General features: G+C 72.4%; 52 protein-coding genes and 2 pseudogenes (1 of these 54 cut by a window edge). 36 read left to right on the top strand and 18 right to left on the bottom strand.

The window, feature by feature from the left end; genetic code table 11:
- Positions 1-6: 6 nt before the first annotated feature.
- From OHS33_RS09645 to OHS33_RS09635, 3 genes are all read left to right on the top strand, one after another.
- Positions 7-627, top strand: coding sequence for a cell division protein SepF (locus tag OHS33_RS09645; RefSeq protein WP_330329964.1), 621 nt, complete (start codon positions 7-9; stop codon positions 625-627).
- A gap of 85 nt (positions 628-712) precedes the next feature.
- Positions 713-1,009 (top strand): YggT family protein, encoded by a 297-nt coding sequence (locus tag OHS33_RS09640; RefSeq protein ID WP_330329963.1) that lies wholly within the window; start codon positions 713-715, stop codon positions 1,007-1,009.
- Positions 1,010-1,058: 49 nt separating this feature from the next.
- Positions 1,059-2,288 carry a DivIVA domain-containing protein gene (locus OHS33_RS09635; protein WP_330329962.1) on the top strand — a complete coding sequence of 410 codons (1,230 nt, stop codon included), beginning with the start codon at positions 1,059-1,061 and terminating at the stop codon, positions 2,286-2,288.
- Between the two features lie 540 nt (positions 2,289-2,828).
- Here the strand turns inward: OHS33_RS09635 and ileS are convergent.
- Positions 2,829-5,975, bottom strand: a complete 3,147-nt coding sequence (ileS, locus tag OHS33_RS09630; protein ID WP_330329961.1) for an isoleucine--tRNA ligase — start codon at positions 5,973-5,975, stop codon at positions 2,829-2,831.
- A 589-nt stretch (positions 5,976-6,564) separates the two neighbouring features.
- Here ileS and OHS33_RS09625 point away from each other — a divergent pair.
- The 5 genes from OHS33_RS09625 (at position 6,565) to OHS33_RS09605 (ending at position 11,388) form a co-directional block, all read left to right on the top strand.
- Entirely contained in the window at positions 6,565-7,296 is a 732-nt protein-coding gene (locus OHS33_RS09625; RefSeq protein ID WP_330329960.1) for a TraR/DksA family transcriptional regulator, read from the top strand.
- A gap of 168 nt (positions 7,297-7,464) precedes the next feature.
- Complete coding sequence (gene lspA / locus OHS33_RS09620) at positions 7,465-8,028, top strand: signal peptidase II (protein ID WP_330329959.1); 564 nt, start codon at positions 7,465-7,467, stop codon at positions 8,026-8,028.
- Positions 8,029-8,090: 62 nt separating this feature from the next.
- Positions 8,091-9,032 carry an RluA family pseudouridine synthase gene (locus tag OHS33_RS09615; RefSeq protein ID WP_330329958.1) on the top strand — a complete coding sequence of 314 codons (942 nt, stop codon included), beginning with the start codon at positions 8,091-8,093 and terminating at the stop codon, positions 9,030-9,032.
- Between the two features lie 2 nt (positions 9,033-9,034).
- Entirely contained in the window at positions 9,035-9,526 is a 492-nt protein-coding gene (locus OHS33_RS09610) for a GNAT family N-acetyltransferase (RefSeq protein WP_330329957.1), read from the top strand.
- Positions 9,527-9,795: 269 nt separating this feature from the next.
- Entirely contained in the window at positions 9,796-11,388 is a 1,593-nt protein-coding gene (locus OHS33_RS09605) for a Na+/H+ antiporter (protein ID WP_330329956.1), read from the top strand.
- A 172-nt stretch (positions 11,389-11,560) separates the two neighbouring features.
- Here OHS33_RS09605 and OHS33_RS09600 read toward each other — a convergent pair whose 3' ends face one another.
- Both OHS33_RS09600 and OHS33_RS09595 read right to left on the bottom strand, forming a co-directional pair.
- Positions 11,561-12,586: an SDR family NAD(P)-dependent oxidoreductase gene (locus OHS33_RS09600; RefSeq protein ID WP_330329955.1), complete on the bottom strand. Its 1,026-nt coding sequence runs from the start codon at positions 12,584-12,586 to the stop codon at positions 11,561-11,563.
- Entirely contained in the window at positions 12,583-13,767 is a 1,185-nt protein-coding gene (locus OHS33_RS09595; RefSeq protein WP_330329954.1) for a UDP-N-acetylglucosamine--N-acetylmuramyl-(pentapeptide) pyrophosphoryl-undecaprenol N-acetylglucosamine transferase, read from the bottom strand. The genes OHS33_RS09600 and OHS33_RS09595 overlap by 4 nt, the downstream gene beginning before the upstream one ends.
- A 73-nt stretch (positions 13,768-13,840) precedes the next feature.
- Here OHS33_RS09595 and OHS33_RS09590 point away from each other — a divergent pair, with 73 nt between their 5' ends.
- The gene (locus OHS33_RS09590; protein ID WP_330329953.1) at positions 13,841-14,566 is read left to right on the top strand and encodes a response regulator transcription factor; all 726 of its coding nucleotides are present in this window, start codon (positions 13,841-13,843) and stop codon (positions 14,564-14,566) included.
- A complete protein-coding gene (locus OHS33_RS09585) occupies positions 14,563-16,002 on the top strand; it encodes a sensor histidine kinase (RefSeq protein WP_330329952.1) in 1,440 nt (479 codons plus the stop codon). Before OHS33_RS09590 ends, OHS33_RS09585 begins: the two co-directional genes overlap by 4 nt.
- Here the strand turns inward: OHS33_RS09585 and OHS33_RS09580 are convergent.
- Positions 15,958-17,016, bottom strand: coding sequence for a mechanosensitive ion channel family protein (locus OHS33_RS09580; protein ID WP_330329951.1), 1,059 nt, complete (start codon positions 17,014-17,016; stop codon positions 15,958-15,960). The genes OHS33_RS09585 and OHS33_RS09580 overlap by 45 nt on opposite strands.
- Before the next feature lie 87 nt (positions 17,017-17,103).
- Here OHS33_RS09580 and OHS33_RS09575 point away from each other — a divergent pair, with 87 nt between their 5' ends.
- On the top strand, positions 17,104-17,673 hold the full coding sequence (locus OHS33_RS09575) for a dienelactone hydrolase family protein (RefSeq protein ID WP_330329950.1): 570 nt from the start codon (positions 17,104-17,106) through the stop codon (positions 17,671-17,673).
- Between the two features lie 16 nt (positions 17,674-17,689).
- Here OHS33_RS09575 and OHS33_RS09570 read toward each other — a convergent pair.
- From OHS33_RS09570 to OHS33_RS09545, 6 genes and pseudogenes are all read right to left on the bottom strand, one after another.
- Positions 17,690-18,643: pseudogene (locus tag OHS33_RS09570) on the bottom strand (serine/threonine-protein kinase); the annotation flags it as partial.
- A 39-nt stretch (positions 18,644-18,682) separates the two neighbouring features.
- Positions 18,683-19,663: a zinc metalloprotease gene (locus OHS33_RS09565; RefSeq protein WP_330334978.1), complete on the bottom strand. Its 981-nt coding sequence runs from the start codon at positions 19,661-19,663 to the stop codon at positions 18,683-18,685.
- 220 nt (positions 19,664-19,883) lie between these two features.
- Positions 19,884-21,545: an alkaline phosphatase D family protein gene (locus tag OHS33_RS09560; RefSeq protein ID WP_330329949.1), complete on the bottom strand. Its 1,662-nt coding sequence runs from the start codon at positions 21,543-21,545 to the stop codon at positions 19,884-19,886.
- Positions 21,546-21,663: 118 nt separating this feature from the next.
- Positions 21,664-22,458 (bottom strand): DsbA family protein, encoded by a 795-nt coding sequence (locus OHS33_RS09555; RefSeq protein WP_330329948.1) that lies wholly within the window; start codon positions 22,456-22,458, stop codon positions 21,664-21,666.
- A 47-nt stretch (positions 22,459-22,505) separates the two neighbouring features.
- A complete protein-coding gene (locus OHS33_RS09550) occupies positions 22,506-23,195 on the bottom strand; it encodes a hypothetical protein (protein WP_330329947.1) in 690 nt (229 codons plus the stop codon).
- Between the two features lie 66 nt (positions 23,196-23,261).
- Positions 23,262-24,587 carry a DUF2252 domain-containing protein gene (locus OHS33_RS09545; protein ID WP_330329946.1) on the bottom strand — a complete coding sequence of 442 codons (1,326 nt, stop codon included), beginning with the start codon at positions 24,585-24,587 and terminating at the stop codon, positions 23,262-23,264.
- Positions 24,588-24,758: 171 nt separating this feature from the next.
- Between OHS33_RS09545 and dnaE the strand changes: the two genes are divergently transcribed.
- On the top strand, positions 24,759-28,304 hold the full coding sequence (dnaE, locus tag OHS33_RS09540) for a DNA polymerase III subunit alpha (RefSeq protein ID WP_330329945.1): 3,546 nt from the start codon (positions 24,759-24,761) through the stop codon (positions 28,302-28,304).
- Between the two features lie 89 nt (positions 28,305-28,393).
- Here the strand turns inward: dnaE and OHS33_RS09535 are convergent, their stop codons facing one another.
- Entirely contained in the window at positions 28,394-28,567 is a 174-nt protein-coding gene (locus OHS33_RS09535; RefSeq protein ID WP_330329944.1) for a hypothetical protein, read from the bottom strand.
- A gap of 241 nt (positions 28,568-28,808) precedes the next feature.
- On the opposite strand from OHS33_RS09535, the gene OHS33_RS09530 reads away from it, so the two are divergent.
- The 4 genes from OHS33_RS09530 (at position 28,809) to OHS33_RS09515 (ending at position 32,765) form a co-directional block, all read left to right on the top strand.
- On the top strand, positions 28,809-30,125 hold the full coding sequence (locus OHS33_RS09530) for an NYN domain-containing protein (protein WP_330329943.1): 1,317 nt from the start codon (positions 28,809-28,811) through the stop codon (positions 30,123-30,125).
- Between the two features lie 87 nt (positions 30,126-30,212).
- Positions 30,213-31,247 carry an ABC transporter ATP-binding protein gene (locus OHS33_RS09525; RefSeq protein ID WP_443065275.1) on the top strand — a complete coding sequence of 345 codons (1,035 nt, stop codon included), beginning with the start codon at positions 30,213-30,215 and terminating at the stop codon, positions 31,245-31,247.
- Complete coding sequence (locus OHS33_RS09520) at positions 31,244-32,065, top strand: ABC transporter permease (protein WP_443065274.1); 822 nt, start codon at positions 31,244-31,246, stop codon at positions 32,063-32,065. Before OHS33_RS09525 ends, OHS33_RS09520 begins: the two co-directional genes overlap by 4 nt.
- A gap of 34 nt (positions 32,066-32,099) precedes the next feature.
- Positions 32,100-32,765, top strand: coding sequence for a hypothetical protein (locus tag OHS33_RS09515; RefSeq protein ID WP_443065273.1), 666 nt, complete (start codon positions 32,100-32,102; stop codon positions 32,763-32,765).
- 501 nt (positions 32,766-33,266) lie between these two features.
- On the opposite strand, the gene ybaK is transcribed toward OHS33_RS09515, so the two are convergent.
- The 3 genes from ybaK to OHS33_RS09500 form a co-directional block, all read right to left on the bottom strand.
- Positions 33,267-33,770, bottom strand: a complete 504-nt coding sequence (gene ybaK, locus OHS33_RS09510; RefSeq protein ID WP_330329940.1) for a Cys-tRNA(Pro) deacylase — start codon at positions 33,768-33,770, stop codon at positions 33,267-33,269.
- A gap of 14 nt (positions 33,771-33,784) precedes the next feature.
- Positions 33,785-34,522, bottom strand: coding sequence for an LON peptidase substrate-binding domain-containing protein (locus tag OHS33_RS09505; protein WP_330329939.1), 738 nt, complete (start codon positions 34,520-34,522; stop codon positions 33,785-33,787).
- 95 nt (positions 34,523-34,617) lie between these two features.
- Positions 34,618-36,216: an oxidoreductase gene (locus OHS33_RS09500; RefSeq protein ID WP_330329938.1), complete on the bottom strand. Its 1,599-nt coding sequence runs from the start codon at positions 36,214-36,216 to the stop codon at positions 34,618-34,620.
- A 135-nt stretch (positions 36,217-36,351) separates the two neighbouring features.
- Between OHS33_RS09500 and hisD the strand changes: the two genes are divergently transcribed.
- From hisD to OHS33_RS09455, 9 genes are read left to right on the top strand one after another with little or no spacing between them, the layout of a single operon-like run.
- On the top strand, positions 36,352-37,674 hold the full coding sequence (hisD, locus tag OHS33_RS09495) for a histidinol dehydrogenase (RefSeq protein ID WP_330329937.1): 1,323 nt from the start codon (positions 36,352-36,354) through the stop codon (positions 37,672-37,674).
- Entirely contained in the window at positions 37,671-38,786 is a 1,116-nt protein-coding gene (locus OHS33_RS09490) for a histidinol-phosphate transaminase (RefSeq protein WP_330329936.1), read from the top strand. The genes hisD and OHS33_RS09490 overlap by 4 nt, the downstream gene beginning before the upstream one ends.
- Complete coding sequence (hisB, locus tag OHS33_RS09485) at positions 38,783-39,376, top strand: imidazoleglycerol-phosphate dehydratase HisB (protein WP_267800852.1); 594 nt, start codon at positions 38,783-38,785, stop codon at positions 39,374-39,376. The genes OHS33_RS09490 and hisB overlap by 4 nt, the downstream gene beginning before the upstream one ends.
- 2 nt (positions 39,377-39,378) lie before the next feature.
- Positions 39,379-39,543: a hypothetical protein gene (locus tag OHS33_RS09480; protein WP_330329935.1), complete on the top strand. Its 165-nt coding sequence runs from the start codon at positions 39,379-39,381 to the stop codon at positions 39,541-39,543.
- Positions 39,543-40,184: an imidazole glycerol phosphate synthase subunit HisH gene (gene hisH / locus OHS33_RS09475; protein ID WP_330329934.1), complete on the top strand. Its 642-nt coding sequence runs from the start codon at positions 39,543-39,545 to the stop codon at positions 40,182-40,184. Before OHS33_RS09480 ends, hisH begins: the two co-directional genes overlap by 1 nt.
- A complete protein-coding gene (gene priA / locus OHS33_RS09470) occupies positions 40,184-40,915 on the top strand; it encodes a bifunctional 1-(5-phosphoribosyl)-5-((5-phosphoribosylamino)methylideneamino)imidazole-4-carboxamide isomerase/phosphoribosylanthranilate isomerase PriA (protein WP_330329933.1) in 732 nt (243 codons plus the stop codon). The genes hisH and priA overlap by 1 nt, the downstream gene beginning before the upstream one ends.
- Entirely contained in the window at positions 40,912-41,307 is a 396-nt protein-coding gene (locus tag OHS33_RS09465) for a RidA family protein (protein ID WP_330329932.1), read from the top strand. Before priA ends, OHS33_RS09465 begins: the two co-directional genes overlap by 4 nt.
- The gene (hisF, locus tag OHS33_RS09460; RefSeq protein ID WP_330329931.1) at positions 41,304-42,059 is read left to right on the top strand and encodes an imidazole glycerol phosphate synthase subunit HisF; all 756 of its coding nucleotides are present in this window, start codon (positions 41,304-41,306) and stop codon (positions 42,057-42,059) included. The genes OHS33_RS09465 and hisF overlap by 4 nt, the downstream gene beginning before the upstream one ends.
- A 21-nt stretch (positions 42,060-42,080) precedes the next feature.
- Positions 42,081-43,301 (top strand): MFS transporter, encoded by a 1,221-nt coding sequence (locus OHS33_RS09455; protein ID WP_330334976.1) that lies wholly within the window; start codon positions 42,081-42,083, stop codon positions 43,299-43,301.
- A 680-nt stretch (positions 43,302-43,981) separates the two neighbouring features.
- Here the strand turns inward: OHS33_RS09455 and OHS33_RS09450 are convergent.
- On the bottom strand, positions 43,982-44,614 hold the full coding sequence (locus OHS33_RS09450) for a TIGR03085 family metal-binding protein (protein ID WP_330329930.1): 633 nt from the start codon (positions 44,612-44,614) through the stop codon (positions 43,982-43,984).
- Between the two features lie 92 nt (positions 44,615-44,706).
- On the opposite strand from OHS33_RS09450, the gene hisI reads away from it, so the two are divergent.
- The 11 genes and pseudogenes from hisI to lgt all read left to right on the top strand — a co-directional run bounded on the left by hisI (position 44,707) and on the right by lgt (position 53,804).
- Complete coding sequence (gene hisI / locus OHS33_RS09445; protein WP_330329929.1) at positions 44,707-45,075, top strand: phosphoribosyl-AMP cyclohydrolase; 369 nt, start codon at positions 44,707-44,709, stop codon at positions 45,073-45,075.
- A gap of 15 nt (positions 45,076-45,090) precedes the next feature.
- The gene (locus OHS33_RS09440; protein ID WP_330329928.1) at positions 45,091-46,581 is read left to right on the top strand and encodes an anthranilate synthase component I; all 1,491 of its coding nucleotides are present in this window, start codon (positions 45,091-45,093) and stop codon (positions 46,579-46,581) included.
- A 14-nt stretch (positions 46,582-46,595) separates the two neighbouring features.
- Positions 46,596-47,264, top strand: coding sequence for a TIGR02234 family membrane protein (locus OHS33_RS09435; protein ID WP_443065272.1), 669 nt, complete (start codon positions 46,596-46,598; stop codon positions 47,262-47,264).
- 102 nt (positions 47,265-47,366) lie between these two features.
- Positions 47,367-47,615: an HGxxPAAW family protein gene (locus OHS33_RS09430; RefSeq protein ID WP_330329926.1), complete on the top strand. Its 249-nt coding sequence runs from the start codon at positions 47,367-47,369 to the stop codon at positions 47,613-47,615.
- 73 nt (positions 47,616-47,688) lie between these two features.
- Positions 47,689-48,147 (top strand): DUF2752 domain-containing protein, encoded by a 459-nt coding sequence (locus OHS33_RS09425; protein ID WP_330329925.1) that lies wholly within the window; start codon positions 47,689-47,691, stop codon positions 48,145-48,147.
- Between the two features lie 160 nt (positions 48,148-48,307).
- On the top strand, positions 48,308-49,117 hold the full coding sequence (gene trpC, locus OHS33_RS09420; RefSeq protein ID WP_330329924.1) for an indole-3-glycerol phosphate synthase TrpC: 810 nt from the start codon (positions 48,308-48,310) through the stop codon (positions 49,115-49,117).
- A gap of 8 nt (positions 49,118-49,125) precedes the next feature.
- Complete coding sequence (trpM, locus tag OHS33_RS39825) at positions 49,126-49,338, top strand: tryptophan biosynthesis modulator TrpM (RefSeq protein WP_443065271.1); 213 nt, start codon at positions 49,126-49,128, stop codon at positions 49,336-49,338.
- A 119-nt stretch (positions 49,339-49,457) separates the two neighbouring features.
- Complete coding sequence (trpB, locus tag OHS33_RS09415) at positions 49,458-50,705, top strand: tryptophan synthase subunit beta (RefSeq protein ID WP_330329923.1); 1,248 nt, start codon at positions 49,458-49,460, stop codon at positions 50,703-50,705.
- Positions 50,702-51,532, top strand: a complete 831-nt coding sequence (trpA, locus tag OHS33_RS09410; RefSeq protein WP_330329922.1) for a tryptophan synthase subunit alpha — start codon at positions 50,702-50,704, stop codon at positions 51,530-51,532. Before trpB ends, trpA begins: the two co-directional genes overlap by 4 nt.
- Positions 51,533-51,576: 44 nt before the next feature.
- A pseudogene (locus OHS33_RS09405) lies at positions 51,577-52,413 on the top strand (DsbA family protein); the annotation flags it as partial.
- A 365-nt stretch (positions 52,414-52,778) separates the two neighbouring features.
- Positions 52,779-53,804: a prolipoprotein diacylglyceryl transferase gene (gene lgt / locus OHS33_RS09400; RefSeq protein ID WP_330329920.1), complete on the top strand. Its 1,026-nt coding sequence runs from the start codon at positions 52,779-52,781 to the stop codon at positions 53,802-53,804.
- Between the two features lie 105 nt (positions 53,805-53,909).
- Here lgt and OHS33_RS09395 read toward each other — a convergent pair whose 3' ends face one another.
- The 3 genes in view from OHS33_RS09395 to rbsK are tightly spaced (each overlapping or abutting the next) and all read right to left on the bottom strand, a layout consistent with a single transcriptional unit that may run on beyond the window.
- Positions 53,910-54,731 carry an HpcH/HpaI aldolase/citrate lyase family protein gene (locus tag OHS33_RS09395; protein WP_330329919.1) on the bottom strand — a complete coding sequence of 274 codons (822 nt, stop codon included), beginning with the start codon at positions 54,729-54,731 and terminating at the stop codon, positions 53,910-53,912.
- On the bottom strand, positions 54,728-55,942 hold the full coding sequence (locus tag OHS33_RS09390) for a CaiB/BaiF CoA transferase family protein (protein WP_330329918.1): 1,215 nt from the start codon (positions 55,940-55,942) through the stop codon (positions 54,728-54,730). The genes OHS33_RS09395 and OHS33_RS09390 overlap by 4 nt, the downstream gene beginning before the upstream one ends.
- Positions 55,939-56,580 carry the 3' portion of a ribokinase gene (gene rbsK, locus OHS33_RS09385; RefSeq protein WP_330329917.1) on the bottom strand. 264 nt of this gene lie beyond the right edge of the window, so the window shows 642 of its 906 coding nt (coding positions 265-906); the start codon falls outside the window, past its right edge; its stop codon occupies positions 55,939-55,941. The genes OHS33_RS09390 and rbsK overlap by 4 nt, the downstream gene beginning before the upstream one ends.

The following is a 56,580-nucleotide window of genomic DNA, read 5'->3' as shown; positions in this document are numbered from 1 at the left end:
CAGAGAATGGCCGGCGCGATGCGCAAGATGGCGGTCTACCTCGGCCTCGTGGAGGACGACCGGTACGACAACCCGGGGTACGACCCCGACGACGAGTTCGAACCCGAGCCGGAACCGGAACGAGCCCGCGACAGGGACCGCCGGCAGCAGGCCGTATCGCACCAACCGCCCGTACAGGACGAACCGGTACGAGTCGTACAGCCCCCGGCGCAGCGCGAACCCATCGCAATCCCGGTAGAAAACGGACGATCGCCGCGAATTGCACCCGTGGCATCCATCACACCTGAACGCCCCACCATGGAGAAGAACGCCCCCGTGATCATGCCCAAGGTCGTCTCCGAGCGGGAGCCCTACCGCATCACCACACTGCACCCCCGGACGTACAACGAGGCCCGTACCATCGGGGAACACTTCCGTGAGGGCACCCCGGTGATCATGAATCTCACGGAGATGGACGACACCGACGCGAAGCGTCTCGTCGACTTCGCGGCCGGTCTCGTGTTCGGTCTGCACGGCAGCATTGAACGCGTGACACAGAAGGTGTTCCTGCTGTCGCCTGCTAACGTCGATGTCACGGCGGAGGACAAGGCCCGCATTGCGGAGGGCGGGTTCTTCAACCAAAGCTAGACCGACGAGTTAAGACACGGGACCGTCAAAGACCGGCCCGGCCGGGAGGCCGGACAGCGACAGCAAGGGGAGAGGGAAGCGCGGGATGGGCGTGGCTCTGGAGGTTGTCTACATCGCGCTGATGTGCTTCCTCATCGTGCTGATCTTTCGACTGGTCATGGACTACGTCTTCCAGTTCGCGCCCTCGTGGGTGCCTGGCAAGGCGATGGTGGTCGTTCTTGAGGCCACCTACACTGTCACCGATCCACCGCTCAAGCTCCTTCGGCGGTTCATCCCGCCGTTGCGTCTCGGGGGCGTGGCACTCGACCTGTCCTTCTTCGTTCTGATGATCATCGTTTACATCCTCATCAGTTTCGTGAGCACCGCAGCGAGAAGCGTGTGAACGATACGGTCTTGCCGACTGCCGACGACTACGTAGAGGTGAAGAAGAGATGCCGCTGACCCCCGAGGACGTGCGGAACAAGCAGTTCACGACCGTTCGCCTCCGAGAAGGCTACGACGAGGACGAGGTTGACGCCTTCCTCGACGAGGTCGAAGGCGAACTGACGCGCCTGCTCCGCGAGAACGAGGATCTGCGCGCCAAGCTGGCGGCCGCCACGCGTGCCGCCGCGCAGAACCAGCAGCAGCAGGGCATGCGCAAGCCGGAGCCGCAGGACCAGCGAGGCCCGGGCGCCCCGGTCCCCGCGGCCATATCCGGCCCGCCGCAGCAGCAGCAGCCCCAGCAGATGGGTCCGCCCCAGCTGCAGGGCGGCCAGCCGCAGCTGCCGGCCGGTCCCGGCGGACACGGACCGCAGGGTCCGGGCCCGATGGGCGGCCCCATGCAGCAGCACCCCATGGCCGGACAGCAGTCCATGGGCGGCCAGAACCAGCTCGGCCAGCCGATGCAGCAGCAGCAGATGCAGCAGCAGATGGGCCAGCAGATGCAGCCCATGCAGCAGCAGCAGATGGGCCAGCCGATGGGGCAGCAGATGCAGCCCATGGGCCAGCAGATGCAGCCGATGCACCAGCAGCAGCAGCCGCCGCAGCTCCCGCAGCAGGGTCCCGGTGGCGACAGCGCCGCCCGTGTCCTGTCCCTGGCGCAGCAGACCGCCGACCAGGCGATCGCGGAGGCCCGTTCCGAGGCCAACAAGATCGTCGGCGAGGCCCGTTCGCGCGCCGAAGGCCTGGAGCGGGACGCCCGTGCCAAGGCCGACGCGCTGGAGCGGGACGCGCAGGAGAAGCACCGCGTCGCGATGGGCTCCCTGGAGTCCGCCCGCGCCACGCTGGAGCGCAAGGTCGAGGACCTGCGTGGCTTCGAGCGCGAGTACCGCACGCGTCTGAAGTCCTACCTGGAGAGCCAGCTGCGTCAGCTGGAGACCCAGGCCGACGACTCCCTCGCGCCGCCGCGCACCCCGGCCACCGCCTCGCTGCCGCCGTCGCCGGCGCCGTCGATGGCACCGGCCGGAGCGATGGGGCACTCCATGGGCGGCCCGTCCCCCATGGGCGGTCCCTCCCCGATGGGCGGCCCGTCCCCGATGGGTGGCCCCTCCTACGGTGGCCAGCAGCAGATGACTCCCGCGATGACGCAGCCGATGGCTCCGGTGCGGCCGGTTGCGCCGCAGCCGATGCAGCAGGCGCCGTCGCCGATGCGGGGCTTTCTGATCGACGAGGACGACAACTAAGCGCGCGCCTCACCCGTCGGCAGACGGTCGGGCCGGGCCCGGGTTCCCTTTGGAACCCGGGCCCGGCCCGTTTGCGTTCCCCCTCGCCTCAAACGCCGGCGGGGCTGGGTTTGGCCCGGGCGGGGCTGGAGCTGGCCCGCGGGCGGGGCCGATGGGGCGCCGGGCGGGGGGTGAGGGTGTTTGTCCGGCTGGTGCCGGGGTGCCTCCGGCGGCGCCTCAAACGCCGGCGGGGCTGGGTTTGGCTCGGGCGGGGCTGGAGCTGGCTCGCGGGCGGGGCTGGTGCTGGCTCGGTGGGGCTCGATCTGGGCTGGAGGGGGGTATTTCAGCCTGCCCGGCGTTTGAGGGCCCGCCGGAGGCACGAGCCCGCCCGGCGATTGAGGGCCTGCTGGGCGGTGAGGGCCCGCCCGGCGATTGAGGGGCCGCTGGGCGGTGGCAGCCTGCCCGGCGATTGAGGGTGGACGGGGGACGGGGGCGCCCCCGTGGTGGACATGCCGGTGGCCCGGACCCCCGGGGTGGGGGCCGGGCCACTGGTGGGGGAGGTCAGGCCTTGCGGAGGTGGAAGGTCAGGGACAGGGGCTCGTCCTCGAAGGCGGGGCCGTAGGTGGGGTCCGGGGAGCCGGAGGCGTAGTCCGTGGAGAGGACCTCGTCCGCGATCAGGGCGGCGTGGTCCGTCAGGGCCGTCACGACCTCCGGGTCCGTCGAGGACCAGCGCAGCGCGATGCGGTCGGCCACGTCGAGGCCGGAGTTCTTCCGGGCCTCCTGGATCAGCCGGATCGCGTCACGGGCCAGGCCCGCCAGCCGCAGCTCCGGGGTGATCTCCAGGTCCAGCGCGACCGTCGCGCCGGAGTCGGAGGCCACCGACCAGCCCTCGCGCGGGGTCTCCGTGATGATGACCTCCTCCGGGGTGAGGGACACCGGGGAGCCGTTCACCTCGACCTCGGCGGAGCCGGCCCGCAGGGCCAGGGACAGGGCCGCCGCGTCCGCCGCGGCCACGGCCTTCGCGACGTCCTGGACGCCCTTGCCGAACCGCTTGCCCAGCGCCCGGAAGTTCGCCTTGGCCGTGGTGTCGACCAGCGAGCCGCCGACCTCCGACAGGGAGGCCAGGGAGGAGACGTTCAGCTCCTCCGTGATCTGGGCGTGGAGGTCGGGGGAGAGGGCCTCGAAGCCCGCCACGCCGACCAGCGCGCGGGACAGCGGCTGGCGGGTCTTGACGCCCGACTCGGCGCGCGTCGCCCGGCCCAGCTCGACGAGGCGGCGTACCAGCAGCATCTGCTGGGACAGGGTGGCGTCGATCTGCGCGGCGTCCGACTCCGGCCAGGTGGACAGGTGCACCGACTCCGGGGCGCCCGGGGTCACCGGCACGACCATGTCCTGCCACACCCGCTCCGTGATGAAGGGGGTCAGCGGGGCCATCAGCCGGGTGACCGTCTCGATCACGTCGTGCAGGGTCCGCAGCGCGGCCGCGTCGCCCTGCCAGAACCGGCGGCGCGAGCGGCGCACGTACCAGTTGGAGAGGTCGTCGACGAAGGAGGAGAGCAGCTTGCCCGCCCGCTGCGTGTCGTACGCCTCCAGCGCCTCGGTGACCTCGCGGGTCATCGTGTGCAGCTCCGACAGCAGCCAGCGGTCCAGCACCGTGCGGTCGGCCGGGGCCGGGTCGGCGGCGCTGGGCGCCCAGCTCGACGTACGGGCGTACAGGGCCTGGAAGGCCACCGTGTTCCAGTACGTGAGGAGGGTCTTGCGCACGACCTCCTGGATCGTGCCGTGGCCGACGCGGCGCGCCGCCCAGGGCGAGCCGCCCGCCGCCATGAACCAGCGCACGGCGTCGGCGCCGTGCTGGTCCATGAGCGGGACCGGCTGGAGGGTGTTGCCCAGGTGCTTGGACATCTTGCGGCCGTCCTCGGCGAGGATGTGGCCCAGGCAGACCACGTTCTCGTAGGAGGACTTGTCGAAGACGAGGGTGCCGACCGCCATCAGCGTGTAGAACCACCCGCGCGTCTGGTCGATGGCCTCCGAGATGAACTGCGCCGGGTAGCGCTTCTCGAAGATCTCCTTGTTCTTGTGCGGGTAGCCCCACTGCGCGAACGGCATCGAACCCGAGTCGTACCAGGCGTCGATCACCTCCGGCACGCGGACGGCCTCCAGCGAGCAGCCCTCGTGGGTGCACGGGAAGGTGACGTCGTCGATGTACGGGCGGTGCGGGTCCAGGTCGGAGAGGTCCGTGCCCGTCAGCTCGCTCAGCTCGGCGCGGGAGCCGATGCAGGTGAGGTGGTTCTCCTCGCAGCGCCAGATGGGCAGCGGGGTGCCCCAGTAGCGGTTGCGGGACAGCGCCCAGTCGATGTTGTTGTTCAGCCAGTCGCCGAAGCGGCCCTGCTTGACCGTGTCCGGGAACCAGTTCGTCTTCTCGTTCTCCCGCAGCATCGCGTCCTTGACGGCGGTGGTGCGGACGTACCAGGACGGCTGCGCGTAGTAGAGGAGCGCGGTGTGGCAGCGCCAGCAGTGCGGGTAGCTGTGCTCGTAGGCGATGTGCTTGAAGAGCAGGCCGCGCGCGTCGAGGTCGGCGGTCAGCTTCTCGTCGGCCTTCTTGAAGAAGACGCCGCCGACCAGCGGGACGTCTTCCTCGAAGGTGCCGTCGGGGCGGACCGGGTTCACGACCGGCAGGCCGTACGCGCGGCAGACCGCGAGGTCGTCGGCGCCGAAGGCGGGGGACTGGTGGACCAGACCGGTGCCGTCCTCGGTCGTGACGTACTCGGCGTTCACGACGTAGTGGGCCTCGGCCGGGAACTCCACGAGGTCGAAGGGGCGCTGGTAGGTCCAGCGCTCCATCTCCTTGCCGGTGAAGGACTCGCCGGTGGTGACCCAGTCCTCGCCGAGCGCCTTTTCCAGCAGCGGTTCGGCGACGACGAGCCGCTCGTCGCCGTTGGAGGCGACGACGTAGGTGACCTCGGGGTGCGCGGCCACGGCGGTGTTCGACACCAGGGTCCACGGGGTGGTCGTCCAGACCAGCAGGGCGGCCTGTCCGGCGAGGGGGCCGCTGGTCAGCGGGAAGCGGACGAAGACGGAGGGGTCGACGACCGTCTCGTAGCCCTGGGCCAGCTCGTGGTCGGAGAGACCGGTGCCGCAGCGGGGGCACCAGGGGGCGACCCGGTGGTCCTGGGTCAGCAGCCCCTTGTTGAAGATCTCCTTCAGCGACCACCACACGGACTCGATGTACTCGGGGTCCATGGTCCGGTAGGCGTCGTCGAGGTCGACCCAGTAGCCCATGCGGGTCGTCAGCTCGGCGAAGGCGTCGGTGTGGCGGGTCACCGAGTCACGGCACTTGTCGTTGAACTCGGCGATGCCGTACGCCTCGATGTCCTTCTTGCCGTTGAAGCCGAGTTCCTTCTCGACGGCGAGCTCGACGGGCAGGCCGTGGCAGTCCCAGCCGGCCTTGCGGGCCACGTGGTAGCCGCGCATGGTGCGGAAGCGGGGGAAGACGTCCTTGAAGACGCGGGCCTCGATGTGGTGCGCGCCGGGCATGCCGTTGGCGGTGGGCGGGCCCTCGTAGAAGACCCACTCGGGGCGGCCCTCGGACTGTGCCAGGCTCTTGGCGAAGGTGTCGCTCTCGCGCCAGAACTCCAGGACGGCGTGTTCCAGGGCGGGCAGGTCGACCTGCGCGGGCACCTGACGGTATTGCGGCGGGGTGGTCATGAGGCGTTCTTCCTCCGGCGGCGTGAGATCTCCGTCGGAGGGACGAGAGCAGTGCTCCCGCGGTACCACCCTCCTTGGCCGTCGGACGGATCCGATGACCCCCTCATTGGGGCGCGAGCCGGTTCTACGGGCCGTACGGGCGCCCAGGGGGCCCGTACGGACTTTCTTCCGGCGGCTCCGGGGTGATCCTTCGCATCGCGCTCGCCCCCGGGCTCTCACCGTCCCCGGGTCGCTCCTGGCTGCGTCCGACGCTACTCGTCCCCATCCATGCCTTTCGCTGGGCCCAGTGTACGGGCCGGGGGGCCGCTCGGCAGACCGGTTTACGGGGGGTGCGGCGAGGGCGGCGGCGGGGGGTGGGGCAGGGGGTGTGGCAGGGGGCGCGAAAGGGGCGCGGGATTGACCCGAACGGTCTGACGCGCCCGTCCGGGCTCCGGCGCGCCGGTAGGACCGGATTATCGGGCCCTGAGCTGGGCACAACGGATGCAGTCGGCCTCGGCGGACGCGTGCCCCGTTGCCGCGGGGCCGAAGTCGATTTATCGTCCCACCACGATTCGCGTGCAATATCACAGTATGTGAAGGGGCCGCGGCCATGGTGGCGAAGAAGACCGCCGCGAAGAAGACGGCGTCAGTGAACGAGGCGTCGGCGGAACCGGTGAAGCAGGTCGCGAAGAAGGCCGTGAAGACCGCGGCCGCCAAGAGAACGGTCAACAGCACGGCCAAGAGCAGCCCTGCCGAGAGCAAGCGCACCGCCAAGACGTCCGCGAAGAAAGCCACGGCCGCTCCGGCCGCGGAAGAGACGGGAGCCGGGAAAGTGGTTGCCAAGAAGAGCACGGGCACGGCGAGGAAGACGGCCACGGCCGCGACGAGCGGGCTGCCCAAGACACGTGCCGCGGCCGGCCGGGCCGCCGCGGCCGCGACCGAGCCGGGCGGGCTCGCCGTACGGCCCGGCGAGGAACCCTGGACCCCGGAGGAGGCCGCCGAGGCCCGTACGGAGCTGACCTCGGAGGTGCTGCGGCTGCGCGGCGAGCTGACCGCCTCCGAGCAGGCCATCTCGGGCCTGATGCGGGACTCCGGCGACGGCGCGGGCGACGACCAGGCCGACACGGGCACCAAGAACATCACCCGCGAGTCGGAGATGGCCCTCGCGGCCAACGCCCACGACATGCTGGAACAGACCGAGCGGGCCCTGGAACGCCTGGAGGCGGGCACCTACGGGCTCTGCGAGAACTGCGGGAAGGCCATCGGCAAGGCCAGGATGCAGGCGTTCCCGAGGGCCACGCTGTGCGTCGAGTGCAAGCAGAAGCAGGAGCGCCGCCACTAGCGCCGCCGGCGCGGTGGCGGGCGCGGTGGCGGGCGCCGCGACGGGCGCCGCGAACGGTGCCGTGGCCGGTGCCGTGACCGGGAAGAGCCGCCTGACGTACCCTCGTGTTCTGTTCAGGGCCTCCGGGAGCCTGACAGCTTCCTGATCGGGCTAGTTCGAGGGACTCACGTGGCAGAGGCGGAGCGCATCATCGGTACGCCCGAGGTCGGGGACGACACCCCCCAGCCGGAGTCCGAGCGGCCCAAGGGGCACCGCCGGATCGCGGCGCTGCTCATCGTGGCGGTGCTCGCGTACCTCCTCGACCTCGGCAGCAAGATGCTGGTGGTGGCGAAGCTGGAGCACCAGGCGCCGATCCGCCTCGTCGGCGACCTGCTCAAGCTCGACGCGATCCGCAACCCCGGCGCCGCCTTCGGCTTCGGCGAGGCCTTCACGATCATCTTCACCTGCATCGCCGCCGGCGTGATCGTGGTGATCGTGCGGCTCGCCCGCAAGCTGTACAGCCTGCCCTGGGCCATCGCCCTCGGCCTGCTGCTGGGCGGTGCGCTCGGCAACCTCACCGACCGGATCTTCCGGTCCCCGGGGGTCTTCCGGGGCGCCGTGGTCGACTTCATCGCGCCCGCGCACTTCGCCGTCTTCAACCTCGCGGACTCGGCGATCGTGTGCGGCGGGATCCTGATCGTGCTGCTCTCCTTCAAGGGCCTGGACCCGGACGGCACCGTCCACAAGGACTGATCGGGGCCGCCCGGAGCATGATCGCGGATCGGCGGGGCGGTCTTGTCCGGCATACTCGACAGGTGAGTACGATTCCCGAGATCCGAACCCTGCCTGTTCCCGACGGCCTCGAAGGCGAGCGCATCGACGCTGCGATCGCCCGTATGTTCGGGTTTTCCCGGACGAAGGCGGCCGAACTGGCCTCGGCCGGGAAGGTGTCGGTCGACGGCAGTGTCGTCGGGAAGTCCGAGCGGGTGCACGGCGGCGCCTGGCTCGAAGTCGAGATGCCCGCCCCGCCGCGCCCGGTCGAGCTGGTGGCCGAGCCCGTCGAGGGCATGGAGATCGTCCACGACGACGACGACATCGTGGTGGTCATGAAGCCCGTGGGCGTCGCCGCCCACCCCAGCCCCGGCTGGACCGGCACCACCGTCATCGGCGGCCTCGCCGCCGCCGGATACCGGATCTCCACCTCCGGCGCCTCCGAGCGCCAGGGCGTGGTGCACCGCCTCGACGTCGGCACGTCCGGCCTGATGGCCGTCGCCAAGTCCGAGCGGGCCTACACCTCCCTCAAGCAGCAGTTCCGCGAGCGCGTCGTGGACAAGCGCTACCACGCGCTGGTCCAGGGCCACCCGGACCCGATGAGCGGCACCATCGACGCCCCCATCGGCCGCCACCCCAGCTCGGACTGGAAGTGGGCCGTGACCCAGGAGGGCAAGCCCTCGGTCACCCACTACGACCTGATCGAGGCGTTCCGCGCGGCCTCGCTGCTGGACATCAAGCTGGAGACCGGCCGTACGCACCAGATCCGCGTGCACATGTCGGCGCACCGGCACCCCTGCGTGGGCGACCTCACCTACGGCGCCGACCCGACCATCGCCAAGCGCCTCGGCCTGACCCGGCAGTGGCTGCACGCGGTGCGGCTCGGCTTCGAGCACCCGTCGGACGGCCAGTGGGTCGAGTTCGAGAGCACCTACCCGGCCGACCTGCAGCACGCGCTGGACGTGATCCGCGCCGAGAGCGAGTGACGGTGGGCGCGGCGACTGCCGGACCGGCCGGACCCGTCGGCTACGAGGTCCGCGTCGCGGAGTCGGAGGCCGATCGCGCGGCCTGCTTCGCCGTGCGGACCGAGGTCTTCGTGATCGAGCAGTCCGTGCCGGAATCGCTGGAGTACGACGCCTACGACGCGGACGCGGTGCACGTCCTGGCGGTGGGCCCCGGCGGACCGCTGGGCACCGGGCGGCTGCTGCACGGTGCGGCCGCGCTCGGCAAGACCGGCTCCCCGGACGTGGGCTCGCTCGGCCGCCTCGCCGTGACCAAGGCCGCGCGCGGGCTCGGGGTCGGGGCCGCGCTGGTCCGGGCCATCGAGGGCGAGGCCGTGCGGATGGGGCTGGCCGCGGTGGATCTCGGGGCGCAGACCCATGCGCTCGGGTTCTACGAGCGGCTCGGGTACGTGGCGTACGGGCCGGAGTTCGACGATGCGGGGATGCCGCACCGGGCGATGCGGCGTCCGCTGCGCTAGCCGTTCGTCGTTCTGCCCTCAGGCGCCGGGCGGGCTGATCCCGACTCCGGCGGGGCGCGCTGCCGCCTGCGGCGGGCTGGTGTTGCCTCCGGCGGCGCCTCAAACGCCGGCGGGGCTGGATTTGGCTCGGGTCGTGCCGACTCCGGCGGCGCCGGGGGGTGCCTCCGGCGGCGCCTCAAACGCCGGCGGGGCTGGATCGGGTGGCCGCTGGATATCCGGTGCGCGTGTGCCTGTGGGCCGAGTGCCAGCGGATGCGGCAGGGTGTGGGAGTGGATCAGCTCGCGCTCCTCTTCGTCCTGCTGCTCGGGGCCGTCGTTTCCGTTCCGCTCGGTGACCGGCTCGGGTTGCCCGCGCCGGTGCTGATGACCATCGGCGGGGTGGTGCTGGCCCTCGTGCCCGCCGTGCCGAACGTCGACATCCCGCCCGAGTTCATCCTGCCGCTCGTCCTGCCGCCGCTGCTGTACGCCTCCGTGCAGCGGACCTCGTGGCGGCAGTTCGCGGCCAACATCCGGCCCATCTTCCTGCTCGCCGTGGCGCTCGTCTTCGTGACCACCGCCGCCGTGGCCGCCGTCGCGCACGCGGTCGTGCCCGGGCTGCCGGTCGCGGCCGCCGTCGCGCTCGGCGCGCTCGTGGCCCCGCCCGACCCGGTCGCGGCCACCGCAGTCGCCGGAACGCTCAGACTGCCCCGCCGGATGGTGTCGATCCTGGAGGGCGAGGGCCTCTTCAACGACGTGACCGCCATCGTGCTCTACCACGTGGCCATCGCCGCGGCCGTCAGCGGAAGCTTCTCCTGGCCCGGCGCGCTCGGCGAGTTCGTGCTCTCCGCGGTCGTCGCCGTGGCCGTCGGGCTGGCCCTCGGCTGGGCCGCGAACCGGCTCATGGGGCGGCTCGGCGACGCCACGCTGCAGATCGGCCTGACCCTGCTCGTGCCGTTCGTCGCCTACGTGCTCGCCGAGGAGTTCGATGGGTCGGGCGTGCTGGCGGTGCTCACCACCGCGCTGTTCCTGGCCGAGTACGCCACCGACGCCGACGACGTGCTCGGCCGGCTCGCCGGGCACACCTTCTGGGAAGTCGTCGACATGCTCGTCACCGGCGTCGCCTTCGGGCTGATCGGGCTGGAGCTGCACCACGTCTTCGGCACGGCGAGCGGCCGCGAGTGGGCCATGGCCGGGTGGGCGGCGGCCGTCACCGCGGTGGTGATCGGGGTCCGGCTGGTGTGGCTGATGCCCGCGTCCTGGCTGGCGCAGAAACTGCACGACCGGCGCGACGTCGACGAGGAGATCCCGCTCAGCTGGCGGGAGAGCGTCGTCATGTGGTGGGCCGGGATGCGCGGGGTGGCCTCGGTGGCTCTGGCCCTGGCCATCCCGTACCGGACGGACGACGGGCGGCCCTTCCCGGTCCGCGACGAGATCGTCTTCATCGCCTTCGCCGTGATCATGGTGACGCTGGTGCTCCAGGGGCTGACCCTGCCGTGGCTGGTCCGGCGCCTGGGCGTGGAGGCGGACCAGGACGCGGAGCGCGACTACGAACGCGCGCTCGCGATCCGCGCCGCGAAGGCCGCGAAGCGCAGGCTGAAGGAGATCGAGGAGGCGGAGGAACTGCCGGAGGACCTGGTCGAGCAGCTGCACCGGCGCGCGTACGACGTCGGCGCCAGGATCAGCCCCGACATGGTCGACGAGGAACGGCGCGAGGCATACGCGAAGCGGGTGGAGCGGATCCGGGACGTCCAGCGCATCCAGCGCGAGATGATGTCCGCCGCCCGCCACGAGGTGCTCGCGGCGCGCAGCGAACCCGGCGCCGATCCGGAGATCGTCGACCGGGTGCTGCGTCACCTGGACGTCCGCAGCCTGCGCAGCCCGTAGCGGCGGGGCGTACCGGGCCGGTCCGTCGCCGGACGGAGTCCGGCGCAGCGACGCGAAGCCCGTGAGGCGCCCTGGCGCCGAGCGGTGCGAGTGGCGCGTGGAGAGGAGGGGCTCGTCGACCGGGTGCTGCGTCACCTGGATGTCAGGAGCCTCCGGAGTCCCTGAGGCGTGCTCACACCTGGTAGCGGTCCGGGGCGAAGAGGTCCAGGTGGGCCGCGATCCAGTCCGAGGTCAGGGACAGGCCTTCCGCGAGGGAGACCCGCGGCTGCCAGCCCGCCCAGTCGCGGGCCCGCGTGTTGTCCGAGAGGAGGCGCTGGACCTCGCTGCCCGAGGGGCGCAGCCGGGCGGGGTCGACGACGACCTCCGCGTCCCGGCCCGAGGCCTTGATCAGGGCCGCGGCCAGTTCGCCGATGGAGATCTCCTGGCCGGAGCCGAGGTTGACCACCTGGCCCAGGGCCCGGTCGCACTCCGCGACCGCCAGGAACCCCTCGGCCGTGTCCGTCACGTACGTGAAGTCCCGGGTCGGGGTCAGCGAGCCGAGGCGGACCTCCCGGGCCCCGGAGTGCAGCTGGGCCAGGATCGCCGGGATCACGGCCCGCGCCGACTGCCGTGCGCCGTAGGTGTTGAACGGCCGGACCACCGTCACCGGCAGCTCGAAGGCGTGGTGGAAGGAGAGCGCCATCATGTCCGCGCCGATCTTCGACGCGGAGTACGGCGACTGCGGCTGGAGCGGGTGGCTCTCGGAGATCGGCGCCGTCAGCGCGGTGCCGTACACCTCGCTGGTCGAGGTGTGCACGAAGCGGCGCACCGCGTGCCGGCGGCAGGCCTCGGCGACGTTCTCGGTACCGGTCACGTTCGTCTGGACGTAGGCGCCGGGCGAGACGTAGCTGTACGGGATCCCGATCAGCGCGGCCAGGTGGAACACGGTGTCGCACCCGGCCACCGCGTCGCTGACCCGGCCCGCGTCCCGGACGTCGCCCGCCCACATCTCCACCGGGCCGTCCGGGTCGGCCAGGTAGCGCGCCAGGTGGCCCTTCTCCGCGTACGGCTTGTAGTGCACGAAGGCCCGCACCCGGGCGCCGCGCGCCACCAGCAGGTCGACCAGGGTGGACCCGATGAACCCCTCCGCCCCGGTGACGAGGACGGTACGGCCGGTCCAGTTGAAGGGAGTGGTGCCGGTGTGTGCCGCGGTGCTCATGCGTGCTCCAGGGAGGGGAAGGTGAAGGGGGAGGGCAGGGGGTGGCCGGAGATCCGCAGGACCTCCGCGGCCAGGAGTTCGGCGGCCCGCGCGTGCGGGCCCGGGTCGGCGGCCCCGGCCATGGCGGCCAGCCGCGCGGGGTCGGCCAGCAGCGGCCCGGCCAGCTGGGCGAGGGCGGCCGCGGTGGTGTCGCCGTCCGCGAGGAGCAGGCCCGCTCCCGCGTCCGACAGCACCCGGGCGTTGTGCGTCTGGTGGTCGCCGGGCGCGTGCGGGTAGGGCACCAGCACGGCCGGGACCCCGGTCGCGGCGAGTTCCGCGACGGTCGCCGAACCCGCCCGGCACACCACCAGGTCCGCCGCCGCGTAGACCAGGTCCATCCGGTCCAGGTACGGCACGGCCCGCGCGATCCGGTGCCCGCCGTTCGCCGCCAGCTCGGTGACCGCCGTGGCCAGTGCCTTCGGCCCGGTCTTGATCAGCAGCTGTACGTCGTCACGCTCCTGCCAGAGCCCGGCCAGCGCGGCCGCCGCCCCGGTGAGCCGTACGGCGCCCAGGCTGCCGCCGTTGAACACCACCAGCCGCCGCCCGGCGGGCACCCGCAGGGCCCGCCGCGCCTCGTACCGCAGCGCGTCCCGCGCCGGGCGGTCCAGCTCCGCGAGCCCGGCCAGCGCCGCGGAGATCGGCATTCCGGTGGTCAGCGCCCGCTCTCCGCCCGCCAGGTGCGCGCGGCTGCGGTCGAAGGCGACCGCGATGTGCGGGGTGAGCCGGGCCGCGAACTGGTTGGCCCGGCCCGGTACCGCGTTGGACTCGTGGATCACCGCGGGCAGCCCGGCCATCCGGGCCCCCAGCACGGCGGGCGCGCTCGGGTAGCCGCCCATGCCGACGACGACCCGTGCGCCCTGGGCGCGGATGACCGTACGGGCCTGGGCCGCCGACCGCAGCAGGGCCGCGGGCAGCAGATAGCGCTTCGCGCCGAGCGCGGGGTCGAAGGGGATCATGTCGACGGTGTGCAGCCGGTAGCCCGCGCCGGGGATCAGCTCGGTCTCCAGGCCGCGTTCGGTCCCGATGAACGAGATGACCGCCCCGGGGACGGCGGCGCGCAGCGCCTCGGCGAGCGCGAGCCCCGGATAGATGTGGCCGCCGGTGCCGCCCGCACCGATCACGACGGAGAGTGGTGTGGTCATGGCCGCACACTCCCGGTGCGCCCTAAGAACGTTCTAAGAGGTTCTCTCACCCGCCTTTGGCACTCTTTGTCCCATGAGCAGTCAGGTGGGCGGTCAGGTGGGCAGCCAAGCGGGCGGTCAGCGGATTCTGGTGGTCGATGACGAGCCGGAGGTACGGGCCGCCGTCGAGGACGGGCTCGCGGTCGAGGGGTACGAGGTGCGCGGGGCCGCCGACGGGCTGGCCGCCCTGAGCGAGGTCGCGGGCTGGCAGCCCGACGCGCTCGTGCTGGACGTGATGATGCCGGTGCTCGACGGGCTCGGGGTGTGCCGTCAGCTGCGGGCGCTGGGCGACCGTACGCCCGTACTCGTCCTCACCGCGCTCGGGTCGGTCAGCGAGCGGGTCGACGGGCTGGAGGCGGGGGCGGACGACTACCTCGTCAAACCCTTCGCCCTGGACGAGCTGGTGGCCCGGGTCCGGGCGCTGCTGCGGCGCGCCGCGCCGGAGGCGGGCGGCGCCCCCGCGGAACTCGGCTTCGCCGATCTCGTCCTGGACCCCGCGACCCGGACCGGGCGCCGGGGCGGCCGGAACCTGGAATTCAGCCGGACCGAAGCCGCCCTGCTCGAACTGCTGCTGCGCCACCCCGGGCAGGTGCTGCCGCGCGAGGTGATTCTGGAGCTGGTGTGGGGCCGCGACTTCGGGCCGGACTCCAACTCGCTCGCCGTGTACGTCGGTTACCTGCGCCGGAAGCTGGAGGCGGCGGGCGAACCGCGCCTCGTCCACACCGTGCACGGGGTCGGCTACCGGCTGGACGCGGCGTGAGCGGGCACGGTCGCCGCGGACTCGGCGCGCCCTGGCGGCGGCGCCGCCCGCTGCGGACCCGGCTCGCGCTCGCCGTCACCGCCGCCGTGGCGTTCGTCGCGCTCGGGGTGTGCGTGGCCGCGTACCTCGTCGTACGGTCCGCGCTCTACCAGCAGCTCGACGACAGCCTCACCCAGTCCGCCCGGCTCGCCGCGCAGCGCGGCGCGGGGGCGGGGCCCGGGACGCTGGCCGGGGAGTGCCGGTTCAAGGCGGCGCCCGCCTGTGCGGAGGTGGTGCCGACGGATCCCGGACAGGACCCGGCGAAGGGGTTCCTGCTGCCGGTCGGCGCGCGGACCCGGGAGGTCGCCGCGGGCGAGCGCAGGCCGTACTACACGAACATCGAGGTCTCCGGGTTCCACGCCCGGATGCTGACCACCGACTTCGCGGACGGACGGGCCCTGCAGGTCGCGCTGCGCGCCGACACCGTCGAGGCGGGCATCGCGGAGGCCACCTGGCAGCTGGTCCTGACCGGCGCGGCCGGCGTGCCGCTCGCCGCCTGGCTCGGCTACTGGGTCTCGCGCACCGGACTGGCGCCGGTCACCCGGCTCACCGCCACCGCGGAACGGATCGCCGCGACCCGCGACCCCCGGCACCGGATCGAACTGCCGCCGCCGGGGCGGGAGGACGAGATCACCCGGCTCGCGGACAGCTTCAACACCATGCTGGGCGAGCTGGAACAGTCCGTCACCGCCCAGCGCCGACTGGTCGCCGACGCCTCGCACGAGCTGCGCACCCCGCTCACCGCGCTGCGCACCAACGCCGAACTGCTGGCCCGGGCCGACCGGCTGACCCCCGAACAGCGCGCCCGGGCGAGCGGTGCGCTGGGGCGGCAGCTGCGGGAGGTGACCGGGCTGGTCAACGACCTGATCGAGCTGGCCCGGGACGAGGAGCCGCAGCCGCTGGTGGAACAGGTGCGGCTCGCCGCGCTGCTGGAACACGGGGTGGCGGCGGCCCGTACGCACTGGCCCGCCGTGCCGTTCGCCCTCCGGGTGGCCGAGGACCTCCGCGCGGGCGGGGAAGCGGCCGGGGGCACGGTCCCCGGCGTGCCCGCCCGGCTCAGCAGGCTGCTGGCCAACCTGCTCGACAACGCCGCCAAGTTCAGCCCGCCGGGGCTCCCGGTGGAGGTCGAGCTGACCGCTCCCGGCGGCCGCCCCGAGCTGACCGTCCGCGACCACGGCCCGGGCATCGCGGACGAGGACCTGCCGTACGTCTTCGACCGCTTCTACCGCGCGAACACCTCCCGCGCCCTCCCCGGCTCCGGCCTCGGCCTGGCGATGGCCCGCCAGATCGCGCGGGCCCACGGGGCCGAGCTGACCGCCGAGCGGGCTCCCGGGGGCGGGGCGCTGTTCCGGCTAGCTTTCGGGGGGAACCTCGGTGGGGCGCACGGCGGCGGGTGAGGTGGCGATGCGGGGGAGGGCGTACGGGTGTTCCGCGGCCAGCCAGGCGATCAGTTCCTCGCGGACCGCGCACCGCAGGGTCCAGATGTCGTCCGCGTCCTTCGCGGTGACCACGGCCCGGACCTGGATGGTGTGCGGGGTGGTGTCGGTGACGACCAGGCCGCTGGATCGGCCGTCCCACTCGGTGTGCTCCTTCAGGATGTCCTGGAGCTTCTCCCGCATCAGGGCGACCGGAGCGCGGTGGTCCAGGTGCAGGAAGACCGTCCCGGTCATCTCGGCGCCGCCGCGCGACCAGTTCTCGTACGGCTTCCCGGTGAAGTACGACACCGGCATCGTGATCCGCCGCTCGTCCCAGGTCCGTACGACGAGGAAGGTCAGGGTGATCTCCTCGACCTTCCCCCACTCCTTGTCCACGACGACCGTGTCACCGATCCGGACGGTGTCGCCGAAGGCGATCTGCAGCCCGGCGAAGAGGTTCCCGAGCGTGGACTGGGCGGCGATGCCCGCCACGATGCCGACGAGACCGGCCGAGGCCAGCATCGAGGCGCCGACCGCCCGCATCGCCGGGAAGGTCAGCAGCATCGCGGCCACGGCCAGCACCACGACCATCGCCGTGACGGCCCGCTGGATGAGCGTGACCTGCGTACGGACCCGGCGGACCCGGGCCTGGTCGGCGGCCCCGGCGGCGTAGCGCGCGTACACCGATTCGACGGCCGCGGTCGCGATCCGCACCAGCAGCCAGGCCGCCGCCCCGATCAGCACGAGGTCGAGGGCGCGGCCGACCGGCACCCGGTACGTCTGGAGCACCCCGGCCTGGAGGTACGAGCCCCGCAGCAGGGCCGCGCCCAGCAGCAGCAGGAACGGCGGGCGGCAGCGGCGCAGCAGACCCCACAGCGGGGTCTCGCGGTGCCGGGCGTCGGCGCGGCGCAGCAGCAGGTCGAGCAGCCACCCGGCGAACAGGGTGAGTACGACCGAGCCGCCGACGACGATCAGCGGGCGCAGTACGGTCTCCATGACCCGACCGTAGCGGAATGCCCCGGCCGTGGCGGCGGGGGTCGGCCTCCCGTGGGCGGGAGTGCGCCGAGCTGGCACGATTGACCCATGAACATCATGCTTTTCCACTCGACGTACGGACTGCGGCCCGCGGTGCACGCCGCCGCCGAGCGGCTGCGGGCCGCCGGGCACGAGGTGCAGGTCCCGGATCTCTTCGAGGGGCGTACGTTCGGGACGGTCGAGGAGGGCATGGCCCACCAGGAGGAGATCGGCCGCGACGAGCTGCTGAAGCGCGCGGTGCTCGCGGCCGCCCCCCATTCGGACGGCGGCCTGGTCTACGCCGGTTTCTCCTTCGGCGGCTCCATCGCCCAGCACCTCGCCTTCGCCGACGCCAAGGCGCGCGGGCTGCTGCTCCTGCACGGCACCTCGGACATCGCGGACGACGCGGCGGTCGACGAGCTGCCGGTGCAGCTGCACATCGCGGACCCGGACCCCTTCGAGCCGCACGACTGGCTGACCGCCTGGTACCTGCGCATGCGGCGCGCGGGCGCGGACGTCGAGGTCCACCGGTACCCGGGCGCGGGCCACCTCTACACGGACCCGGAACTGCCGGACTACGACGAGGAGGCCGCCGAGCAGACCTGGAAGGTGGCCCTGGCCTTCCTCGACAGCCTGTAGGACCGGCCTCTCAGCCGCGCCCCCGGGGCGCGGGCGCCGCGGGGAAGCGAGGGCTCCGGGGCCCGGGCGGCGGCTGTGGCGCCGGGTCCTGGCGCGCGCCGCCCACGGCCTCCGGGCGCGCGCCGCCCGCCGCCCCGCCACGCACCGCCCCTCCGCCCACCGATGTGACGCGGGCCAGCAGGGCGTCCAGCCGGGCGCCGTCCGGGCGTGCGGCCGGGTCGCGGACCAGGAGTTCGGCGAGTACGGGCCCCAGCGCCCCGGCCCTGCGCGCGGCCGGGACCGGTTCCTCCAGCACGGCGGCCAGCGTGGCCATGTGCGTGGGCCGGCGCATCGGGTTGACCCCTTCGACCGCCACGTACAGCAGGATGCCCAGCGACCACAGGTCACCGGCGGGCAGGCCGGTGCCCCGGATCCGCTCGGGCGCCATGTACTCGGGGGTGCCGATGACCTCGCCGGGCAGGGTGAGCGGGGTGGCGTCGGCCAGGGCGGCGATGCCGAAGTCGGTGAGGACGGCCGAACCGTCCTGGCGCAGCAGGACGTTGGCGGGTTTCACGTCCCGGTGGTGGATCCCGGCGGCGTGCGCGGCGCGCAGGCCGGAGAGGATCTCGCGGCCGAGGCGGGCGGCCTCGGCGGGGGCCAGCGGGCCGCGTTCCAGCAACTGCTGGAGGGAGCCGCCGGGCAGCAGCTCCATCACCAGCCAGGGGTGCGGGTCCCCGTCCACGATGTGGTGCAGGGTGACCACGTGCGGGTGGCTGATCCGGGCCTGGGCCCGGGCCTCGCGCAGCACCCGCTCGCGCAGGATCCGGGCGGGCTCCCCGGCCTCGTGTCCGGGCGGGGGCCGCACCTCCTTCATGGCCACATCGCGGTGGAGGGCACGGTCCAGCGCGTGCCAGACCGTGCCCATGCCACCGCTGCCGAGCCGCTCCAGCAGCTCGAACCGTCCGTCGACCACGTCCCCCGGCGTACTCATGGCGCCAGGGTAGGCGGGGCCGGACGGGAACGGCACCGCTTAGGCGCGGTAGGCCGTCCAGGAGCTCTTCATGCGGGCCACCTGGCCGGCGGTGAACTGGTACATGCACGAGTCGTACGTGTAGTCCATGAAGTTGTGGATCGGGTCCGCACCGGGCGCGGTGCAGGTGTCGCGGCCGGTCGGGCACTCGAAGGCCGCGCTCGACTCGGCCGGGGTGTCGGAGACCGAGTCACCGCTGCCCGTGCAGCCGCCCTGGAAGGTGTGGTAGAGCCCCATCCAGTGGCCGACCTCGTGGGTGGCGGTGTCGCCCTGGTTGTAGTTGGTGGCGGAGCCGCCGGGGATGGAGCTGTTGAGGATGACCACGCCGTCCATCTTGGGCTGCGAGGCGTAGGAGCTGGGGAAGGTGGCCCAGCCGAGCAGCCCGCCGCCGAGGTTGGCGGTGTAGAGGTTCAGCGCGTTCTTGCCGCCCTTGCGCAGGGCGGTCTTCATGTCCTTCTCGGCCTTGGTGCCGTCGGAGACGGTGTACCAGGTGGCGTTGTTGGTGGTGTCGGTGCCGGCCAGCGAGAACTGGAAGCCGGAGTCGACGTTGCCGGTGCCCTGGCCCGCGTAGGCGGCGTTCAGGACGTCGATCTGGCCCTTGATCTGGGCGGCCGTCAGCTGACCGGCGCTGCCGTTGGTGATCACGTGGACGTAGACCGGGATGGTCGTCGTCGCGGCGACGGCCGCGCCGCTGGCGCGCAGGCCGTCGAGCTGCTGCGCCTTGGCGGTGGCGGCGGCCAGGCCGAGCTTCGACTTGAGGTCCGCGTCCATGGCCTTGACCTGGGCGTCCGTCAGCTCGTTGGAGTCGGAGGCGTGCTTGGCCTGGGGGCGGGCCACACGGGCGTTCGCGGAGGCGCCGGCTCCGGCGGCCTGGTCGGCGCAGACCTCGGCGGGGGTCTTGACGGCGGAGGCGGCGGCGACCGAGGTGGGGGCGGTCAGCGGTGCCAGGGCCAGGGTTCCTGCGAGGACGGCCGTGCCCATGAGGCGGCGGCGGAGAAGGGGGGATATGCGGGCAGCAGCGCGCACGTTGGCTCCTCGTAGCGTGGTGGGGGCGGAGGGATTTCCTCACGCTGGCGCGAAGCTTATGTGTTCATGACATCTTCAAGTCAATGCTTGAAAGTAAAAGATTTGTTGCTTCGGGGGAGTGGGGGCCTCCGGAAAATGTCCGAAAACCCCCACCCGCAGGAAATTTGACGGCGCGTCAGCGAACCGGTCGGTCTGCCCGCTCCACCTTCTGGGTACCGTTCAAGGTCCGGTACGAACGCTCCCAGGACGTCGTCGCGTTCTGCTTCGTCTTGTCCGAGATGGTGTAGTAGTCCATCTGCGACCGCTCGGCCGTCACGTCCAGGACTCCGTACCCGTGGGCGTCCATGTCCAGCCATTTCACATGGCGGTTGGCGGCCTTCACGGCCGTCTCGGCCACCAGCGAGACCGTGTCCGCCGGGACGTGCAGGAAGTCGTCCAGGTTGTCCGAGGTCACCGAGGTCACCACGAACTCGACCGCCGCCGACTTCGAGAAGGGGTACGTCGCCGCCGTCACCGGCACGTCGTTGGCCCACGCCATGTGGATGTCACCGGTCAGGAACACCGTGTTCTTGATGTTGTGGCCGCTCAAGTGGCCCAGCAGCTCCGCCCGGTCGTCCGTGTAGCCGTCCCACTGGTCCACATTGACCGCGAGCCCGCCCTTCGGCAGCCCCAGCAGGCCGGCCAGCGGCTCCAGCAGGTGCGCCGGGAGCGCGCCGAAGGCCACGGGCGAGATCATCACCGAGGTGCCGACCAGCCGCCAGGCCGCCTGCGAGGAGGACAGCCCGGACTTCAGCCAGTCGAGCTGGGTCCGGCCGGTGATCGTGCGCTCCGGGTCGTCGACCTTGCCGCTGCCGACGCCTGCCTGCTGTGAACGGAAGCTGCGCAGGTCCAGCAGGAGCAGGTCGACCAGGTTGCCGAAGCGCAGCTCGCGGTAGACGGTCCCCGCGGTGGACGGGCGGACCGGCATCCACTCGAAGTAGGCCTGCTTCGCGGCGGCGGCGCGGGCCGCCCAGTCGCCCTCGGCGCCCGGGGTGTGGTTCTCGGCCCCGCCCGACCAGGCGTCGTTGGCGAACTCGTGGTCGTCCCAGATCGCGATCATCGGGTGGACCGCGTGCAGGGCCTGCAGGTCGGCGTCCGTCTTGTACTTGCCGTGCCGGGTGCGGTAGTCGGCGAGGGTGATGATCTCGTGCAGCGGCGCGTGCTGGCGCACCACGTACTTCGGCTCCGGGAAGCCGCCCGTCTTGTACTCGTAGATGTAGTCGCCGAGGTGCAGCACCGCGTCCAGGTCGGTGCGGGCGGCCAGGTGCCGGTAGGCGGAGAAGTACCCGCCCTCCCAGTTCGCGCAGGTGACCACGCCGAAGCGGACGCCGGGCACCTGGGCGCCGGCCGCCGGGGCGGTGCGGGTCCGCCCGGCCGGGGAGACGGTGGCCCCGGCGGTGAACCGGTACCAGTACGCCGTCTGCGGGCGCAGCCCCCGCACGTCGGCCTTGACGGTGTGGTCGGCGGCCGCGGTCGCGGTGACGGAGCCGCGCGTGGTGATCCGGGTGAAGGCCTGGTCCTCGGCCACCTCCCAGTCCACCCGGGTGTCGGGGCCGAGGCCGGAACCGGGGACGGCGTCGGCGGTGGGGGTGACGCGGGTCCAGAGCAACATGCCGTCGGGCAGCGGGTCGCCCGAGGCGACTCCGTGCAGGAAGGCGGGGGCGTTCTCATCGGCGTGGGCGGCGCTTCCCAGGGCGGCCGTCGCGGCGAAGGGGGCGAGCGCGGCGACACCGGCGGCGGCCTTGACGACCGTACGGCGGCGCGGCGCGGCGGAGGAAGAGGGGAGAAGACTGGTCACGGCCGGTCAGATTACTGGCCAGTAAGTCCGGAAGACAGCCCTCCCAAAGCAAAGGGCGGGCGAACTCTGGGAGTTCGCCCGCCCGGTGCGTCATGCGTCGTGCGTCACGCGTTGTGCGTCAGCCCTTCAGCGCCGCGTCGATCGCCGTGTTGAACGCATCGACCGTCTGCGGGGTCTCGATCTTCTTGCCGTCCATCTTCAGCGTCGGGGTGCCCGTCACGCCCGACTTGGTGAAGGCCTTCGACATCTCCAGCGCCCACCGGTCGTAGGTGCCGTCCTCGACCGCCTTCTTGAAGGCGGCGTTGCCCTTCAGGGCCGGGACCTGGTCCGCGATCTTCAGCAGGGCCGCGTCCTTGGCGAAGGCGTCGTCGCGCTCGTCCGGGTGGTTCGCCGTCGAGTACAGCGCCCCCTTGTACTCCAGGAACGCCTCCGGGCTGACGTCGAGCGCCGCGCCCAGCGCGCTCAGCGCGTTCTTCGAGCCCACGCCGGAGGACATGGTGTCGATGAAGGTCGCGCCGAAGTACTGGAGCTTGTACTTGCCCGCGTCGACGTCCTTCTTGACCTGGGCGCCGGAGGTCTGCTCGAACTGCGCGCAGGCCGGGCAGCGCGAGTCCTCGTACAGCTCCAGGGTCTTCTTCGCGTCCGCCTTGCCGATGACCACGGTCGTGCCGTTGTCACCGGTGGTGTTCTTCGGCTTGACCAGGGTGGCCGTGGCCGCGGCCTCCCAGGCGGTGGGCTTGGTCTTCTGGACGACCGCGTAACCTATGCCGCCCGCCAGCGCGAGGGCTGCGACGACCGCGCCCGCGACGATGACCTGGCGGCGGGCCTTGTCCTTCTTCGCCTGGCGCTCGCGCTCGGCGCGCAGCTTCTCGCGGGCGGCTGCCTTGTTGGCGTGGCTGTTGCGGGAACTCATGGGGTACTCCGTGGGGTGAAGCGGTTCGGATGGGGGACTGCGGTGCGTCAGACGCCGAGGAGCGGCGCCGGACGCGGCGGTCCCCTCCGTCCCACGGAGTGCGCGGGGAAGCGCGTACGAGCCCCCACGCCCGGGAGCACCGCCCGCAGCGCGGGCCGCCGGGGCCCCGGGGCGGCGGCCCGCGAGGCCACCGCCAGCAGCAGCGGCCGGAAGGCGCGCACCGCGATCACCCGCAGCAGCCGGCCCAATGCCCGCTCCCCGCGGCGCAGCCACAGCGCGGCCAGCAGCCCGACCGAGACGTGCGCCCCGAGCAGCAGCCAGGGCGTCCAGGGGCCGGGCGAGGTGAGCAGCAGGGCGGGATCCGCGGCGGGCCCGGCGACCTCGGCCAGCGGCCCGCCCACCGGGGCGCCCCCGCACAGCTCTGCCAGCCCCAGCGCGCGCAGCGGGCCGTCGACCGGGCCGCCCGCGGGGCCGTAGCAGAAGTGCTGGGCGGCGGTGAAGGCCGTGTCGGCGGCCAGCTCCAGCGGGACCAGCAGTCCGGCGATCGGGCCGAAGCCGCGCTCGCGCCCGGCGAGCGCGAAGGACAGGCCGAAGACGGCGGCGAAGGCCCCGGCCAGCAGGGCGGGCGGCAGCGGCACCCGGGACATCAGGACGTGCGAGCCGGCCGAGAGCAGCACGACGAGCGCGCTGAACAGCGCCGCCCGCAGCCCTCGGAGCCCTGCCTCTGATATGTCCATTGCGGCCGAGTGTGCCATGGGTCCCTGTGAGAGGGGGACCTTGGCCCCGGCCACATAAGCGGATTTTTACGGCGTGATCCGGCCATTGCGGAACAGATCCACGAAGATCTGGTGATCGGCCCGCGCCCGCGCCCCGTAGGCGTGCGCGAAATCGACCAGCAGCGGGGCGAAACCCTCCTCGTCGGCCGCGATCGCCGCGTCGATGGCCCGCTCGGTGGAGAACGGCACCAGCGACTGCCCGCTCTCGGCCGCGTCGGCCGCCGCGTGCATGGTCGCCGTCGCCCGCCCCAGGTCGGCGACCACGGCCGTGATCCGCTCCGGGTCGTCTATGTCCGACCAGTCCAGGTCCACCGCGTACGGCGAGACCTCCGCGACCAGCTGCCCGGCCCCGTCCAGCTCGGTCCAGCCCAGCCACGGATCCGCGTGCGCCTGGAGCGCCCGCTGGGAGATCACCGTGCGGTGGCCCTCGTGCAGGAAGTAGTCCCGCACCGACCGGTCGGTCACGTGCCGGGACACGGCCGGGGTCTGCGCCTGCTTGAGGTAGATCACGACGTCGTTCTCCAGGGCGTCGCTGTGGCCCTCCAGCAGGATGTTGTAGGAGGGCAGCCCCGCCGACCCGATGCCCACGCCCCGGCGGCCGACCACGTCCTTGACCCGGTAGGAGTCCGGACGGACCAGGGACTCCTCCGGCAGGGTCTCCAGATAGCCGTCGAAGGCGGCCAGCACCTTGTACCGGGTCGCCGCGTCCAGCTCGATCGCCCCGTCACCCTCGGTGAAGCGGCGCTCGAAGTCCCGGATCTCGGTCATCGAGTCCAGCAGCGAGAACCGGGTCCGCGCACGGGCGGCGCGCAGCGCCCCCAGCAGCGGGCCGTCGGCCGTGTCCAGGGTGAAGGAGGGCACCTCGTCGTTCTTGGCGCCGGTGGCCAGGGCGTGGATCCGCTCCCGGTAGGCGTCGGCGTACGTCCGCACCAGGCCGCTGATCTGCTCGTCGCTGAGCGCCTTGGTGTAGCCGATCAGGGCGACGGAGGCGGCGAAGCGCTTGAGGTCCCAGGTGAAGGGGCCGACGTAGGCCTCGTCGAAGTCGTTGACGTTGAAGACCAGCCGGCCGTTGGAGTCCATGTAGGTGCCGAAGTTCTCGGCGTGCAGATCGCCGTGGATCCAGACCCGGCCGGTCTGCTCGTCCAGGAACGGGCCACCGTGCCGCTCCCGCTCCAGGTCGGCGTAGAACAGGCAGGCCGTGCCCCGGTAGAAGGCGAAGGCGGAGGCCGCCATCTTGCGGAACTTGACCTGGAAGGCGGCGGGGTCGGCGCTGATCAGCTCGCCGAAGGCGATGTCGAACACATCGAGTATCTGCTCGGCGCGCTGCTCGTCGGTCGTCTCGGGAACCGCCATGGCGGGTGCCTCCAGGTGGCGCGGTGGTTCGGCGTTTTGATCAAGAGGGGCCGGACGGATGCCCTCGGCCCTGCAACGGACGAAGGTACCCGTCGGTGCCCGGGAACTGTCACTCGGGAGACGTAGGATTCATAGCTGCCGCCCCTCTCGCCCCGCCCGGAGGCCCCCACCGTGACCAAAACGCCGTTCACGCACCTGCACGTCCACACCCAGTACTCGCTGCTGGACGGTGCCGCGCGGCTGAAGGACATGTTCAACGCGTGCAACGAGATGGGCATGACGCACATCGCGATGTCCGACCACGGCAACCTGCACGGCGCCTATGACTTCTTCCACACGGCGAAGAAGGCGGGGGTCACGCCGATCATCGGGATCGAGGCCTACGTCGCCCCCGAGTCCCGGCGCAACAAGCGCAGGATCCAGTGGGGGCAGCCGCACCAGAAGCGCGACGACGTCTCCGGTTCCGGTGGCTACACGCACAAGACGATCTGGGCGGCGAACGCCACCGGACTGCACAACCTCTTCCGGCTGTCCTCCGACGCGTATGCCGAGGGCTGGCTCACCAAGTGGCCGCGCATGGACAAGGAGACCATCAGCCAGTGGTCCGAGGGGCTCATCGCCTCCACCGGCTGCCCCTCCGGCGAGCTCCAGACCCGGCTGCGCCTCGGCCAGTTCGACGAGGCCCTCAAGGCCGCCTCCGAATACCAGGACATCTTCGGCAAGGACCGCTACTTCCTTGAGCTGATGGACCACGGCATCGAGATCGAGCGCCGGGTCCGCGACGGGCTGCTGGAGGTCGGCAAGAAGCTCGGCATCCCGCCGCTGGTGACGAACGACTCGCACTACACCTACGCGCACGAGGCCGGCGCCCACGACGCGCTGCTCTGCATCCAGACCGGCAAGAACCTCTCGGACCCGGACCGCTTCCGCTTCGACGGCACCGGCTACTACCTGAAGTCCACGGACGAGATGTATGCCGTCGACTCCTCGGACGCCTGGCAGGAGGGCTGCCGCAACACCCTCCTGGTGGCCGAGCAGGTCGACACCACCGGCATGTTCGAGGCCAAGAACCTCATGCCGAAGTTCGAGATCCCCGAAGCGGGCTACACCGAGATCACCTGGTTCAAGGAGGAGGTCCGGCGCGGCATGAACCGCCGCTACCCGGGCGGTGTCCCCGACGACCGGCAGAAGCAGGCCGACTACGAGCTGGACGTCATCATCCAGATGGGGTTCCCGGGCTACTTCCTGGTCGTCGCCGACTTCATCATGTGGGCGAAGAAGAACGGCATCGCGGTGGGCCCCGGCCGCGGCTCCGCCGCCGGTTCGATCGTCGCCTACGCCATGGGCATCACGGACCTCGACCCGATCACCCACGGCCTGATCTTCGAGCGCTTCCTCAACCCCGAGCGCGTCTCCATGCCCGATGTCGACATCGACTTCGACGAGCGCAGGCGCGTCGAGGTGATCCGGTACGTGACCGAGAAGTACGGCGACGACAAGGTCGCCATGATCGGTACGTACGGAAAGATCAAGGCGAAGAACGCGATCAAGGACTCGGCCCGGGTCCTCGGGTACCCCTACGCCATGGGCGACCGGCTCACCAAGGCGATGCCCGCCGACGTCCTCGGCAAGGGCATCGACCTCAACGGCATCACCGACCCCTCGCACCCGCGCTACGGCGAGGCCGGCGAGATCCGGGCGATGTACGAGAACGAGCCGGACGTGAAGAAGGTCATCGACACCGCCAGGGGTGTGGAGGGACTCGTCCGCCAGATGGGCGTGCACGCGGCCGGCGTGATCATGTCCAGCGAGCCCATCGTCGACCACGCCCCGATCTGGGTACGGCACACGGACGGCGTCACCATCACGCAGTGGGACTACCCGCAGTGCGAGTCGCTCGGCCTGATCAAGATGGACTTCCTGGGCCTGCGCAACCTCACGATCATGGACGACGCCGTCAAGATGGTGAAGGCCAACAAGGGGATCGACCTCGATCTCCTCGGCCTGCCGCTCGACGATCCCAAGACGTACGAACTGCTCTGCCGCGGTGACACCCTCGGCGTCTTCCAGTTCGACGGCGGGCCCATGCGCTCCCTGCTGCGCCTGATGAAGCCCGACAACTTCGAAGACATCTCCGCCGTGTCCGCCCTGTACCGGCCGGGCCCGATGGGCATGAACTCCCACACGAACTACGCCCTGCGCAAGAACCTCCAGCAGGAGATCACCCCGATCCACCCGGAGCTGGAAGAGCCCCTCCGGGAGATCCTCGGCGTCACCTACGGCCTCATCGTCTACCAGGAGCAGGTCCAGAAGGCCGCCCAGATCATCGCCGGGTACTCGCTCGGCGAGGCCGACATCCTGCGCCGCGTGATGGGCAAGAAGAAGCCCGAGGAGCTGGCGAAGAACTTCGTCATCTTCGAGGGGGGAGCCAAGAAGAAGGGCTTCAGCGACGCGGCGATCAAGGCGCTGTGGGACGTCCTGGTGCCCTTCGCCGGATACGCATTCAACAAGGCCCACTCGGCCGCGTACGGTCTGGTCTCCTACTGGACCGCCTACCTCAAGGCGAACTTCCCGGCCGAGTACATGGCGGGCCTGCTCACCTCGGTCAAGGACGACAAGGACAAGTCCGCGATCTACCTGAACGAGTGCCGGCGCATGGGCATCAAGGTGCTCCCGCCGAACGTGAACGAGTCCGAGCCGAACTTCGCCGCCCAGGGCGACGACGTGATCCTCTTCGGGCTCACCGCCATCCGCAACGTCGGCACCAACGTCGTCGACTCGATCATCAAGACCAGGAAGGCCAAGGGGAAGTACTCGACCTTCCCGGACTTCCTCGACAAGGTCGAGGCCGTCGTCTGCAACAAGCGGACCGTCGAATCCCTGATCAAGGCCGGGGCCTTCGACGAGATGGGCCACACCCGCAAGGGCCTGGTCGCCCACCACGAACCGATGATCGACAACGTGGTGGCGGTCAAGCGCAAGGAGGCCGAGGGGCAGTTCGACCTCTTCGGCGGCATGGGCGACGAGGACGCGAGCGACGAGCCCGGCTTCGGCCTCGACGTCGAGTTCTCCGACGTGGAGTGGGAGAAGTCCTACCTGCTCGCCCAGGAGCGCGAGATGCTCGGCCTGTACGTCTCCGACCACCCGCTCTTCGGCCTGGAACACGTGCTGTCCGACAAGACGGACGCGGGCATCTCCCAGCTCACCGGCGGCGAGCACGGTGACGGCGCGGTCGTCACCATCGGCGGCATCATCTCCGGCCTCCAGCGCAAGATGACCAAGCAGGGCAACGCCTGGGCCATCGCCACCGTCGAGGACCTCGCCGGTTCCATCGAGTGCATGTTCTTCCCGGCGACCTACCAGCTCGTCTCGACCCAGCTGGTCGAGGACACCGTCGTCTTCGTCAAGGGCCGCCTCGACAAGCGCGAGGACGTCCCCCGCCTGGTCGCCATGGAGATGATGGTCCCCGACCTCTCCTCCGCCGGAACCAACGCACCCGTCGTCCTGACCATCCCGACCGTCAAGGTGACCCCTCCGATGGTCACCCGTCTCGGCGAGATCCTCCGCCACCACCAGGGCAACAGCGAGGTCCGGATCAAGCTCCAGGGGCCGCGCACCACCACCGTGCTGCGCCTCGACAAGCACCGGGTCAAGCCCGACCCGGCCCTCTTCGGCGACCTGAAGGTCCTCCTCGGACCGTCCTGCCTGGCCGGATAGCGCCCCCGGCGCAGGTCGCGTTACGTGAGGAAAGGGCGCGCCCGGGAGGAGTCCCGGACGCGCCCTTTCACATGCCGCACACGGAGGCGTCAGTTGTGGCCGAAGCGCTTCTCGCGGCCCTTGCGCGCCATGTCGGCGGGGGTCGCCTGCTGCATTCGCTGCTCGGCCTGATCCGTGGGCGACGAACTCTTGGCCTGATCGGCTCCACGTTCCGGAGCCGAGGACTTCGACTGGTCGCGGTTCTGCTTCTTGTTCTTGGCCATGGTGGAACCTCCGTGAGGGTCTAGGGGCCAGGACCGCCTTCACCCTCACATACCGCCGGAACCACCGCATTTTGGATCATTACTGCGCGTAGTCGGCACCCCACCGCCGCACGCCGTGAGATCCGCCACGCCGATGATCGAGTTCCGGCCGTCAACCTCCTTGCGTTCGGGCAGACTCGGGGAAAACCCAGACCGTCCCCCCGCTCGTCCGGGCGGGACCCCCAGGGAAGAGGGTGGAAGCGTGGACCGCTGCGTCGTCCTGGTGGACGCCGGCTATCTGCTGGGCGCTGCCGCGAGTCTTCTCGCAGGGGAGCCCTCGCGCTCCCGCATCACCGTCGACCATGCCGCCCTCATCCAGGGCCTGCGCGAGCGGGCCGAGGCCGACACCGAGCAGCCCCTGCTGCGGATCTACTGGTTCGACGGCGCGCCCGACCGGGTGCCGCAGCCCGAACACCGGCGGCTGCGCGTCATGCCCCGGGTCACCGTCCGCCTCGGCGCCCTGACCCGCAGCGACGGCCGCTGGGCGCAGAAGGGCGTCGACGCCGCCATGCACGCGGAGCTGACCGAACTCGCCCGCAACCGGGCCTGCTCGGACGTCGTCCTCGTCACCGGCGACGGAGACCTCCTCCCCGGCCTGATGTCCGCCAAGGAACACGGCGTCGCCGTCCACCTGTGGGCCGTCCAGGCCGCCGACGGGGACTACAACCAGTCCGAGGACCTCGTCGCCGAAGCCGACGAACGCCGCGTCCTCGACCGGGTCTGGATCACCCGGGCCGTCCGCGCCCGCGACCTCGCCGGACTGTGCGCCCCGCCGCCCGCCCCGCGCCCCGAGATCGCCGCCATCCTCTCCGCCCCGCTGCCCGAAGCGGCCCTCGCCGAAGCCACCCGCAACGGCTCCGCCCCGGGCGCCCAGGCCCGCGGCGAGGAGCGGGAGGCCCCCCGCGCCGACCAGACGGGGGCGACCCAGCCGGTGGCCCCCGGCCGGGCCGTGCCCACGCCCAAGGACCTCGCCGTCCTGCGCGCACCCGTCCAGAGCACCGGCCCCGCCCACGGCCCGGGCGCCCAGCAGGTCTCACCCGGCGCCCAGGCCCCCAGCGCCCTGCGCTGGTCCTCCGACAAGGGCTGGATCGACCGGGCCGGACCGCTCGGCGAACCCGCCGAGACCGCCTCGCTGCCCACCCTCGCCCAGCTCACCAGCGCCGAGCAGCGCTGGGCCGACCGGGAGGAGGACATCACCACCGTCGGCGGCGACCCCTTCGAGGTCGGCCAGGTCTTCGCCCGCCGCTGGATGGAACGGCTCCCCGAAACCGTCCACCTGCACAAGCTGTCCACCATGTACCCGCGCATCCCGCACCGCATCGACGGCGAGCTGCTGCGCTACGCCGCCCGCTTCGGCCTGCTCGCGCACAAGGACGACCAGATCGACGAACACGACCGCTACGCCATCCGGGCCGGGTTCTGGCGGGAGATCGACGTCCGCGCCGCCGCCGAGCAGGCCACCGCCACCGCCCCGGCCGCCACCCCGAGCGCCGCGGCGCTCTCCCCGGGCGGCGAGTGAGATCCACCGGACACCCCCTGGGCGCGTGGCGCGGCCGCCGCGCCCCGGGGGCGGCGGCCGCGCGGGAACCCCGTAGGCTGCTGCCTCGTGAATACGGGCACAGCACAGGCAGGACGGACACGTTCCGCGGCAGCAGGACCGGGGGATGTCGTCTGCGCCGTGCGTGACCTGGTCAAGACGTACGCGGCCGTCCGCGGCGGGCGCGGGGCCCCGGCCCTGCCCGCCACCCGCGCGAACGACGGCATCAGCCTGGACGTCCGCCGCGGTGAGATCTTCGGGCTGCTCGGACCCAACGGCGCGGGCAAGTCCACCCTCGTACGCCAGCTCACCGGACTGCTGCGGCCCGACTCCGGCTGCGTCACCCTGCTCGGCCACGACCTCGTCCGGCACCCCGAACGGGCCTCCCGGCTGCTGGCCTACCTGGGCCAGGAATCCACCGCCCTCGACGAGCTGACCGTCTCCTTGGCCGCCGAGACCACCGGACGGCTGCGCGGGCTCGGCCTGCGCGAGGCGCGGGCCGCGCGGGACGCCGTACTCGACGAACTCGGTCTGACCGCGATCGCCGCCCGGCCCCTGAAGAAGCTCTCCGGCGGCCAGCGGCGCCTCGCCTGCTTCGCCGCCGCCCTGGTGGGGGAGCGGCCCGTGCTCGTCCTCGACGAACCCACCACCGGCATGGACCCGGTCGCCCGGCGGGCCGTCTGGAGCGCCGTCGACCGGCGGCGCGCCGAACACGGCGCGACGGTCCTCCTGGTCACCCACAACGTCATCGAGGCGGAAACGGTCCTGGACCGGGTCGCCGTCATCGACCAGGGCCGGGTCATCGCCTGCGACACCCCGGCCGGACTCAAGGCCGAGGTCTCCGACGAGGTCCGGCTCGACCTGGTGTGGCGCGAGAGCGCCCCGCTGCACGTCCCCGAGGTCGCGGCGCTGCGCGCGCACGCCGAGGAATCCGGGCGGCGCTGGACCCTGCGCCTGGGCGCCGACGCGGCACGGGCGGCGGTGGCCGCCGTCACCGGCGGGCCCGCCTTCGCCGCGCTCGACGACTTCACCCTGGCCACGCCCAGCCTGGAAGACGTCTACCTCGCCCTGGGCGGCCGTACGAAGGGCCTGGTGAAATCGTGACCACCGCCGCCGCGGACATCCCCGCGAGCACCACCGTCTGCGCGGAGGGCGCCGCGCCCGGGCCGCTGGCCCCCCGGGCCCGGTTCTTCCCGTCCCTGGCCGCCGTGTACAAGGCACAGCTCTCCCGGGCCCGGGTCTCCCGGATCCCGCTGCTGTTCGTCGCGACCTTCCAGTCCGTCGGCATCATGATCCTCATGCGGGGCGTGGTCGACGGCGGCGGCGGCTCCGAGGCGCGCGCCGTCGTCGCCGGATCGTCGGTCCTCGTCGTCGCCTTCGTCGCGCTGAACCTGCTGGCCCAGTACTTCGGCCAGCTGCGCGCCGGCGGCGGGCTCGACCACTACGCCACCCTGCCCGTGCCGCCCGCCTCCGTGGTGCTGGGCGCGGCGGCCGCGTACGCCTCCTTCACCCTGCCCGGGACACTGGTCACCGCCGTCTTCGGGTGCGTGCTGTTCGGGCTGCCGATGAGCGGGCTGTGGATCCTGGTCGCCGTGGTGCCGCTGGCCGGGGCCGCGCTGGCCGGGCTCGGCGCCGCGCTGGGCCTGCTCGCCCCCCGGCAGGAGCTGGCCACGCTGGCCGGGCAGCTCGGCATGTCCGCGGCCCTGCTGCTGGGCGTGCTGCCGCCCGAGCGGATGCCCGACGTCATCGTGTGGGCGCGGGACCTGCTGCCGTCGACCTACGGCGTGGAGGCCTTCGCCCGTACGTTCGCCCCGCACCCGGACTGGGCCGCCGTCGCCGGTGACCTCGCCGTGTGCGCGGCGGTCGGCGTGCTCTCGCTGACCGTCGCGACCAAGGCCTACCGCCGGGCGGCGGTCCGCTGACGCCGGTCCGGCATCCACCTGGCACGATGTGGGGGTGACCGAAGCCGTGACCCCGCCGCCGTCCCGAGAGCCCGTCGAGCCGCCTGTGCTCGACGAGCGCGTGCTCGACCAGCCCGCAGCCACCGGTGCCCCGGCGGTGACCGCCGCCGAGATCCGTGACGGCGCCGCCGTCGCCCTCCTGGTGGGGGTGGCCGGAGTGCTGCTCGGGCTGCTGTGGGTGTGGCTCTCGCCCCGGCTCCAGTACGTGTCCAACGGGCAGGCGGTCTTCCTCAAGGACACCGAGAGCGAGGCGCGGATCGGGTCCGACGGCACGTTCCTGCTGCTGTCCGCGGGACTGGGTGCGCTGAGTGCGGCCGCGACGTTCCTGTGGCGGCGCGCGGGGGGCGTACCGCTGGTCATCGGGCTGGCCCTCGGATCCGTCTTCGCCGCGCTGGTCGGCTGGCGGCTCGGGCTGTGGCTCGGGCCCTCCAGCGATCTGGTCGCGCGGGCGAAGGCGGCGGGTGAGGGCGTCCCCTTCGACGCGCCGCTGCAGCTCCTCGCCTACGGCGTGCTGCTGGTGTGGCCGATGGCCGCGGTGGCCGTGCACTTGGCCCTGACGGCCCTGTTCACGCCCCGGGATCCGGCCCCCGTCGCGCCCTGGGCCGCCGCCTACCCCCCGCCCCACGTCCACGCCGACCCCACCCCTGACCCCCGCCCCTGACCCCACCGGCGGCCCGGGCTGTGCGCTGACGCCCGTGCCTGTGCCCGCGGGTGCGTGCGCCCTCCGGGGGCGCCTCAAACGCCGGCGAGGCTGGATGTGTCCGCCCTGCTGGGCTGGCTGTGCTCGCCTGGCGGAGCCGGGTGTGTGCCGACACGTGTGTTTGTGCCCGCGGGTGGGTGTGCCCTCCGGGGGCGCCTCAATCGCCGGCGGGGCTGGGTGTGTCCGCCCTGCTGGGCTGGCTGTGCTCGCCTGGCTGGGCTGGGGTGTGCCCGCCTGGCGGGGCTTGCATTGGCCCAGCCTGAGCGGGCACACCAGGCCCTCCCGGCGGGCAGTCGGGTCGCCGCCGAGGGGGGCAAACCCAGCCTCGCCGGCGTTTGAGGCGCCCCCGGAGGGCGGACGGGGCCGCGGGCGGCAGTGCGCCGGGCGGGACACCCAACTCTCGCTGCCGAGGGGTGGCGAACCTAGCCTCGCCGGCGTTTGAGGCGCCCCCGGAGGGGGTGGTTACGGGCGGGCGATGGGGGCGAGGGTGGCTGCGGTCAGGGTGGCCAGGGCGGTCGGGGGGAGCTCGACCTCCAGGCCGCGGCGGCCCGCCGAGACGCAGATCGTGGCGTGCGCCGAAGCCGACGCGTCCAGGACCGTGCGGAGCCGTTTGCGCTGGCCGAGGGGGGAGATCCCGCCAAGGACGTAGCCCGTGGTGCGCTCCGCCAGCGCCGGATCCGCCATCGCGGCCCGCTTGCCGCCGACGGCCGTCGCCAGGGCCTTGAGGTCGAGGCTTCCGGCCACCGGGACCACGGCCACCGTCAGCTGCCCGTCCACCTCCGCGACCAGCGTCTTGAAGACCCGGTCCGGGGAGACCCCCAGCGCCTGCGCGGCCTCCTCGCCGTACGACGGGTGCGCGGGGTCGTGCTCGTAGGCGTGCGTACGGAACTCCACGCCCGCGGCGGTCAGTGCCACTACCGCCGGGGTGCCCGAGGACTGCGCGGACTGTTTCGTCTTCTTCGCCATGCGCCTGCCTGCCCTCAGTTCAGGTTCGTGGGCGTGCGGGTCAGGTCGATCATCGGCAGGGAGGGGAGATGGCGGATGACGGCCGTCTCCGAGCGCAGCAGGGTCAGTTCCTCGGCCAGCCGCGTCGCCGTGTCGGGGGCCTGGAGCAGCCGCTGCTTGGACGGGATGTCCAGTACGGCGGCCGCCGCCACCAGGTACGACACCACCGAGGGGTCGTCTGGCAGCTCGGCCCCGGTCAGGGACCGCTCCCGGGCCCCGGCGAGCCGCTTCTGGTACGAGCGGAACGCCCGCAGCACCCCTTCGGCGAGCGCGCCCGCGCTGTCGCCCGCGTCCTCGGGGAGTTCCTCCAGCTCGGCCACCAGGAAGGGGCCGCTCGCGTCCACGGACAGCAGCCGGACCCGGGTGGTCCCGGTGGCCAGCACCTCGAAGCTGCCGTCCTCGCGTTCGCGGATCGTGGCCGCGTCCGCGACGCAGCCCACGCGGTGGAAGGCCTGGATCGGGTCGGTGCCGAAGCCCGCGGCCGGGCCGCGTTCGGGCAGGGCCGTCTGGTCGGGCAGGCCGGGCGCGGTGGGCGCCACCTCACGGCCGTCGCGGATCGCCACGACGGCGAAGCGGCGCGGTTCCTCCTCGCCCGTCTTCAGCAGGTCGCGCATCATGGCGCGATAACGCTCCTCGAAGATGTTCAGCGGGAGGACGAGTCCCGGGAACAGCACCGTGTTGAGGGGGAAGAGGGGCAGGCGAACGGTGGTCACGAGGCTCAGGGTAGTGGCCGGGCGGCCACCCCCGTCACCCTGTCCGCCCACCGCGTAGCACCGGAATCCGCCAGGCGGGATCCGGAAGAGACGACCTAGCCCCGCCGCAGCAGCCGGGACGCCCCCGTCGCCACCGTGGTCGCCAGTACCCACCCCAGCAGTACCAGCGCGGACGCTCCCCACTGCCAGCCGCCCTTGAGCAGCCACTGCCCCTGCTGGCCGAGGTCGATCACCGGCAGCAGCAGGTCCAGGGCGTACAGCGCGGCGCTCCACTGCGGGTGCTCGTCCGCCTTGATCGGCTGCGGATCGTGCAGCGAGAACAGCACCGTTCCCGCCGCCCACAGCACCGCCATCCACAGCGCGGCCCGCCCCGGCCGGTACCCGTAGGCCATCGTCCAGTCCTGCAGGTGCCCCCACGCCTTCGCCGCCGGCGGCAGCGTCGCCCGGCGCCTGCGCATCTTCGCGAGCAGCACCTCCCGCGCGTCCGCGTCCTCCCCGCTGGCCCGCAGGACGGCCGCGAGGCGCTCGTACGGCTCCGGGGAGTACTCGGCGCAGGACGCCTCCGCCCACGCCAGGCGGCGGGCGAGCGGGAAGTGGCCGCGGGGCGCGAGGTTCTCGTAGACGAACCCCTCCATCGACACCGCGCCCGGCGCCGCGGGCCAGCTGGTGGACTGGTCGACCAGCTTGACCACCTTCGCCCCGGACACCACCACCCGCCCGCGCTCCGGCTGCTCGCCCACGAAGCGCAGCTCGGGGGTCTGGATCCGGCGCAGCGATATCTCCTGGTCCTCCGTGAGGTGGAAGCGCGCGCCGAAGAAGTCCACCGCGTCCCCGAAGCGCCCGTCGTCCAGCCGCAGCCCGCCCCGGCACTCGAAGCGCCGGGCGCGGCCGCCGCGGGTGGGGGTCTGCCCCCAGCCGTAGGGCGGCGTCGCGCCGGGGTCGCCGCTCCCGGTCGTCAGGGCGATCGAGGTCAGGTAGAGGGTGCGCTCGACGGTGAGGGTGGGTGCGTTCAGCGCGAGCCGCCCGTACGGGTTGCTGAGCCGGGCCCCGCGCAGGCTCATCGACACCCCGATCTTGGCCCCGCGCAGGCTGACCTCCCCGTAGGTCTCCAGGAGGTCGGCCTGGAAGTCCTGGGCCACCGACATGCCGTCGGCGGCGATCGCCCGCCCCCGGTTGTCCCGCTGCACGACCAGCTCGCTGATCAGCAGGTCGGTGCCGATCTGCGCGTCGGTCAGCCGGATCCCGCGGGCCACCCGGCAGCGCAGCAGGTGCAGGTCACCGGCGGTGTGCAGGCGGGCCGCGTCGAGCCGGGGCACCGCGCAGTTGACCACGCGCAGGGTGCCCAGCCGGGTCTCGGACAGCTGGACCTCGCTGTCGAAGCGGCAGGACTGGAGCTCGACGTACGGGTCCACCGTGCCGCCGGACAGGTCGAGCCGCCCGGTGATCCGCGCGCCCCGCAGTTTCAGCGAGGACACCCGGCCCGGCACCGGCGGCGGCCCGTGGAGCAGCAGCAGTGCCACCACCCGCGCCCGGACGCTGCGCGCGGGCCCCCAGGTGTGGTCGCCGTGCGGATCGTCCTCGTCGGCGGTCCGCGTGCTCAGGTCGCACACGTTGCCGGTGCGGAAAGCGCTCCACATCCGGCGTTCGGGCCCCGTCAGGTCCTCCGGCTCCTCGCCGGGACGTGGCTCGGCCATGACAACCCCCCTTCCCCTTCGTTCCCCCGTCATCACCCGCACCAGAACGCTAGGGGACGGGGGTGACAGCCGGGGCTCGTATCAGCCAGTGATACGGACGAACGGTGGCGAGAACGTGTCTGAGAGAATTGCAAGGTGATCTCTCGTATCGACCTGCGCGGCGACTCCCTCCCCGAGGGTGGCGCCCTGCGCGATCTGCTGCCCCGTGCCGAGTTCGACGTAGCGGCCGCCCTGGACAAGGTGCGGCCCATCTGCGAGGACGTCCATCATCGCGGCACGGCGGCGCTGATCGAGTACGCGCAGAAGTTCGACGGGGTGACGCTGGAGCGGATCAGGGTTCCCGGGGAGGCCCTCAAGGCCGCCCTGGAAGAGCTGGATCCGGCCGTCCGCGCGGCCCTGGAGGAGTCGATCCGGCGCGCCCGGATCGTGCACGCGCAGCAGCGCCGCACCGAGCACACCACCCAGGTGGTCCCCGGCGGCACCGTCACCGAGAAGTGGGTCCCGGTCGAGCGCGTGGGTCTCTACGCGCCCGGCGGCCGCTCGGTGTACCCGTCCTCCGTGATCATGAACGTGGTCCCGGCACAGGAGGCGGGCGTCGAGTCGATCGCGCTCGCGTCCCCGCCGCAGGCCGACTTCGGCGGTCTGCCGCACCCCACGATCCTGGCCGCCTGCGCGCTCCTCGGCATCGACGAGGTGTACGCGGCCGGCGGCGCCCAGGCCGTCGCGATGTTCGCGTACGGCACGGAGGAGTGCGCCCCGGCGAACATGGTGACCGGCCCCGGCAACATCTGGGTCGCCGCCGCCAAGCGCTACTTCACCGGCAAGATCGGCATCGACACCGAGGCCGGCCCCACCGAGATCGCGGTCCTCGCGGACTCCACGGCCGACCCCGTGCACGTCGCCGCCGACCTGATCAGCCAGGCCGAGCACGACCCGCTGGCCGCGGCCGTCCTCGTCACGGACTCCGCCGAGCTGGCGGCCGCCGTGGAAGCCGAGCTGGAGCCGCAGGTCGCGGCCTCCAAGCACATCGAGGACCGGATCAGGCCCGCCCTCGCGGGCCGCCAGTCCGCGATCGTCCTGGTCGACAGCCTGGAGGACGGCCTCAAGGTGGTCGACGCGTACGGCGCCGAACACCTGGAGATCCAGACCGCCGACGCGGCCGCCTGGGCCGCCCGGGTCCGCAACGCGGGCGCCATCTTCGTCGGCCCCTGGTCCCCGGTCTCCCTCGGCGACTACTGCGCGGGCTCCAACCACGTGCTGCCCACCGGCGGCTGCGCCTGCCACTCCTCGGGCCTGTCCGTGCAGTCCTTCCTGCGCGGCATCCACATCGTCGACTACACCCGCGACGCCCTCGCCGAGGTCACCCACCACGTGGTCACCCTCGCCGAGGCCGAGGACCTCCCCGCGCACGGCGCGGCCCTCAAGGCGAGGTTCGGATGGAAGGTACCCCAGCAGTGAGCGCCGACATCGGAATCGACGACCTCCCCATCCGCGACGAGCTCCGCGGCAAGACCCCCTACGGCGCCCCGCAGCTCGACGTACCCGTCCAGCTCAACACCAACGAGAACCCCTACGGCCTGCCCGAGGAACTCGTCGCCCGGATCGCCGAGCGCGTCGCCGACGCCGCCCGCACCCTCAACCGCTACCCCGACCGGGACGCGGTCGAGCTGCGCACCGAGCTGGCCGCCTACCTCACCCGCACGGGCAAGCACCCGGTCGCGCGGGAGAACGTATGGGCCGCCAACGGCTCCAACGAGATCCTCCAGCAGCTGCTCCAGGCCTTCGGCGGCCCCGGCCGCACCGCGATCGGCTTCGAGCCCTCCTACTCGATGCACGCCCTGATCGCCCGCGGCACCGGCACCGACTGGATCTCCGGGCCGCGCCGCGACGATTTCACCATCGAGGTGGACGCGGCCGTCCGGGCGATCGCGGAGCACGCCCCGCACGTCGTCTTCATCACCTCGCCCAACAACCCCACCGGCACCGCCGTCGGGGCCGAGACGGTCCTCGCGCTCTACGAGGCCGCGCAGGAAGCCCGCCCGTCCCTGGTGATCGTGGACGAGGCGTACGTCGAGTTCAGCCACCGGGACTCGCTCCTGCCGCTGCTCGAAGGCCGCCCGAACCTCGTGGTCTCCCGGACCATGTCCAAGGCCTTCGGCGCCGCCGGACTGCGCCTGGGCTACCTCGCCGCACACCCCGCCGTCGTGGACGCCGTACAGCTGGTGCGCCTGCCGTACCACCTGTCCGCCGTCACCCAGGCGACCGCGCTGGCCGCCCTGGAACACACCGACACCCTGCTCGGCTACGTCGAACAGCTCAAGGCCGAACGCGACCGGCTGGTCACCGAACTGCTCGCCATCGGCTACGAGGTCACCGCGTCCGACGCGAACTTCGTGCAGTTCGGGACGTTCGCGGACTCCCACACCGCATGGCAGCAGATCCTCGACCAGGGTGTCCTGGTCAGGGACAACGGAGTACCCGGATGGCTGCGGGTCACCGCGGGCACCCCGGCCGAGAACGACGCGTTCCTGGAAGCGGTTCGCGCACTGAAGAAGGAGCAGCAGGCATGAGCCGCATCGGACGGGTCGAACGGACCACGAAGGAGACCTCCGTCGTCGTCGAGATAAACCTCGACGGCACGGGCAAGGTCGACGTCTCGACGGGTGTGGGCTTCTACGACCACATGCTCGACCAGCTCGGCCGCCACGGACTCTTCGACCTCACCGTCAAGACCGAGGGCGACCTGCACATCGACAGCCACCACACCATCGAGGACAGCGCGCTGGCGCTGGGCGCCGCCTTCAAGCAGGCCCTCGGCGACAAGGTCGGCATCTACCGCTTCGGCAACTGCACGGTCCCCCTGGACGAGTCCCTCGCCCAGGTCACCGTCGACCTGTCGGGCCGCCCCTACCTGGTGCACACCGAGCCCGAGAACATGGCGCCGATGATCGGGTCGTACGACACGACCATGACCCGGCACATCTTCGAGTCGTTCGTCGCCCAGGCCCAGATCGCCCTGCACATCCACGTCCCGTACGGGCGCAACGCCCACCACATCGTGGAGTGCCAGTTCAAGGCGCTCGCCCGCGCCCTGCGCTACGCCGCCGAATTCGACCCGCGCGCCGCGGGCATCCTTCCCTCCACGAAGGGCGCCCTCTAACCGTGAACGGCCTCAACACCATCCTGATCGTCCTCGGCCTCTTCCTGGCCGGCGGCGTCTACTCCTTCCAGAAGCAGAAGATGCCCCTGTCGGTCGTCATCCTGCTCGCCCTCGCCTCCGCGCTGTCCCTCGCGGCCGGAGTCCTGCGGATCCAAGGAATCTGGTAATGACCCCCACCAAGAAGGTCGTCGTCTTCGACTACGGCTTCGGCAACGTCCGCTCCGCCGAGCGCGCCCTCGCCCGCGTCGGCGCCGAGGTCGAGATCACCCGCGACTATGACAAGGCCATGGACGCCGACGGGCTGCTGGTCCCCGGCGTCGGCGCCTTCGATGCCTGCATGCGCGGCCTCAAGGGAGTCCGCGGCGACTGGATCATCGGCCGCAGGCTCTCCGGCGGCCGCCCGGTCATGGGCATCTGCGTCGGCATGCAGATCCTCTTCGAACGCGGCATCGAGCACGGCGTGGAAACCGAAGGCCTCGACGAATGGCCCGGCACGGTCGGCCCGCTCAAGGCCCCGGTCGTCCCCCACATGGGCTGGAACACCGTCGACGCCCCGGCCGACAGCCAGGCCTTCAAGGGCCTGGACGAGGACGCCCGGTTCTACTTCGTGCACTCCTACGCGGCCCACGACTGGACCCTGGAAGTCACCAACCCGCTGATCCGCGCCCCCAAGGTCACCTGGGCCACGCACGGCGAGCGGTTCGTCGCGGCGGTGGAGAACGGCGCCCTGTGGGCCACCCAGTTCCACCCCGAGAAGTCCGGCGACGCCGGTGCCCAGCTCCTCACCAACTGGATCGAGACCCTCTGATGACCGTCAGCACGCTGGAACTGCTGCCCGCCGTCGACGTCCGCGACGGCCAGGCGGTCCGCCTGGTGCACGGCGAATCCGGCAGTGAGACCTCCTACGGTTCCCCGCTCCAGGCCGCCCTTGCCTGGCAGGCCTCCGGCGCCGAATGGCTGCACCTGGTCGACCTCGACGCCGCCTTCGGCACCGGCGACAACCGCGCCCTGGTCGCCGAGATCACCGGCGTCATGGACATCAAGGTCGAGCTCTCCGGCGGCATCCGCGACGACGCCACGCTCGCCGCGGCCCTCGCCACCGGCTGCACCCGGGTCAACCTCGGCACCGCCGCCCTGGAAACCCCCGACTGGGTGGCCAAGGTCATCGCCGAGCACGGCGACAAGATCGCGGTCGGCCTCGACGTCCGCGGGACGACCCTCAAGGGCCGTGGCTGGACCAGCGAGGGCGGGGACCTCTACGAGGCCCTCGCGCGCCTGGATTCCGAGGGCTGCGCCCGCTACGTCGTCACCGACATCGGCAAGGACGGCACCCTGACCGGCCCCAACCTGGAGCTGCTGAAGAACGTCTGCGCCGCGACCGACCAGCCGGTCGTCGCCTCCGGCGGCATCTCCTCGCTGGAGGACCTGCGGGCGCTGGCCGCGCTGGTCCCGCTGGGCGTCGAGGGCGCGATCGTCGGCAAGGCCCTGTACGCGAAGGCCTTCACCCTCGAAGAGGCGCTGAAGGCGGTGGCCCTGTGAGCGACGTGCGCAAGATCTCCTCGGGCGGCCCCTGGGAGGAAGCCGTCGGCTACTCCCGCGCCGTCGCCCTGCCCAACGGCCTGGTCCTCGTCTCCGGCTGCACCTCCGTGGTGGGCGGCCAGATCGCCGCGGGCGGCCCGTACGACCAGACCATGAACTCCTTCAAGGTCGCCTTCGACGCCCTCGCCCAGGCGGGCCTGGGCCCCGAGCACGTCGTCCGCACCCGGATGTACATCACGCACGCCCGGGACGTGGACGAGGTGGGCCGCGCCCACAAGGAGCTGTTCGACTCCGTCCGCCCCGCCGCCTCCATGATCATCGTGTCCGGCTTCATCGACCCCAGCCTGGTCGTCGAGGTCGAGGTCGAGGCCTACCGAGGAGAGACCGCATGACCCTGGCCGTACGGGTGATCCCCTGCCTGGACGTGGACAACGGCCGGGTCGTCAAGGGCGTCAACTTCCAGAACCTGCGCGACGCGGGCGACCCCGTCGAGATGGCCAAGCTCTACGACGCCGAAGGCGCCGACGAGCTGACCTTCCTCGACATCACCGCCTCCTCCGGCAACCGCGAGACCACCTACGACGTGGTGCGCCGCACCGCCGAACAGGTCTTCATCCCGCTCACCGTCGGCGGCGGCGTGCGCACCGCGGACGACGTGGACAAGCTGCTGCGCGCGGGCGCGGACAAGGTCGGCGTCAACACCGCCGCCATCGCCCGCCCCGAACTCATCCAGGAGATCGCCGAACGCTTCGGCCGCCAGGTCCTCGTCCTGTCCGTCGACGCGCGGCGCACCGAGGCCGGCACCTTCGAGGTCACCACCCACGGCGGCCGCCGCGGCACCGGCATCGACGCCGTCGAATGGGCCCACCGGGCCGCCGAACTCGGCGCCGGGGAAATCCTGTTGAACTCGATGGACGCCGACGGTACCAAGGACGGGTACGACACCGAGATGATCGCGGCGGTACGGAAACACGTCAGCGTTCCCGTGATCGCCTCCGGCGGCGCGGGCAAGCTGTCCGACTTCGCCCCGGCGGTCGCGGCGGGCGCCGACGCGGTGCTCGCGGCCTCGGTGTTCCACTTCGGGGACCTGCGCATCGGCCAGGTCAAGGACGCCCTGCGGGAGGCCGGTCACCCGGTCCGCTAGGGGCGGGTCTGGGGGGACCGACTGAACCGGAACGTCTGGCGCTGGCTCGCCGCCTACGCCGCCTCGCTCGTCGGGGACGGGATCTACTTCCTCGCCCTCGGCTGGGCGGCGGCGCAGACCGCCGGGCCCGCGCAGGTCGGCCTGGTCATGGCGGCCGGGGCGGTGCCGCGCGCCCTGCTCATGCTCGGCGGGGGAGTGGTCGCCGACCGCTTCGGACCCCGCCTCGTCGTCATCTCCTCCGACGCCGTGCGCTGCGCGGTGATCCTCGCCCTGGCTGCGGTGGTCGCCCTCACCTCGCCCGGGCTGTGGGTGCTCGTCGCCGTCGCCCTGCTGTTCGGCGCCGTCGACGCGCTGTTCATGCCGGCCGTGGGGGCGCTGCCGCCGCGGATCGCCGGGCCCGGGCAGCTGGTCCGGGTCCAGGGGCTGCGCAGCCTCGTCGAACGCGTGGGCAACACCGCGGGGCCGCCGGTGGCCGGGCTGGCCATGGGCCTGGGCGGGCCCGCCGCCGCCTTCGCGGTGGCCGCGGGGCTCTTCGGGCTCTCCCTGATCCTGCTGCTGGCGGTCCGCCTGGGCCCGCTGCCGAAGGGTTCCGGGGCGGGCGGTGCCGTGGCCGTGCGCGTGGCCGGGGAATCCCCCTGGCAGCAGCTGCGCTCCGGGCTGGCCTACATCCGCCACCACGGCCTGATCGGCCCGCTGATCCTCTCCGGCACGCTCAGCCAGCTCGGTACGTCCGCCCCGCTCACCGTCGGGCTGCTGCTGCTGGCCGAGGAGCGGGGCTGGGGGCCGTCGGGGATCGGCTGGGTCGTCGGGGCCTTCGGGGCGGGGGCGGCCTCCAGTGCCCTCCTCCTGACCCTGGTCCCCCGCGTGCCGCGGGCGGGGGCGGTCCAGAACCTCACCCTGATCGTCGGCTCGGCCGCGATAGGGGCCCTGGCCCTGGCCCCGACCCTGCCGGTCGCCGTCGGGCTGGCGGTGGCCGGGGGGCTGGTGTGCGGGATCTGCGGAGGCCTGGCCGTCGCCCTGATCCAGACCGCCACGGATCCCTCGTACCTGGGGCGGGTCAGCTCGGTGATGGCCTTCACCGCCGTCGGCCTGGCCCCCCTGGCCTACCCCGCCTTCGGCGTGGCCGTCCAGCTCTGGGGCATCGCCCCCGTCTTCCTCGCGGGCGGCGCGCTGAGCATGGCGGGCGCCATAGTCGGCACCTCCGCGCCCTTGGTCCGCCGCGCGGAACTCACCTTCGCCTGACCCCCCTCCCTCCGGGGGCGCCTCAAACGCCGGCGGGGCTGGATTCGCTCCGGCCAGACCGGATCGTTCCGGCGGGGTGGGTGTGCGTGCCGCGTCCGCGGCCGTCCCTCCGGGGGCGCCTCAAACGCCGGCGGGGCTGGGGGTGCCCCGGGCCATCCCAGCCTGCCCGGCGTTTGAGGGCCCGCCGGAGGCGACACCAGCCCCGGGCAACGGGTGCGCCTCAATCGCCGGGCGGCTCTGCCCTCCGGGGGCGCCTCAATCGCCGGCGAGGCTGGATTCGCTCCGGTCAGACCGGATGGTTCCGGCGGGGTGGGTGTGCGTGCCGCGTCCGCGGCCGTCCCTCCGGGGGCGCCTCAAACGCCGGCGGGGCTGGATTCGCTCCGGTCAGACCGGATGGTTCCGGCGGGTCGGGATTGGGCACGGCGAGACCGGATCGTTCCGGCGGGGCGGGATTGGTTCGGCTCCGGTCAGGGTGGGGTTTGGTCGGCTCGGGGGGTCTCCCGGTGGGGGAGTGGGGGCGGTGTGGGGTGTCCCCGCAGGCCGAGCAGAAGCAGCACAGGGTCCGGTCTCCGACAGGGCTCGGCTTCTGCGAGCCGAGGAGACACCCCACACCGACCCCGCTCCCCCGCCCCGTTCAGCGCCCCCGTCCACCGCCCCGGGGCCCGCCGCGAGGCGTGCCGTTACAGACCCAGCCGCGCCGTCGTCAGTTTGGCCACCGCGTCCTTCTCGCCCTCCAGCTCGACCCGCGCAGCGGACTGGCGGCCGAAGCAGAACAGGGTCAGTTCGCCCGGCTCGCCGGTCACCGTGACGACCGGGGTGCCCTTGTGGGCCACCGCCGTCTGGCCGTTCGGGCGGCGCAGGACCAGGCCGACCGGCGCGCGGCGGCCCGTCAGGCGGGCCAGTTTCTCCAGGCGCGACCACAGGGAGTCTGAGAACACCGGGTCCAGCTCGCGCGGCGACCAGTCCGGCCGGGCCCGCCGCACGTCCTCGGCGTGGACGTAGAACTCCACCGCGTTGGCCGCCTCGTCGATCTGCTTCAGCGAGTACACCGACATCTTCGGCGGCCCCGTCCTGATCAGCTGGATCAGTTCCTCGTACGGCTTGGCCGTGTATTCGGCCATCGCCTTGTCCAGCCGGGCCTTCAGGACGTTCAGCAGGATCCCGCCCGCCGCGTCCGGCCGCCGCTCCCGCACCACCACGTGCGCCGCCAGCTCCCGCGCCGTCCAGCCGTCGCACAGGGTGGGCGCTTCCGGTCCCGCCGACTCCAACAGGTCCGCCAGCAGCAGTCGTTCACGCTTCGCATGGGTAGACATGCGGGCCAGCCTACGGCCGGAACCCGCCCCATGCCTGCTCATCAGGCGGACAGCTTGCCGTAACCACCCGCCCCGCGCGGCACAATGGCCGCATGAGTACGTCCTCCCTCGACCCCGCCATCGCCGCCCGCCTCAAGCGCTCCGCGGACGGTCTGGTGCCCGCCATCGCCCAGCAGTACGACACCGGTGAGGTGCTCATGCTCGGCTGGATGGACGACGAGGCCCTGCACCGCACCCTGACCACCGGCCGGTGCACGTACTGGTCCCGCAGCCGCCAGGAGTACTGGGTCAAGGGAGACACTTCCGGCCACTTCCAGCACGTGAAGTCCGTCGCCCTCGACTGCGACGCCGACACCGTGCTCGTCCGGGTCGACCAGGTCGGCGCGGCCTGCCACACCGGCACCCGCACCTGCTTCGACACCGATGTCCTGCTCCGTAAAGCCGAAGCCGAAGCCGAATAGGTAAGGTCCCACCCCATGGATCTTGAGACGTTCCGCAAGCTCGCGGGCGACCGCCGGGTCATTCCCGTCACCCGCCGACTCCTCGCCGACGGCGACACCCCGGTGGCCCTCTACCGCAAGCTGGCCGCCGAGCGCCCGGGCACCTTCCTGCTGGAGTCGGCCGAGAACGGCCGCTCCTGGTCCCGGTACTCCTTCGTCGGCGTCCGCAGCGACGCGACCCTGACGGTCAAGGACGGCGAGGCGCACTGGATCGGCACCCCGCCCGTCGGCGTGCCCACCACCGGCGACCCCCTCGACGCGCTGCGCGCCACCGTCGAGGCCCTGCACACCCCGCACGACCGGTCGGGCGGCCTGCCGCCCTTCACCGGCGGCATGGTCGGCTACCTCGGCTACGACATCGTGCGCCGCCTGGAGCGGATCGGCGACCACACCCGCGACGACCTCGAACTCCCCGAGCTGACGATGCTGCTCACCTCGGACATCGCGGTCCTCGACCACTGGGACGGCACGGTCCTGCTGATCGCCAACGCGATCAACCACAACGACCTCGACACGGGCGTCGACGAGGCCTACGCCGACGCCGTCGCCCGGCTCGACGCGATGGAGGCCGACCTCGCCCGCCCGGCGCCGTACACGCCCGCGCCGCTGCCCGTCTCCGAACTGCCGGAGTACTCGGCTCTGTGGGGCGGCGAGAAGTACCAGGCGGCCGTCGAGGACGTCAAGGAACGCATCCGTGCGGGCGAGGCCTTCCAGGTCGTGCCCTCGCAGCGGTTCGAGACCCCCTGCACCGCCTCGGCCCTGGACGTCTACCGGGTGCTGCGCGCCACCAACCCGTCCCCGTACATGTACCTCTTCCGCTTCGAGAACGGCTTCGACGTCGTCGGGTCCAGCCCCGAGGCCCTGGTCAAGGTCGAGGACGGGCGGGCCATGGTCCACCCCATCGCCGGCACCCGGCACCGCGGCGTCACCCCGCAGCAGGACCACGACCTCGCCGAGGAACTGCTCGCCGACCCCAAGGAGCGCGCCGAGCACCTCATGCTCGTCGACCTGGGCCGCAACGACCTGGGCCGGGTCTGCGAACCCGGCAGCGTCGAGGTCGTCGACTTCATGAGCATCGAGAAGTACTCGCACGTCATGCACATCGTCTCGACCGTCACCGGCCGGGTCGCCGAGGGCCGCACCGCCTTCGACGTGCTGACCGCCTGCTTCCCGGCCGGCACCCTCTCCGGTGCGCCCAAGCCGCGCGCCATGCAGATCATCGAGGAGCTGGAGCCCTCCCGCCGCGGGCTGTACGGCGGCTGCGTCGGCTACCTCGACTTCGCCGGGGACGCCGACACGGCCATCGCGATCCGCACCGCGCTGCTGCGCGACGGCACGGCGTACGTGCAGGCCGGGGCCGGGGTCGTCGCCGATTCCGTGCCCGAGCTGGAGGACGCGGAGTGCCGGAACAAGGCCGCCGCGGTGCTGCGCGCGGTCGGAGCGGCGAACCGGCTCCACTCCGCCTGAAGCGGTAGGGGATAGTGGGGTGCGTGAGCGCCGTACCCCAGCCCCGAACCGATACCGGTCCCGAGCCCGATTCCGATCCCGCCGCGCGTGGCGGCGGCAGCCGCCGCAGCGTCGCCGCGGCCCTGCTGCTCGGCGCGCTCGGCGCCACCGTCGTCCTGCTGGCCTCCGGCCGGATCTGGGCGCGCGGCACCGCCGCCGCGGCCGGGGGCGGCGCACTGCCGCTGTCGGCCGACGGACGCGCGGTGACCGGGGTCCCCGCGGCCCTGGCCATCGTGGCCCTCGCGGCCCTGGTCGCGGTCTTCGCCGTACGCGGCCGCAGCCGCCTGCTGGTCTCCGGGCTGCTCGCGCTGAGCGGGCTCGGCGCGGGCCTCGCCGCGCTGGCGGGGGCGGGCGACCGGGCGGCCCTGGACGACGCGGCGGCCCGTTCGACCGCGGACACCGCCGCCCACGCGGCCGCGCTCACGCACACGACCTGGCCGATGGTCTCGGCGGCGGGCGCGCTGCTGATCCTGGCCGCCGGGCTGCTGGCCCTGCGCTTCGGCCGGAGCTGGCCCGCGATGGGCGGCCGCTACGAACGCGACGGGACGCCCCGGCCCCGCAAGGCGGCGGTGGTGGACCCGGACCGGCCCGAGGACCTGTGGAAGGCGCTGGACCGGGGCGAGGACCCCACGAGCGGGCACTGAAAGCCTGGTCACCCCCCGGGCGCGAAGGGCGTCCGGGGTGCGGGACAATAATCTCCGAGCGTCCGACACAGACGCGTTCGATTGAGCAACGAGGAGCAACTCATGGCGGGCACAGACCACGGACACACCCCGGCCGCCTGGACCGGTGTCATCATCGCCTTCGTCGGTTTCTGCGTATCCGGCGCGTTCATGGTGGTGGCCAGCCCGATCGGCTTCATCGCCGGCCTGGTCATCGTGGCGCTCGGCGGGGTCGTCGGCATGGCGATGAAGGCGGCGGGCATGGGCGCGCCGAAGCCCGAGCACAAGGACCTCGCGACGGTCATCGCCGCGGCCAAGGCCGCGAAGGCCTGATGTCCGCGAGCGGAGTCGGAAGGCGCGGCCCTGTCGGGCTGCGCCTTTTGTCATGACCGGCGACAATCAGCGGGTGGACGCCTCACGCACCCCCCTGGCGACGCCCGCCGTCCCCGCTCCCGCTCCGGCCCCCACCCGGGCCCGGCGGCTGGCCGCCCCGGCGCTCACCCTGGCCGTGGCCGCCTCGGCCCTCGGCTACGTCGCCGCCGTGGACCCGTACGAACCCGGCCACTACCCGGTCTGCCCGCTGTTCCGGCTGACCGGGATCCTGTGCCCCGGCTGCGGCGGTCTGCGCAGCGCCCACGCGTTCGCCCACGGCGATCTCCCGGCCGCTTTCGGGGCAAATGCCATGGCGGTCATCGGCTACTTCGTCTTCGCGGGATTCATGAGCCTGTGGCTGATTCGGGCCTATCGCGGCGGGCCGACCCCGCGCCTGGCGCTCAAGCCGCTGTACTGGTGGGGGATCGGGACCGTGGCGCTGATTTTCGCCGTTGTCCGGAACTTGCCCTTCGGATCGGCACTGGCCCCCTGAGGCCCGTACCTGCACTGATACCCGCACCGAGGGAAGATCAGATTCCGAATGTCCAGTCAATGGGACGCCGTCAACCGCGTGCAGAGGCCGGGGCCTCCTGCGGATACCATTTGATTGCTGACCTTGAACCAGTCGACCGACCCGGAAGGGGGCCGCTCGCGTGAGTGTGCTCGACGAGATCATCGAAGGGGTCCGCGCCGACCTTGCCGAACGGCAATCGCGCGTCAGCCTCGACGAGCTCAAGGAGCGTGCCGCCAAGGCGCCCCAGGCCAAGGACGGCGTCGCCGCCCTTCGTGGCGAAGGCGTCAAGGTGATCTGTGAGGTGAAGCGCTCCAGCCCCTCCAAGGGCGCGCTCGCCGCGATCGCAGACCCGGCCGGCCTGGCCGCCGATTACGAGGCGGGCGGCGCCGCCGTCATCTCCGTCCTCACCGAGGAGCGCCGCTTCGGCGGTTCCCTCGCGGACCTGGAAGCCGTCCGCGCACGGGTGGACGTTCCCATCCTGCGCAAGGACTTCATCGTCACGGCGTACCAGCTGTGGGAGGCCCGCGCCTACGGCGCCGACCTCGTGCTGCTGATCGTCGCGGCCCTGGAGCAGGAGGCCCTCGTCTCCCTCATCGAGCGGGCCGAGTCCATCGGTCTCACCCCGCTCGTCGAGGTCCACGACGAGGAGGAAGCCGAGCGCGCGGTCGCCGCGGGCGCCAAGATCATCGGCGTCAACGCGCGCAACCTCAAGGACCTCAAGGTGGACCGCTCGACCTTCGAGCGCGTCGTCCCCGAGATCCCGGCCCACATCGTGAAGGTCGCCGAGTCCGGAATCCGCGGACCGCACGACCTCATCGCCTACGCGAACGAGGGCGCGGACGCCGTCCTCGTGGGCGAATCCCTGGTGACCGGCCGTGACCCGAAGGCCGCCGTGGCCGACCTGGTCGCCGCCGGCGCCCACCCCGCCCTGCGCCACGGGCGGAGCTGACCCACACCGTGACCCCGTCCGCCCGTGCCGCCCGCACCCGACCCGGCCTTCCCGGCCGGGGCGGTGTGCCGTCGACCCACGCGCCCCTGGCGCGCGGCTGCCGCCCGCGCGGCTGCCGCGCCCCGGCCCGGCGCGTGCGGGGGCGGCGGGTCCGGTACGTGATCGGGTCGGAGCCCGGCCAGGTCAACGGCATGCGATGGCGTGGCGGACACGCGCCGTAGTCCTCCCATGCCCCGATCCGCGCTCCGCTGCCGCTCTCGCAGTGGTGGAGACGGACGTCCTTGGGACCTTCGGCGCAATACGGTGAATCCCACCCGATTGCTTCCGTAGGAGTACTGGCATGCCGTCCAGTGAGTTCTTCATTCCGGACCCCGAGGGTTCCGTCCCCAACGCCGAGGGCTATTTCGGCGATTTCGGTGGCAAGTTCATTCCGGAGGCGCTCGTCGCCGCGGTGGACGAGGTCGCCGCCGAGTACGAGAAGGCGAAGGTCGATCCGGCGTTCGCGGCCGAGCTGAACGACCTGCTCGTGAACTACACGGGGCGCCCGAGCGCGCTGACCGAGGTGCCGCGCTTCGCGGAGCACGCCGGTGGCGCGACGGTCTACCTCAAGCGCGAGGACCTGAACCACACGGGTTCGCACAAGATCAACAATGTGCTGGGCCAGGCGCTGCTGACCAAGCGCATGGGCAAGACGCGGGTCATCGCGGAGACCGGCGCGGGCCAGCACGGTGTCGCCACGGCGACGGCGTGCGCCCTGTTCGGCCTCGAATGCACGATCTACATGGGTGAGATCGACACCGAGCGGCAGGCGCTGAACGTGGCGCGGATGCGGATGCTGGGTGCCGAGGTCATCGCGGTGAAGTCGGGTTCGCGGACCCTGAAGGACGCGATCAACGAGGCGTTCCGCGACTGGGTCGCGAACGTGGACCGTACGCACTACCTGTTCGGCACCGTCGCGGGTCCGCACCCCTTCCCGGCGATGGTCCGTGACTTCCACCGGGTGATCGGTGTCGAGGCGCGCCGCCAGATCCTGGAGCGCGCGGGGCGTCTGCCGGACGCGGTCGCGGCCTGCGTCGGCGGCGGGTCGAACGCCATCGGCCTGTTCCACGCCTTCATCCCGGACTCCGAGGTCCGTCTGGTGGGCTTCGAGCCCGCGGGACACGGCATCGAGACGGGCGAGCACGCGGCCACGCTGAGCGCCGGCGAGCCGGGCATCCTGCACGGTTCGCGCTCGTACGTCCTCCAGGACGAGGAGGGCCAGATCACCGAGCCGTACTCGATCTCGGCGGGCCTGGACTACCCGGGCATCGGCCCGGAGCACGCGTACCTGAAGGACTCGGGCCGCGGCGAATACCGCGCGGTGACCGACGACCAGGCCATGCAGGCCCTGCGCCTCCTCTCCCGTACCGAGGGGATCATCCCGGCGATCGAGTCGGCGCACGCCCTGGCGGGCGCCCTCGACCTGGGCAAGGAGCTGGGCAAGGACGGGCTGATCATCGTCAACCTCTCCGGGCGCGGCGACAAGGACATGGACACGGCGGCCCGCTACTTCGGCCTCTACGACGGCACCGAGGGGGAGAGCAAGTGAGCACCAGTTCTGTGGGGCAGGGCAACATCCGGCTGCTGAGCGACACCCTCGCGAAGGCGAAGGCGGAGGACCGGGCGGCGCTCGTCGCCTACCTCCCGGCGGGCTTCCCGACCGTCGACGGCGGGATCGAGGCGGTCAAGGCGGTCATCGCGGGCGGCGCGGACATCGTCGAGGTCGGCCTGCCGCACAGCGACCCCGTCCTGGACGGCCCGGTCATCCAGACCGCCGACGACATCGCGCTGCGCGGCGGCGTGAAGATCGCCGACGTGCTGCGCACGGTCCGCGAGGCGCACGCGGCGACCGGCGCCCCGGTCCTGGTCATGACGTACTGGAACCCCATCGACCGGTACGGCGTGGAGCGGTTCACCGCCGAGCTGGCGGCGGCGGGCGGCGCGGGCTGCATCCTGCCGGACCTGCCGGTCCAGGAGTCCGCGCTGTGGCGCGAGCACGCCGACAAGCACGGCCTGGCCACGGTGTTCGTCGTCGCCCCCTCCAGCAAGGACGAGCGCCTCGCCACGATCACGGCGGCGGGTTCCGGTTTCGTCTACGCCGCCTCCCTGATGGGCGTCACGGGCACCCGGGTCTCGGTCGGCGAACAGGCACAGGACCTGGTGGCCCGTACCCGCAAGACCACCGAACTCCCGGTCTGCGTGGGCCTGGGCGTCTCCAACGCCGCACAGGCGAAGGAAGTCGCGGTCTTCGCGGACGGCGTGATCGTCGGCTCGGCCTTCGTCAAGCTCCTCCTGGACGCCCCGGACCTCCCGGCCGGCCTGGCCGCCGTGCGCTCGCTGGCGGCCGAGCTTGCGGAAGGCGTACGCAGGAGCTGATGCACGGCTGATCCGGAACGGGGTTCTGTAGCCCGTTCGAGTGGATGTGGGAGCGGGGAGGCACGAGAGTGCCTCCCCGCTTCGTTTGGCGGGTCGTGAGCGACAAGAACGACGGTGCGAACCGCGATGCGAAGAGAACGGCCCGCGAGCGACTCCTGGTGGAGCGCGAGCGGCAGAAGAGCAAGGACAAGCGGCGCCGGAGCCTGGTGGTGGCGGCCGCGGTCGTCGGCGTCCTCGGCCTGGCGGCCGTGGTGGGTCTGCTCGCGGCCAACTCCGGCAAGAGCGGCACGGCCAAGGACGGGTCCGGCCCGGTCGTGGCCCCCTCGGGAGCCACCGGCAAGGACGCCCTCGCGGTCCAGAACGGCAAGGACTCCGCGAAGTCGACCCTGACGGTCTGGGAGGACTTCCGCTGCCCGGCGTGCAAGTCCTTCGAGGACGCCTACCGCACCACGGTCCACGACCTGGTCGCGAAGGGGCAGCTCAAGGTCGAGTACCACCTGGTGACGCTGATCGACGGCAACATGAGCGGCAGCGGCTCCCAGCGGGCGGCCAATGCCGCGGCCTGCGCCCAGGACGCGGGGAAGTTCCCGGCGTACCACGACGTCCTCTTCGAGAACCAGCCGAAGGAGGTCGACGACGCCTACGGCAAGAACGCCCGGCTGCTCGAACTGGCGGGCAAGGTGGACGGCCTCGACACCCCCGCCTTCCGCCAGTGCGTCGAGGGCGGGACCCACGACAGCTGGGTCGCGAAATCGTATGCCGCGTTCAAGGCGGGCAAATTCCGCGGGACGCCCACGATCCTGCTCGACGGCAAGGACATCTTCGCGGACCAGGCCAATCCGCTCACCCCGGAGAAGCTGAAGGCCAAGGTCACGGCTGCGGCGGGGGCGGGAGCGCCGGCCGAGGAGTCGGGCCAGGTGTCACCGGAGGCCTCGGCGCGGCCGTCGGCGTCCCCTTCCCCTTCCGCTTCCGCGTCGGGACGGTCTTCCGCGCGGAGTTCCGCGAGTACGTCGGCGGGTACGTCGGCCGGTACCTCGACGGGCCGGTCGGCGGGTGCGGCGGCGGGTACGACGGGTGGCGCTCCGGCGGGTGCTCCGGCGGGCGGTGACGACTGACGCGGCGGACAGCGCGGACGGCGCGGCCACCGCGACCGTGCCCGCCGGATGGTCGGCAGGTGTCGATTTGATGGCAGCTTGCCGGGCGGGTTGCGGTGCCCACCGCCCGGCAAGGTAGCGTCTGGGTTGCCATGGAACTTGCTTACATCCCCAGCCCGTCGACCGGTGTGGTCCATCTCGGACCGATCCCGCTGCGCGGCTACGCGTTCTGCATCATCATCGGCGTCTTCGTCGCCGTCTGGCTCGGCAACAAGCGCTGGGTCGCGCGCGGTGGCCAGCCGGGCACGGTGGCCGACATCGCCGTGTGGGCGGTTCCGTTCGGCCTGGTCGGCGGACGCCTCTACCACGTGATCACCGACTACCAGCTCTACTTCGTCGAGGGCCGCAACTGGGTCGACGCCTTCAAGATCTGGGAGGGCGGCCTCGGCATCTGGGGCGCGATCGCGCTGGGCGCGGTCGGCGCCTGGATCGGCTGCCGCGTGCGCGGCATCCCGCTGCCCGCGTGGGCGGACGCGCTGGCGCCCGGCATCGCGGTGGCCCAGGCCTTCGGCCGCTGGGGCAACTGGTTCAACCAGGAGCTGTACGGCCGCGCCACGGACGTGCCGTGGGCGCTGGAGATCAGCGAGGGCCCGAACCGGGTCGCGGGCACCTATCACCCGACCTTCCTGTACGAGTCGCTGTGGTGCCTCGGCGTCGCGGCCCTGGTGCTCTGGGCCGACCGGCGCTTCAAGCTGGGCCACGGCCGGGCGTTCGCGCTCTACGTCGCCGCGTACTGCGTGGGTCGCAGCTGGATCGAATACATGCGGGTCGACGAGGCGCACCACGTGCTGGGCCTGCGGCTCAACGTGTGGACGGCCATCGTGGTCTTCATCGCGGCCGTGACCTACTTCATCCTGTCGGCGCGGCTGCGGCCGGGCCGCGAGGAGATCGTCGAGCCGGTCCGCCCCGCCCCGGAGGGCAAGGACGGCAAGGGCGGCAAGGACGCGCCTGCGAAGGACGCTCCCGAGGGCGATGCGAAGGTGGAGGACGGCGCGAAGGCTCCGGCCGAGGACGCCGCGAAGCCCGACGCCGAGCAGCCCGGAGAGGCGAAGGCCGACCTCACGAAGGCGGATCTCACGAAGCCCGGGGCCACGAAGCCCGAGGCCAAAAAGCTCTGACCCGACCCGTACGCGAGCCGCAGGCTCACCGCGTCACCGTGCTCCGCCGGATCCGATCCGGCGGAGCACGCGCATGTGTGCCCGGGCAGGCTCAGGACAGGCTGCTCAGGACAAGACCCGGGACTCCCGCCGGGACAGCGCCATGATCTGCTCCGCGCCCGCCAGTACCGCCGCGTCCACGAAGCGGCCGTCCGGGAGGGCCTGGGCGCCCGGGGTGCGGCGGGCCGCCGCGACGATCTGCTCGGCGGCCGCGACCTCCGCCGACCCGGGGAGGTAGGCCCTTTCGATCACGGGGAGCTGGCGCGGGTGGATCGCGGCCCGGCCCAGGAAGCCCAGGGCCCGGCCCCGGGCGCAGGACTCCGCCAGCGCCTCCAGATCGCGGATGTCCGGGAAGACGGACTGCGGCGGGGGCGCGAGCCCGGCCGCCCGGGCCGCCACCACCACCCGCGAGCGCGGCCAGTCGAGCCCCGCGTCGGCGCTCACCCCGAGGTCCGCCCGCAGGTCCGACTCGCCGAGGGAGAGCCCGCGCAGGGCCGGGTGGGCGCGGGCGATCTCGTACGCGCGCTCCACGCCCAGCGCCGATTCCAGCAGCGCGTACAGCGCCACCCCGCCGGTCCGGTCCGCGACCGCGCCGATCTGTTCCGGCGCGGTGATCTTGGGCAGCCGCAGCCCCGAGAGGCCGTGCAGCCCGGACAGCGCGGTGAGGTCGGCCAGCGCCCAGGGCGTGTCCAGGGCGTTCACCCGGACGTACACCGGAGTGGGGGGCCGGTGCCGGAGCAGCTCCGCCGTGGCCGCGCGGGCGTACTCCTTGCGGGAGACCGGTACCGCGTCCTCCAGGTCCACGATCACCGCGTCGGCGCCGGCGCCGAGCGCCTTCGCGACCACCTCCGGGCGGTCCCCGGGTACGTACAGCCAGGTCAGGATCACAGTGCTCCTTCGGTCCGCAGGACGTCGATCTCCGCCCCGGACAAGCCCAGTTCGGCCAGCACCGCCTCGGTGTCCGCGCCGTGCGCGCGGCCCGCCCAGCGGATCGACCCCGGCGTCTCGGAGAGCCGGAAGAGGACGTTCTGCATCCGCAGCGGGCCGAGGTCCGGGTCGTCGACCTCGGTGACCGTGTCCAGGGCCGCGAACTGCGGATCGGCCATCACGTCGCGCACGTCGTAGACCGGCGCGACCGCCGCCTGCGCCTCCTCGAAGGCGGCGATCACCTCGTCCGCCTTGTGCCGGGCGATCCAGGAGCCGACCGCCTCGTCCAGGACGGCCGCGTGCGCGGCCCGCCCCGAGCCCGTCGCGAACCACGGCTCGCCGGTCAGCTCCGGCCGCCCGACCAGCCGCACCACCCGCTCCGCGATCGACTGGGCCGAGGTGGAGACGGCCAGCCAGCGCCCGTCCGCGCTGCGGTAGGTGTTGCGCGGCGCGTTGTTCGTGGACCGGTTGCCGGTGCGCGGCTGTACGTAGCCGAGCTGGTCGTACCAGAGGGGGTGCGGGCCGAGGACCGTCAGGATCGGCTCGATGATCGCGAGGTCCACGACCTGCCCGGCCCCGGTGCGGTCGCGGCCCGCGAGCGCGGCCATCACGGCGTACGCGGTGGCCAGCGCCGCGATCGAGTCCGCGAGCCCGAACGGCGGCAGGGTCGGCGGCCCGTCGGGCTCCCCGGTCATCGCGGCGAAGCCGCTCATCGCCTCGGCGAGGGTGCCGAAGCCCGGGCGGTGGGCGTACGGGCCGAACTGGCCGAAGCCGGTCACCCGGGTCAGTACCAGCCGGGGATTGACGGCGGACAGCTCCGCCCAGCCCAGCCCCCACTTCTCCAGGGTGCCGGGCCGGAAGTTCTCGATGACCACGTCCGACTCCGCGGCCAGGCGCAGCAGCACCGCGCGGCCGCCGGGCGTGGACAGGTCGAGGGTCATGGTCCGCTTGTTGCGGCCCAGCAGCTTCCACCACAGGCCGATGCCGTCCTTGGCCGGGCCGTGGCCGCGGGACGGGTCGGGGCGCCGGGGGTGTTCGACCTTGACGACCTCGGCGCCGAAGTCGCCGAGCAGGGTGGCGGCCAGCGGTCCGGCGAAGAGGGTGGCCAGGTCGAGGACGCGCAGCCCGGCAAGCGGGCCGGTACCCGGCGGCGTGTTCTCGCTTTCGTTCACGGCCGGGGTCCGGTGCCCGCGAAGGCGTCGGTCTCGGCGCGCGACGGCATCGAGTCCTGGGCACCGGCCCGCTGTACGGACAGCGCGGCCGCCGCCGAGGCCCAGGCCAGGGCCGCACGCATGGTGCGTCCCTCGCCGAGTGCCACGGCGAGCGCGCCGACGAAGGTGTCCCCTGCCGCGGTGGTGTCCACGGGCCGGACCCGGGGCGCGGGCACGGTGTACGGAGCCTGCCCGCGCGCCGCGTGCAGGGCCCCGGCCGCGCCGAGCGTGATCACCACCTCCGGCACGTCGTGCAGCAGGGCCTCGGCCGCCTGCCCGGGATCGGTGAACCCGGTGAGGGCGGCCGCCTCGTGCTCGTTGGGCACCAACAGGTCGATGGTGGCCAGGAGTTCGGCGGGCAGCGGCTGCGCGGGGGCCGGCGTGAGGACCGTACGCACCCCGTGGGCGCGGGCGGTGCGGGCGCCCGACAGGACGGCGGACAGCGGCAGTTCGAGCTGGAGGAGCAGGGAGTCGCAGGCGGCGATCCGGGACGCGTCGCCGTCCTCCAGGCCGGTGACGCGGGCGTTCGCGCCCGGGATCACGATGATCGAGTTGCCGCCCTCGTCGTCCACGGTGATGTGCGCGGTCCCGCTGGAACC

This window comes from Streptomyces sp. NBC_00536, assembly GCF_036346295.1.
Lineage (GTDB): Bacteria > Actinomycetota > Actinomycetes > Streptomycetales > Streptomycetaceae > Streptomyces.
The sequence above is the reverse complement of the archived record's forward strand: the minus strand, read 5'-3'. Positions and strand labels throughout refer to the sequence as shown.

Excerpts from the sequence above, each read along its gene's own strand:
- OHS33_RS09440 (WP_330329928.1), top strand. The coding sequence starts at position 45,091 with ATGGATCTTGAGACGTTCCGCAAGCTCGCGGGCGACCGCCGGGTCATT.
- trpB (WP_330329923.1), top strand. The coding sequence starts at position 49,458 with ATGCCGTCCAGTGAGTTCTTCATTCCGGACCCCGAGGGTTCCGTCCCC.
- hisH (WP_330329934.1), top strand. The coding sequence starts at position 39,543 with ATGACCCCCACCAAGAAGGTCGTCGTCTTCGACTACGGCTTCGGCAAC.
- OHS33_RS09600 (WP_330329955.1), bottom strand. The coding sequence starts at position 12,586 with ATGAGCACCGCGGCACACACCGGCACCACTCCCTTCAACTGGACCGGC.
- lgt (WP_330329920.1), top strand. The coding sequence starts at position 52,779 with ATGGAACTTGCTTACATCCCCAGCCCGTCGACCGGTGTGGTCCATCTC.
- hisF (WP_330329931.1), top strand. The coding sequence starts at position 41,304 with ATGACCCTGGCCGTACGGGTGATCCCCTGCCTGGACGTGGACAACGGC.
- OHS33_RS09625 (WP_330329960.1), top strand. The coding sequence starts at position 6,565 with ATGGTGGCGAAGAAGACCGCCGCGAAGAAGACGGCGTCAGTGAACGAG.
- OHS33_RS09640 (WP_330329963.1), top strand. The coding sequence starts at position 713 with ATGGGCGTGGCTCTGGAGGTTGTCTACATCGCGCTGATGTGCTTCCTC.
- ybaK (WP_330329940.1), bottom strand. The coding sequence starts at position 33,770 with ATGGCGAAGAAGACGAAACAGTCCGCGCAGTCCTCGGGCACCCCGGCG.
- OHS33_RS09430 (WP_330329926.1), top strand. The coding sequence starts at position 47,367 with ATGGCGGGCACAGACCACGGACACACCCCGGCCGCCTGGACCGGTGTC.
- hisB (WP_267800852.1), top strand. The coding sequence starts at position 38,783 with ATGAGCCGCATCGGACGGGTCGAACGGACCACGAAGGAGACCTCCGTC.
- OHS33_RS09550 (WP_330329947.1), bottom strand. The coding sequence starts at position 23,195 with ATGGACATATCAGAGGCAGGGCTCCGAGGGCTGCGGGCGGCGCTGTTC.
- OHS33_RS09645 (WP_330329964.1), top strand. The coding sequence starts at position 7 with ATGGCCGGCGCGATGCGCAAGATGGCGGTCTACCTCGGCCTCGTGGAG.
- OHS33_RS09450 (WP_330329930.1), bottom strand. The coding sequence starts at position 44,614 with ATGTCTACCCATGCGAAGCGTGAACGACTGCTGCTGGCGGACCTGTTG.
- priA (WP_330329933.1), top strand. The coding sequence starts at position 40,184 with ATGACCGTCAGCACGCTGGAACTGCTGCCCGCCGTCGACGTCCGCGAC.
- OHS33_RS09555 (WP_330329948.1), bottom strand. The coding sequence starts at position 22,458 with ATGAGTTCCCGCAACAGCCACGCCAACAAGGCAGCCGCCCGCGAGAAG.
- OHS33_RS09635 (WP_330329962.1), top strand. The coding sequence starts at position 1,059 with ATGCCGCTGACCCCCGAGGACGTGCGGAACAAGCAGTTCACGACCGTT.
- OHS33_RS09590 (WP_330329953.1), top strand. The coding sequence starts at position 13,841 with ATGAGCAGTCAGGTGGGCGGTCAGGTGGGCAGCCAAGCGGGCGGTCAG.
- OHS33_RS09580 (WP_330329951.1), bottom strand. The coding sequence starts at position 17,016 with ATGGAGACCGTACTGCGCCCGCTGATCGTCGTCGGCGGCTCGGTCGTA.
- OHS33_RS09535 (WP_330329944.1), bottom strand. The coding sequence starts at position 28,567 with ATGGCCAAGAACAAGAAGCAGAACCGCGACCAGTCGAAGTCCTCGGCT.
- OHS33_RS09500 (WP_330329938.1), bottom strand. The coding sequence starts at position 36,216 with ATGGCCGAGCCACGTCCCGGCGAGGAGCCGGAGGACCTGACGGGGCCC.
- OHS33_RS09565 (WP_330334978.1), bottom strand. The coding sequence starts at position 19,663 with ATGGGCACGGCCGTCCTCGCAGGAACCCTGGCCCTGGCACCGCTGACC.
- OHS33_RS09595 (WP_330329954.1), bottom strand. The coding sequence starts at position 13,767 with ATGACCACACCACTCTCCGTCGTGATCGGTGCGGGCGGCACCGGCGGC.
- ileS (WP_330329961.1), bottom strand. The coding sequence starts at position 5,975 with ATGACCACCCCGCCGCAATACCGTCAGGTGCCCGCGCAGGTCGACCTG.
- OHS33_RS09575 (WP_330329950.1), top strand. The coding sequence starts at position 17,104 with ATGAACATCATGCTTTTCCACTCGACGTACGGACTGCGGCCCGCGGTG.
- hisI (WP_330329929.1), top strand. The coding sequence starts at position 44,707 with ATGAGTACGTCCTCCCTCGACCCCGCCATCGCCGCCCGCCTCAAGCGC.
- OHS33_RS09545 (WP_330329946.1), bottom strand. The coding sequence starts at position 24,587 with ATGGCGGTTCCCGAGACGACCGACGAGCAGCGCGCCGAGCAGATACTC.